General features: G+C 35.0%; 49 protein-coding genes. 27 read left to right on the top strand and 22 right to left on the bottom strand.

Annotated features, from left to right (window positions below; translation table 11 throughout):
* The coding region (locus ABJI11_RS15350) for an AMP-binding protein (protein ID WP_348354096.1) at positions 1–795 on the top strand (795 nt) is incomplete at its 5' end.
* 75 nt (positions 796–870) lie between these two features.
* Here the strand turns inward: ABJI11_RS15350 and ABJI11_RS15345 are convergent.
* Positions 871–2,589 (bottom strand): hypothetical protein, encoded by a 1,719-nt coding sequence (locus ABJI11_RS15345; RefSeq protein ID WP_348354093.1) that lies wholly within the window; start codon positions 2,587–2,589, stop codon positions 871–873.
* Positions 2,590–2,734: 145 nt separating this feature from the next.
* Complete coding sequence (locus tag ABJI11_RS15340) at positions 2,735–3,964, bottom strand: multidrug effflux MFS transporter (RefSeq protein WP_348354090.1); 1,230 nt, start codon at positions 3,962–3,964, stop codon at positions 2,735–2,737.
* Positions 3,965–4,070: 106 nt separating this feature from the next.
* On the opposite strand from ABJI11_RS15340, the gene udk reads away from it, so the two are divergent.
* From udk to ABJI11_RS15295, 9 genes are all read left to right on the top strand, one after another.
* Positions 4,071–4,685, top strand: coding sequence for a uridine kinase (udk, locus tag ABJI11_RS15335; protein WP_348354087.1), 615 nt, complete (start codon positions 4,071–4,073; stop codon positions 4,683–4,685).
* Positions 4,685–5,017 carry a septum formation initiator family protein gene (locus ABJI11_RS15330; protein ID WP_348354084.1) on the top strand — a complete coding sequence of 111 codons (333 nt, stop codon included), beginning with the start codon at positions 4,685–4,687 and terminating at the stop codon, positions 5,015–5,017. The genes udk and ABJI11_RS15330 overlap by 1 nt, the downstream gene beginning before the upstream one ends.
* A gap of 189 nt (positions 5,018–5,206) precedes the next feature.
* Positions 5,207–5,980: an AAA family ATPase gene (locus tag ABJI11_RS15325; protein ID WP_276494065.1), complete on the top strand. Its 774-nt coding sequence runs from the start codon at positions 5,207–5,209 to the stop codon at positions 5,978–5,980.
* A gap of 2 nt (positions 5,981–5,982) precedes the next feature.
* Positions 5,983–6,891, top strand: a complete 909-nt coding sequence (locus tag ABJI11_RS15320; protein ID WP_348354079.1) for a ParB/RepB/Spo0J family partition protein — start codon at positions 5,983–5,985, stop codon at positions 6,889–6,891.
* Complete coding sequence (locus tag ABJI11_RS15315) at positions 6,884–7,525, top strand: DUF5683 domain-containing protein (RefSeq protein WP_348354076.1); 642 nt, start codon at positions 6,884–6,886, stop codon at positions 7,523–7,525. The genes ABJI11_RS15320 and ABJI11_RS15315 overlap by 8 nt, the downstream gene beginning before the upstream one ends.
* 2 nt (positions 7,526–7,527) lie before the next feature.
* Positions 7,528–8,229, top strand: a complete 702-nt coding sequence (gene dapB, locus ABJI11_RS15310; RefSeq protein WP_348354073.1) for a 4-hydroxy-tetrahydrodipicolinate reductase — start codon at positions 7,528–7,530, stop codon at positions 8,227–8,229.
* A gap of 93 nt (positions 8,230–8,322) precedes the next feature.
* Positions 8,323–10,023 (top strand): signal peptidase I, encoded by a 1,701-nt coding sequence (gene lepB / locus ABJI11_RS15305; RefSeq protein WP_348354070.1) that lies wholly within the window; start codon positions 8,323–8,325, stop codon positions 10,021–10,023.
* A complete protein-coding gene (locus ABJI11_RS15300; RefSeq protein ID WP_348354067.1) occupies positions 10,020–10,649 on the top strand; it encodes a WbqC family protein in 630 nt (209 codons plus the stop codon). The genes lepB and ABJI11_RS15300 overlap by 4 nt, the downstream gene beginning before the upstream one ends.
* Positions 10,642–10,962 carry a DUF6122 family protein gene (locus tag ABJI11_RS15295; RefSeq protein ID WP_348354064.1) on the top strand — a complete coding sequence of 107 codons (321 nt, stop codon included), beginning with the start codon at positions 10,642–10,644 and terminating at the stop codon, positions 10,960–10,962. Before ABJI11_RS15300 ends, ABJI11_RS15295 begins: the two co-directional genes overlap by 8 nt.
* Here ABJI11_RS15295 and ABJI11_RS15290 read toward each other — a convergent pair.
* From ABJI11_RS15290 to ABJI11_RS15260, 7 genes are read right to left on the bottom strand one after another with little or no spacing between them, the layout of a single operon-like run.
* Entirely contained in the window at positions 10,943–11,974 is a 1,032-nt protein-coding gene (locus ABJI11_RS15290; protein WP_348354061.1) for an endonuclease/exonuclease/phosphatase family protein, read from the bottom strand. The genes ABJI11_RS15295 and ABJI11_RS15290 overlap by 20 nt on opposite strands.
* A 2-nt stretch (positions 11,975–11,976) precedes the next feature.
* Complete coding sequence (locus tag ABJI11_RS15285; protein ID WP_348354058.1) at positions 11,977–12,858, bottom strand: rhomboid family intramembrane serine protease; 882 nt, start codon at positions 12,856–12,858, stop codon at positions 11,977–11,979.
* Positions 12,859–12,861: 3 nt separating this feature from the next.
* On the bottom strand, positions 12,862–13,605 hold the full coding sequence (locus tag ABJI11_RS15280; RefSeq protein ID WP_348354056.1) for a rhomboid family intramembrane serine protease: 744 nt from the start codon (positions 13,603–13,605) through the stop codon (positions 12,862–12,864).
* Positions 13,606–15,462, bottom strand: coding sequence for a DNA mismatch repair endonuclease MutL (gene mutL, locus ABJI11_RS15275; RefSeq protein WP_348354053.1), 1,857 nt, complete (start codon positions 15,460–15,462; stop codon positions 13,606–13,608).
* A complete protein-coding gene (locus ABJI11_RS15270) occupies positions 15,462–15,824 on the bottom strand; it encodes a riboflavin synthase subunit beta (RefSeq protein WP_348354050.1) in 363 nt (120 codons plus the stop codon). The genes mutL and ABJI11_RS15270 overlap by 1 nt, the downstream gene beginning before the upstream one ends.
* A 57-nt stretch (positions 15,825–15,881) precedes the next feature.
* Positions 15,882–16,367: a 6,7-dimethyl-8-ribityllumazine synthase gene (ribH, locus tag ABJI11_RS15265; RefSeq protein WP_276494076.1), complete on the bottom strand. Its 486-nt coding sequence runs from the start codon at positions 16,365–16,367 to the stop codon at positions 15,882–15,884.
* A complete protein-coding gene (locus ABJI11_RS15260) occupies positions 16,367–17,134 on the bottom strand; it encodes a tetratricopeptide repeat protein (protein WP_276494077.1) in 768 nt (255 codons plus the stop codon). Before ABJI11_RS15260 ends, ribH begins: the two co-directional genes overlap by 1 nt.
* 123 nt (positions 17,135–17,257) lie before the next feature.
* On the opposite strand from ABJI11_RS15260, the gene recF reads away from it, so the two are divergent.
* The 3 genes from recF to ABJI11_RS15245 are packed head-to-tail and all read left to right on the top strand — an operon-like array spanning position 17,258 to position 19,052.
* A complete protein-coding gene (gene recF, locus ABJI11_RS15255; protein WP_348354046.1) occupies positions 17,258–18,337 on the top strand; it encodes a DNA replication and repair protein RecF in 1,080 nt (359 codons plus the stop codon).
* Entirely contained in the window at positions 18,337–18,756 is a 420-nt protein-coding gene (locus ABJI11_RS15250; RefSeq protein ID WP_348354043.1) for a lipocalin family protein, read from the top strand. Before recF ends, ABJI11_RS15250 begins: the two co-directional genes overlap by 1 nt.
* On the top strand, positions 18,756–19,052 hold the full coding sequence (locus ABJI11_RS15245; protein WP_036153419.1) for a DUF721 domain-containing protein: 297 nt from the start codon (positions 18,756–18,758) through the stop codon (positions 19,050–19,052). Before ABJI11_RS15250 ends, ABJI11_RS15245 begins: the two co-directional genes overlap by 1 nt.
* 97 nt (positions 19,053–19,149) lie before the next feature.
* On the opposite strand, the gene ABJI11_RS15240 is transcribed toward ABJI11_RS15245, so the two are convergent.
* Positions 19,150–19,569: a nucleoside-diphosphate kinase gene (locus ABJI11_RS15240; protein WP_036153417.1), complete on the bottom strand. Its 420-nt coding sequence runs from the start codon at positions 19,567–19,569 to the stop codon at positions 19,150–19,152.
* A 45-nt stretch (positions 19,570–19,614) separates the two neighbouring features.
* Complete coding sequence (locus ABJI11_RS15235; protein WP_348354039.1) at positions 19,615–20,643, bottom strand: alkaline phosphatase D family protein; 1,029 nt, start codon at positions 20,641–20,643, stop codon at positions 19,615–19,617.
* A gap of 75 nt (positions 20,644–20,718) precedes the next feature.
* Here ABJI11_RS15235 and ABJI11_RS15230 point away from each other — a divergent pair, with 75 nt between their 5' ends.
* The 3 genes from ABJI11_RS15230 to ABJI11_RS15220 are packed head-to-tail and all read left to right on the top strand — an operon-like array spanning position 20,719 to position 23,433.
* Positions 20,719–21,735, top strand: a complete 1,017-nt coding sequence (locus tag ABJI11_RS15230; protein WP_348354036.1) for a bifunctional oligoribonuclease/PAP phosphatase NrnA — start codon at positions 20,719–20,721, stop codon at positions 21,733–21,735.
* Positions 21,732–22,283 carry a gliding motility-associated peptidyl-prolyl isomerase GldI gene (gldI, locus tag ABJI11_RS15225; protein WP_348354033.1) on the top strand — a complete coding sequence of 184 codons (552 nt, stop codon included), beginning with the start codon at positions 21,732–21,734 and terminating at the stop codon, positions 22,281–22,283. Before ABJI11_RS15230 ends, gldI begins: the two co-directional genes overlap by 4 nt.
* Positions 22,284–22,293: 10 nt before the next feature.
* Positions 22,294–23,433: a peptidylprolyl isomerase gene (locus ABJI11_RS15220; protein WP_348354030.1), complete on the top strand. Its 1,140-nt coding sequence runs from the start codon at positions 22,294–22,296 to the stop codon at positions 23,431–23,433.
* A gap of 60 nt (positions 23,434–23,493) precedes the next feature.
* On the opposite strand, the gene ABJI11_RS15215 is transcribed toward ABJI11_RS15220, so the two are convergent.
* Positions 23,494–24,939 carry an aminoacyl-histidine dipeptidase gene (locus tag ABJI11_RS15215; RefSeq protein ID WP_348354027.1) on the bottom strand — a complete coding sequence of 482 codons (1,446 nt, stop codon included), beginning with the start codon at positions 24,937–24,939 and terminating at the stop codon, positions 23,494–23,496.
* Positions 24,940–25,007: 68 nt separating this feature from the next.
* Here ABJI11_RS15215 and ABJI11_RS15210 point away from each other — a divergent pair, with 68 nt between their 5' ends.
* The 3 genes from ABJI11_RS15210 to ABJI11_RS15200 all read left to right on the top strand — a co-directional run bounded on the left by ABJI11_RS15210 (position 25,008) and on the right by ABJI11_RS15200 (position 30,536).
* A complete protein-coding gene (locus ABJI11_RS15210) occupies positions 25,008–26,075 on the top strand; it encodes a DUF3810 domain-containing protein (RefSeq protein WP_348354024.1) in 1,068 nt (355 codons plus the stop codon).
* A gap of 174 nt (positions 26,076–26,249) precedes the next feature.
* The gene (locus tag ABJI11_RS15205) at positions 26,250–29,204 is read left to right on the top strand and encodes an amidohydrolase family protein (RefSeq protein WP_348354022.1); all 2,955 of its coding nucleotides are present in this window, start codon (positions 26,250–26,252) and stop codon (positions 29,202–29,204) included.
* 39 nt (positions 29,205–29,243) lie between these two features.
* The gene (locus tag ABJI11_RS15200) at positions 29,244–30,536 is read left to right on the top strand and encodes an amidohydrolase family protein (RefSeq protein WP_348354020.1); all 1,293 of its coding nucleotides are present in this window, start codon (positions 29,244–29,246) and stop codon (positions 30,534–30,536) included.
* Between the two features lie 75 nt (positions 30,537–30,611).
* Here ABJI11_RS15200 and ABJI11_RS15195 read toward each other — a convergent pair whose 3' ends face one another.
* From ABJI11_RS15195 to ABJI11_RS15150, 10 genes are all read right to left on the bottom strand, one after another.
* Positions 30,612–31,019, bottom strand: a complete 408-nt coding sequence (locus ABJI11_RS15195; protein WP_348354017.1) for a hypothetical protein — start codon at positions 31,017–31,019, stop codon at positions 30,612–30,614.
* A gap of 21 nt (positions 31,020–31,040) precedes the next feature.
* On the bottom strand, positions 31,041–32,231 hold the full coding sequence (locus tag ABJI11_RS15190) for a molybdopterin molybdotransferase MoeA (protein ID WP_348354014.1): 1,191 nt from the start codon (positions 32,229–32,231) through the stop codon (positions 31,041–31,043).
* A gap of 65 nt (positions 32,232–32,296) precedes the next feature.
* The gene (locus ABJI11_RS15185; RefSeq protein WP_348354011.1) at positions 32,297–33,073 is read right to left on the bottom strand and encodes a sulfite exporter TauE/SafE family protein; all 777 of its coding nucleotides are present in this window, start codon (positions 33,071–33,073) and stop codon (positions 32,297–32,299) included.
* On the bottom strand, positions 33,057–34,130 hold the full coding sequence (locus tag ABJI11_RS15180; RefSeq protein ID WP_348354008.1) for a HesA/MoeB/ThiF family protein: 1,074 nt from the start codon (positions 34,128–34,130) through the stop codon (positions 33,057–33,059). The genes ABJI11_RS15185 and ABJI11_RS15180 overlap by 17 nt, the downstream gene beginning before the upstream one ends.
* The gene (locus ABJI11_RS15175; RefSeq protein WP_348354005.1) at positions 34,127–34,720 is read right to left on the bottom strand and encodes an NTP transferase domain-containing protein; all 594 of its coding nucleotides are present in this window, start codon (positions 34,718–34,720) and stop codon (positions 34,127–34,129) included. The genes ABJI11_RS15180 and ABJI11_RS15175 overlap by 4 nt, the downstream gene beginning before the upstream one ends.
* A complete protein-coding gene (gene moaC, locus ABJI11_RS15170; RefSeq protein WP_348354002.1) occupies positions 34,704–35,177 on the bottom strand; it encodes a cyclic pyranopterin monophosphate synthase MoaC in 474 nt (157 codons plus the stop codon). Before moaC ends, ABJI11_RS15175 begins: the two co-directional genes overlap by 17 nt.
* Positions 35,177–36,160 carry a GTP 3',8-cyclase MoaA gene (gene moaA, locus ABJI11_RS15165; protein WP_348354000.1) on the bottom strand — a complete coding sequence of 328 codons (984 nt, stop codon included), beginning with the start codon at positions 36,158–36,160 and terminating at the stop codon, positions 35,177–35,179. Before moaA ends, moaC begins: the two co-directional genes overlap by 1 nt.
* A 205-nt stretch (positions 36,161–36,365) precedes the next feature.
* The gene (locus ABJI11_RS15160) at positions 36,366–36,782 is read right to left on the bottom strand and encodes a molybdenum cofactor biosynthesis protein MoaE (RefSeq protein ID WP_348353998.1); all 417 of its coding nucleotides are present in this window, start codon (positions 36,780–36,782) and stop codon (positions 36,366–36,368) included.
* Positions 36,782–37,021: a MoaD/ThiS family protein gene (locus tag ABJI11_RS15155; protein WP_348353995.1), complete on the bottom strand. Its 240-nt coding sequence runs from the start codon at positions 37,019–37,021 to the stop codon at positions 36,782–36,784. Before ABJI11_RS15155 ends, ABJI11_RS15160 begins: the two co-directional genes overlap by 1 nt.
* A gap of 100 nt (positions 37,022–37,121) precedes the next feature.
* The gene (locus tag ABJI11_RS15150; RefSeq protein ID WP_348353992.1) at positions 37,122–37,916 is read right to left on the bottom strand and encodes a hypothetical protein; all 795 of its coding nucleotides are present in this window, start codon (positions 37,914–37,916) and stop codon (positions 37,122–37,124) included.
* An 87-nt stretch (positions 37,917–38,003) separates the two neighbouring features.
* Between ABJI11_RS15150 and ABJI11_RS15145 the strand changes: the two genes are divergently transcribed.
* The 8 genes from ABJI11_RS15145 to ABJI11_RS15110 form a co-directional block, all read left to right on the top strand.
* Positions 38,004–38,804 (top strand): RNA methyltransferase, encoded by an 801-nt coding sequence (locus ABJI11_RS15145; protein WP_348353989.1) that lies wholly within the window; start codon positions 38,004–38,006, stop codon positions 38,802–38,804.
* Positions 38,805–38,852: 48 nt separating this feature from the next.
* On the top strand, positions 38,853–40,085 hold the full coding sequence (locus tag ABJI11_RS15140; RefSeq protein ID WP_348353986.1) for a M48 family metallopeptidase: 1,233 nt from the start codon (positions 38,853–38,855) through the stop codon (positions 40,083–40,085).
* Positions 40,086–40,129: 44 nt separating this feature from the next.
* The gene (locus ABJI11_RS15135) at positions 40,130–42,334 is read left to right on the top strand and encodes a RelA/SpoT family protein (protein WP_348353984.1); all 2,205 of its coding nucleotides are present in this window, start codon (positions 40,130–40,132) and stop codon (positions 42,332–42,334) included.
* 50 nt (positions 42,335–42,384) lie between these two features.
* The gene (locus ABJI11_RS15130) at positions 42,385–42,855 is read left to right on the top strand and encodes a transcriptional repressor (protein WP_276494102.1); all 471 of its coding nucleotides are present in this window, start codon (positions 42,385–42,387) and stop codon (positions 42,853–42,855) included.
* 25 nt (positions 42,856–42,880) lie between these two features.
* The gene (locus ABJI11_RS15125; RefSeq protein ID WP_348353980.1) at positions 42,881–44,152 is read left to right on the top strand and encodes an adenylosuccinate synthase; all 1,272 of its coding nucleotides are present in this window, start codon (positions 42,881–42,883) and stop codon (positions 44,150–44,152) included.
* A 147-nt stretch (positions 44,153–44,299) separates the two neighbouring features.
* A complete protein-coding gene (locus ABJI11_RS15120; protein ID WP_348353978.1) occupies positions 44,300–45,091 on the top strand; it encodes a DUF1080 domain-containing protein in 792 nt (263 codons plus the stop codon).
* An 11-nt stretch (positions 45,092–45,102) separates the two neighbouring features.
* Positions 45,103–46,539 carry a Gfo/Idh/MocA family oxidoreductase gene (locus tag ABJI11_RS15115; protein ID WP_348353975.1) on the top strand — a complete coding sequence of 479 codons (1,437 nt, stop codon included), beginning with the start codon at positions 45,103–45,105 and terminating at the stop codon, positions 46,537–46,539.
* Between the two features lie 88 nt (positions 46,540–46,627).
* Positions 46,628–47,804 (top strand): SGNH/GDSL hydrolase family protein (locus ABJI11_RS15110; protein ID WP_348353972.1); only part of this gene is annotated, 1,177 nt, incomplete at its 3' end.

The following is a 47,804-nucleotide window of genomic DNA, read 5'->3' as shown; positions in this document are numbered from 1 at the left end:
GTAGGCGAACCTATAAACGAAGAGGCATGGCATTGGTACAATAATAATGTAGGTAAAAAGAACAGCCCAATTGTAGATACCTGGTGGCAAACAGAAACAGGTGGTATTATGATTACTCCAATACCATACGTAACACCTACCACCCCAACCTATGCTACCTTACCATTTATCGGTATTCAACCAGCATTAATGGACGAGAATGCAAAAGAAATAAAAGGCAATCAGGTTGAAGGTAGATTATGTGTAAAATTCCCATGGCCATCTATAGCCAGAACTATTTGGGGTAACCACGACCGTTACCGAGACACCTATTTTTCAGCATATGAAAACATGTATTTTACAGGTGATGGCGCCTTAAGAGATGCTGTTGGCTATTACAGAATTACAGGTCGTGTAGATGATGTAATCATAGTATCCGGTCATAATTTAGGTACCGCACCAATAGAAGATTCCATCAACGAGCACCAAGCAGTGGCAGAATCTGCAATAGTAGGTTTCCCGCATGATGTAAAAGGAAATGCACTCTATGGATACGTTATTTTGAAGGAAACAGGTGAAAGTAGAGATCGTGATAACTTAAGAAAAGAAATCAACCAACAGATCACAGAGCATGTGGGACCAATTGCAAAACTAGATAAGATTCAGTTCGTATCCGGATTACCAAAAACACGTAGCGGTAAAATTATGCGTAGAATTTTACGTAAAATAGCAAGCAACGACACAAGTAATTTAGGCGACACAAGTACCTTATTGAATCCAGAAATTGTTCAAGAAATTATGGATAATTCCTTGTAATTAGGAATACAATCTATACGGTAATAGTTTATTTAAAATCCATCAAGTTTATATAACATTGAACTTGATGGATTTTTATTTAATACGAGAAGTAGTTAATTTAATATCGGCTGTAGACCAACTATGTTGTCTGAGTATTTCAATTTCATTTACCATATTTTCATCATGTAGCTGCTCATACGCTAGCTTTAAACCTTGAAGAGCCCATCCATTTTTGGGTAATCTGTCTAAATCTTCTTCATAAGTATTAATAGCGTCTTCATAAAGCTCTGCTTCAATTTGAATAGCCCCAAGATGATGTCTAACTGAGAAAAACCAATCTGGTGGTTCATTATAATTTAGACCATCTTCCAACTCAACAGCTTTTTTTAACAATGATATACTTTCCAAATAATTAGATTCTTTAGCCATAATTTCAGCCTTTAAAACATTTCTGGCTATTTGAACTAACACGTCGACCGAATTAATTTCCCAAATCGATATTTCCTTAAGACTTTCATCTTTTGTAAAAATTTCTAACGAATACAATTCCTTTTTTGCATTTTCCACTTGGTCTAATCCTAAAAATGCCATACCACGTGCATAATTTAATATTGCCGACGGATATTTTAAAGAAGGTACTTCATTTTTTATTTTTAATATATCGTTCCATTTTCCAAATTTTACGTTCATAAAGAATGGTATGGTATAAAAGTGTTGAAGTGTTCCCCAACCTGGTTCTTTCATTAAGATAGTACTAGAATGTTTTGCTACATTATAAGAAGCTTTCAATGCCAACTCGCTATTACCCTCTAGCGCCGCAGTCGCGGCCATGAAATGATAATTATGCGGAAAATATGCAATAGGATAAGCTCCTTGGGCAGTACAAGCAGCCACATAACTACTATCAACAGCTACTGCGCGTATATTCGCCAATGTACCTTTATGATAATCCCCTGTTCTAATATAAACATGAGAAGGCATATGAATAAGGTGACCTGCACCTGGCACTAAACCTTCGTCAAATATTTTAGCACTTTCAAGTGCATCTTCTGGATGTAAAGATGCTTCTAACATATGAATTTTAAAATGATGCGCTCCAGGATGTTCCGGATTAATTTCTAATGCTTTATTAATTACTTGCACAATCTCATTTGTCCTTTCTTTTGGATTCCCATCTTTATCCCATAAATCAAATGGAAACATATCCATTAAAGACTCGGCATATAAAACTGCTATGTCCACATCATTAGAATATTTACTATAAAGCTTACCTAATGCATTTGAATATGCTAAATCTAAGTCAAATCTATTTTCTAGCGGAAATTGCACATACCTTTTAGACAAAGCATCAATTAAATCCTTTTCTTTTTGTGAGGCATTATTTTTAGCCAATTCTTTTGCTTTTTGAACCGCGTCATAAGCCCGCTGGTAATTACCTGGCTCCATATCCGCATTATAGTTTGGACCTAACACGTATGCAAAACCCCAATATGCCATAGCACAATTAGGATCTAATTTTGTTGCATAATAAAAGGACCTAGCAGCTTCTGCATGGTTAAATCCGTATGCCAAAACAATTCCTTGATTCACATATTCTTGTGCTCGCCTATTATTAGTAGTAACAGAAAACTCCATTACATTCAACCCATCTATAAGTGGAGCGATATTATCAGATTGATACCATGACATATCACTAGTAATGGGAGCACAAGCTATAAATGGCTTATTTGAAATGTCATAAACATTTCTTTTGTTCTTACACGCTAAGGAAAAAAGGATTAAAACAATTGATAAGACGTCTCGTATTTTCATATTAACAAATTATAATATTCAACAAAATATTACATTAACAATATAAACACACATTATTGTTAATCAATTACTTAACGTATAAACAACACTTTAATAAGTGTAGATGGCAATAATCTAGTAAGCAATTGCTAATTTGGATATCAAGTTAATTAGTATTTGAAAACGCACGATTATTAGCAAAAAGCGGACGCGTTTTAAAAGTCATAAATAAGATTATTGATATCAGTCCGCAGACACCCAAACCAGCAAATAGTGCCCAAACTGAATCTTCAATAAAGCTACCTACGAAAATTGATATTGGAATAGAAAGTATGGTAGAGATAAAACCCGTAATTGCTGCACCAATACCAGCAATATGACCAATTGGCTCCATTGCAATAGACCTCATATTACCCCATATAAAACCTAAGCATAAAAACTGTAATGAAAGAAAAACCAATAAAATAGAAATATCGGGGTCTTTACTATTAAAGAACAGCACACTATAAGATAAGGCAATAAATGTAAAAGCAACCAACGCTGTAAAAGACAAATTACGCATACCAAAACGCACTACTAAAGTACCGTTCATCAACGTTGAAAAACCAACAGAAAATGCCAACCCGGCAAATACAAATGGAAAAGATTCTGTTAAACCATAAAGCTCTTCAAAAACATGTTGAGCAGAACTCAAGTACACTAAAAAAGATCCCGTTATCAAACCTGATATCATGGTACACGATACTGTTTCCTTGTATTTAAAAATTTCTTTAGTCCCTCTAATAAAAACATTGAATGAAAAAGGAACCTTATACTCCGGCTTCAATGTTTCTTCCTGTCTTTTATAAAACCACAACCCCACTAACAAAGCAAAAAATAATTGCATGTAAAAGATGCCTTGCCAACCCGTAACACCCATAACAGCTTTACCAATAGCGGGTGCAACCACAGGAACTAGAATAAAGAATGCGGTAACAAAAGACATTATTTTCGCCATATAATCACCACGATATGTATCACGAATAATAGAAATACTTATAGTTCTCGGTGCAGAAAGACCAATACCTTGCAAAATACGACCAACTAACATTACCTCTAGGTTTGGTGCCAACAAACAGATAATACTAGCAATCAAAAACACGGTAAATCCAAAGTAAACAATTGGCTTTCTACCCAGACTATCTGACAGCGGACCAAAAAACAACTGGCCCACTCCCAATCCTAAAAAAATCATCGTAACCAATAACTGATTTCGGGTAGGATCCAAGCTATTAATAGACAAGCCAATATCTGCCATTGCTGGTAAAATAGCATCAATGGTCAATGCTACGATAGACATTAAAGAAGCCATTAAGGCAACAAATTCAAAATTAGGTTTTACCTGTTCATTCTGCATCCTGCAAAAATACGGCTTAACAATTCATGCAATGTTATTAAAAGTTGATTTTTGAGATTATGATTTTTGAAATTCAAATATGTACTTTTGCATTAAATTACAATGTATGCTGATTATAGGTATTGCCGGTGGAACAGGTTGTGGAAAAACCACAGTAGTAAATCAAATTATTAATGAGTTACCAAATCAAGAAGTAGGTGTAATTACTCAAGACTCTTATTATAATGATCTTTCTCATTTATCTTTAGAAGAAAGGCGTAAAACAAATTTTGACCACCCTAGCAGCATAGATTTTGCATTGCTTGAGCAACATTTAATTGCATTAAGAAACGGTGAATCTATTGAGCAACCCGTGTATTCATTTTTAGAATGTAACCGTACTGCCAAAACTGTACTTACACATCCTACAAAAGTTATCATCGTTGAAGGTATTTTGATAATGACCAATAGCGCTATTCGTAAAATGTTCGATATTAAAATCTTTGTACATGCAGATACTGACGAGAGATTAATTAGAAGATTAAAGCGCGATGTTAACGAAAGAGGTTGGGATCTAGATGAAACAATAGAGAAATACCAAGCTGTAATTAAGCCCATGCACGAGCAATTCATCGAACCTACAAAAGAGTATGCAGATATTATAATACCGAATAATAAATACAACACTGTTGCCGTTGAAATAGTCAAGAGCATTATCAACGAAAAATTTATGCAAGCATAATGGCATTCAAAGATTTAAAACAAAAAAAATGGTTTAAAATCATGACCAATATGTATGTATTGGTGCTCTCCGTTTTTGTTGTTTGGATGCTTTTCTTTGATACAAACTCCCTTTTAATTCATCTAGAATTAAGAAAAGAAATTAAGAAACTAGAAAAAACCCAAGATTTTTTAAAGGAGGAAATTGCCCGTGATAAGAAAATTATAAAAAAACTATCTGATGAAGATGAACTTGAGCGTTTTGCCAGAGAGGAATACTACCTAAAGAAAAAGAACGAAGAAATTTACCTTATTGAATACGAGGACAGTTTAAAAACCAAAGAGAAAGAATAGTTTTTAATATTCTTTTAATAAGTTTTATGCTTTTAACATACTACAATCTAGGCTTGGCTCTAATCAATTCATAATTAAAAGTTTAACGCTTTATTAATGAAAACAAAGGGCTTATTCACTCAGTGTTAACAAAAAGCTTTCATTAGCCCCATAAATAATTGTATTTTTACCACCTAACTTACTTTGAACATGGGCAAGATTATTGCTATAGCCAACCAAAAAGGCGGTGTAGGTAAAACTACTACCTCGGTAAACTTAGCTGCCTCGCTAGGTGTATTGGAAAAAAAGGTTTTATTAATAGATGCCGACCCTCAGGCGAATGCCACTTCTGGGTTAGGTATAGATGTTGACGGTGTTGAATTGGGCTCGTACCAGTTATTGGAACATACTAAAACAGCCAGAGAAACTATTATCTCTACAACATCACCCAACGTAGACCTTATTCCCGCACACATTGACCTTGTTGCCATTGAAATAGAATTGGTAGACAAGGATGAGCGAGAGTATATGATGAAAAAAGCTATTACCGAGCTTAAAGATGATTATGATTACATTTTAATAGATTGCGCTCCTTCATTAGGGCTATTGACATTAAATGCATTGACAGCTGCAGATTCTGTAGTTATACCAATACAATGTGAGTATTTTGCATTAGAAGGATTGGGCAAACTGTTAAATACGATAAAGAGCGTTCAAAAATTACATAATGCTGAATTGGATATTGAAGGCATGCTGTTAACTATGTACGATTCTAGATTACGCTTATCTAACCAAGTAGTTGATGAGGTAAGAAAGCATTTTGGAGACATGGTTTTTGAAACTGTAATTCAACGTAATGTTAGATTAAGTGAAGCTCCTAGTTACGGAGAAAGTATAATCAAATATGATGCTGCCAGTAAAGGAGCAACAAATTATTTGAACTTGGCTAACGAGATAGTCAAAAAAAATAAGCAGACGGTTTAAGTATGGCAAAAGCGACAAAGAAACAAGCTCTTGGTAGAGGACTTTCGGCTCTCTTGAAAGACCCGGAAAATGATATAAATACGGCATCAGATAAGAATGCAGATAAAGTTGTTGGTAATATTATAGAGTTAGATTTAGATCACATTGAAGTAAATCCATTTCAACCACGTTCTAATTTTAATGATGAAAACATAAAAGAATTAGCCACCTCTATTAAAGAACTAGGTGTTATTCAGCCAATTACGGTAAGAAAACTTGGTTTTAACGAATACCAACTTGTATCTGGAGAAAGAAGATATCGTGCTTCTAAACTTTTAGGTTTAGAAACTATACCAGCTTATATACGTATTGCAAATGACCAAGAGTCTTTAGAGATGGCTTTGGTTGAAAACATTCAACGTCAAGATTTAGACCCTATAGAAATTGCTCTTTCTTATCAACGTCTTATTGATGAAATTAACCTTACTCAAGAAAGGCTGAGTGAACGTGTTGGTAAAAAGAGATCTACTATCGCCAACTATTTGCGCCTATTAAAGTTAGACCCAATTATTCAAACCGGTATGCGTGACGGATTCCTAACAATGGGTCACGGTAGAGCTTTGGTAAATATTGACAAAAAGCAAGATCAAATATCGCTATACGAAAAAATCATATTTGACAATCTTTCTGTTAGAGATACGGAAAGTGCAGTAAAAGCTTATCATGCTGATGATGTACCTACTGATGAAGTAGTTAAAAAGGTAAACAAAGAAGTTTCTGTTTTTGTTCGAAAGGGCATAAAAGAACTTACTGACGCCTTATCGGTAAAGGTAGATATCAAATCTGCTGATAATGCAAGAGGAAAAATAACCATACCATTTAAGTCTCAAGAGGAATTTGACCGTATCAAAAAATTGATAACAGGTGCGTAACTATCTTTTATTATTTAGTACTCTATTATTATTTATTAATTTATCCTTTTCTCAAGAGGAGCAAGATTCTATTCCTAAAACTGAAATAGACAGTGTACAAGCTGATTTGGCTGATAAGGGAGTGGTGATCAAAGATTCCGTTTCCTTCAAAAAATCAAAAAAAGAATTTAATCCATTAGCACCAAGTAAAGCAGCATTTTACTCTGCCGTAATACCAGGTTTAGGTCAAATCTACAACAAGAGATACTGGAAAGTTCCTATCGTTTGGGGAGCTATTGGTGGCAGTGCGTATATGTACATCTATAACAATGATCAATACCAACGTTTTAGAACTGCTTTCAAAAGAAGACAGGCCGGTTTCACAGATGACGAATTTAATGGGGAAGGAACCTTACCTCTCTTTGATGTAGACGACCTTGAATACCAACAAGAACGTTTTCAAAATGACCGTGATCTTTGGTTGGTTGCCGCTATTGGCTTATACGCCCTAAATATTGTTGATGCCAATGTTGATGCGCATTTAAAACAATTTAATATTGACGATGACCTAAGTATAGACTTTGAGCCATATCTTGATTTTAATCAAGTAACCAACAGTCCTAATTACGGAATGGCATTAATTATAAAATTTTAAAAATGAGAATTGCACTTTTCGGATACGGAAAAATGGGTCAGATGATAGAGCAAATAGCTGTAAGTCGTGGTCATGAGATTGTCGCAAAAATTGATGAAAATTCTGAGAATATTGACTTTAGCATAATGGATGTTGCCATTGATTTCAGTATGCCAGAAGCAGCTTTCGGTAATATTACCAAATGCTTGAACAATAACGTTCCGGTAATTTCCGGTACAACAGGTTGGTTAGACAAATATGATGAGGCTATTTCTTTATGCGAAGAAAAGAAGGGTGCTTTTATATATGCTTCCAATTTTAGTTTAGGAGTTAACATTTTTTTCGAGCTAAATAACTATTTGGCAAAAATGATGCAAAACCTACCTGAGTACAAGGTAGAATTGGAAGAAATACATCATACTCAAAAATTAGACGCACCAAGCGGAACAGCTATAACTTTGGCAGAGGGTGTCATTGCAAACTCTAATTATACTCAATGGAAATTGGATAACGCAAGTGAGGAAGACCTAAAAATAACCTCTAAACGAATTGGTAAAGTACCCGGTACACATACCGTTGCTTACAACAGTAATGTAGATAGTATTGAAATAAAACATACTGCCCACAACAGAGAAGGCTTTGCCTTAGGAGCTGTTACTGCTGCGGAATGGATTATTGGAAAAACAGGCGTTTTTTCTATGCGAGATGTGTTAAATCTAGGTTAAAAACGTAACAAAAATCAATCTATAAGACTGATGGATTATTGATGTTAACCACACATCTAAAAACTTATTCTATTTCAATAAAAAACAAAGACGATGAACGGCACTCAATGGATTATTTTTATTCTCATTGTACAAGTAATACATTTCTTAGGTACTTGGAAACTATACGTTAAAGCAGGAAGAAAAGCTTGGGAAGCGGCAATCCCAGTTTACAATGCCATAGTTCTAATGCAAATTATCAATAGACCAAAATGGTGGGTAATATTATTATTCATTCCTATAATCAATTTATTGATGTTTCCGGTGATATGGGTAGAAACCATTAGAAGCTTTGGAAGAAATAGTAAACTAGAAACTTGGATTGCAGTATTAACACTTGGTTTTTACATCTACTACGTAAACTATTCTCTTGATGTAAAATATATAGAAGACCGTTCTTTACATCCAACAACAGCAGCTGGTGAATGGGTTAGTTCTATTTTATTCGCAGTCGTTGCCGCCACCTTAGTACACACCTATTTTATTCAACCCTATGTAATACCAACAGGTTCTTTAGAGCGTACGTTAAGAGTGGGAGATTTTCTTTTTGTAAGTAAGTTCCATTATGGTGCAAGAACACCTATGACCACTGTTGCCGCTCCTATGGTCCATGATACATTACCTGTATTGGGTGTACCATCTTATTTAAAGAAACCACAATTACCTTATTTTAGATTACCTGGATTTACAAAAGTAGAAAGAAATGATATTGTGGTATTTAGCTGGCCTGCAGATACCGTTCGTGTATTTTTCAAAAAAGAAAAAGGCGTTGACAAGCCAATTGATAAAAAATCTAACTACGTTAAACGTTGTGTAGGTGTACCAGGAGATTCTCTTGAAGTTCGTAATGGTTACGTTTTTATAAACGGAAAGCAATTAGAATTACCTAAAAGTGCCAAACCACAATTCGATTATACCGTTTACAGCTCTAAAGGTGTTTCCTCAAAAACACTTGATGATTTAGGAGTTACTGATTTCACAAGAAAATACTTATCAGGTCAACTAAATCAAAATCAAGCAAATGCTCTTAACCCATATCTATTAGGGTATAATCAAGCAGATAATGGTCAATTAGAGCTATACACAAAGGCATCAGGTATTCCATCTAATGTGATAACCAAATATGGATTTGCATTAAAAGAAATTACAGATCGCCAACGCACAGTTCCTTTAACTGCTGACATGGTTACTTCTTTAAGAAACAATCCTAACATTGATTCTGTAGTACAAAAGGTTGTAGAAAAAGGTAGAAGAGGTGTAAACCTATTTCCACAGAGTCCTGATTACCCGTGGAATTATAGCCAGATGGGACCTATTTATATCCCTCAAAAAGGAGCAACAGTCGACTTGAATTTAAAAGTACTTCCGTTATACAAGAAAATAATTAAAGAATACGAGAAAAATGAAATTTCAGTATCTGGCAATCAAATAAGTATAAATGGATTACCGGCAACCAGCTATACATTTCAACAAGATTATTTCTGGATGATGGGTGACAACAGAGACCACTCTGAAGATAGTAGAGCTTGGGGTTATGTTCCAGAAAACCACATTGTAGGTACTCCTATTTTTATATGGATGAGTTTTGACAATTTCACCGAAGGTATCAGCAATTGGAGACCTCGATGGGATCGTATATTTACTACTGTCAATGGTGACGGAGAGCCACAGTCTTATTTCAAGTATTTCTTAATTCTACTAGTAGCATATTTCGTCGGAAATTGGTTCTGGAAACGTAAAAAGGACAAAAAGTGAAATTAATTCATCCCTCATATTTTCCCAACATACTAACATTTAGTTACATCATGCACCATCCAGTATGTTGGGAGGTAAACGATAATTACCAAAAGCAGACATTTAGAAATAGAACTTACATTTCTAATGATCGAGGTAAACACATATTAAGCATACCCATTATTCATGTAGGCAGAGCGAATGGCAGACAGAAATACAAAGATGTCAAAATTGACAATTCTTACCCTTGGCAAAGACAACATTGGCGAACGCTAGAGACTGCCTATAGAACATCACCATTCTTTGAGTTTTATGAAGATGATATAAGACCGTTATACGACCAACCTTACGAAAGCCTACTTGACTACAATTTAAAGACCATAGAGACCATATTCGAATGTCTTCAAATACAAATGCCAACCGATAAAACAATTGCATTTGAGACCACACCAGAAGGCAAGGAAGATTTTAGATTTTTAATAAGTGCTAAATTTAAGCCTCAACTAAATATAGAGCCCTATACACAAGTATTTGGTGACAGACACGGTTTTACACCCAATCTAAGCATTTTAGATCTTTTATTCAACATGGGACCAAATAGTATAGAATATCTAAAACACGAGTTTATAGCGACCTCAAATGATTAGGTTCATAGCTCACTACGGAATACATTTTATTGTACCCATTGTAATTGCTGTTTACTTCTATAAAGAAAACAAGTTTTGGTCTGCCGTGATACTTCTATCGGCAATTGTAATTGATATTGATCACTTTTTAGCAACACCTTTATTTGACCCTAATCGTTGCAGTATCAATTTTCATCCGTTACATAGCTATTGGGCAATTGGTCTTTATTCCCTGATGTTTATGTATAAAAAAACAAGGATTTTTGGGCTAGCATTACTACTGCACATATTGGCAGATATAGTAGATTGCTTATTTATTCTTCGGACAACCTAAAAGTAGCCATTACAGGCTCATGATCAGATATATTTATCTTGTAGTTGTTATGAGATAAAAAGGTAAAACTAGGGTCCCCTAAAATCATATCAATTCTAAACGGAAATTTCCAAAACTTAATAGTTTCCCCATAACCATGACCAGCTTCTAAAAAACTATCGTTTAAATCTCCCTTTATATTAAAATAAACTTTAGAAAATTGGGTGTTATTAAAATCACCGCCAACAATAACTGGATAAGGACTGGTTTTAATATGCTCTCTGACAAAATCAGATTGTCTTTCCTGCTTATCAAAAGAATCTCTAAGCCTAACAAAAAGCTTATCTGAACGCTCTTTTTTAATAAAACTAGGCCTTATACTTAAAGACTCTAAGTGTAGATTATAGAAACGAATAGTGTCTTTCTTAAAAACAATATCCGCATAAACACCACCATTAAAAGTATTTGGGAAATCAAGCACCCCATTATCAATAATCTTAAACTTTGAAAATATAGCTAAATTTTTACTTGACTCTCCGTCTTTATCTTCAAATTTATTGGCTTTAAAAGGATAGCTTTTCAACATATCACCCTTCACATAATGAGGCTCAAATTCTTGAAAGTAAATTATATCAGGATTTTCACCTTCAACAAATTCTATCACCTCGGGGCTTGTTATATTCTCCCAATCTCCATGATATTTACTATGAAATCCTAATGCATTATAACTTAACAAAGAAATGGTGTTAGTATCAGAAATACTATTAGAGCGACCATTAAACGCAATAAAAGAACCAAGTGTAAAATAGCCAAAAAACAAAATGGACAATGATAGTAATAGGTATATCTTTTTACCTATTAACCAATATAAAAAGAACAGCATATTAACAATCACCAATGCAGGTACTGTTAAACTAATAAAAGCTAAACTAGCTATAGATGTGTAAGGAACTATACACGCCAAAAACAAACTAAAAGCTACAATCACATTTAAGAACACCATGAGCTTTTTAAAGAAAGACATTCTTTTCATGCTTAATTTTCTTTACCCGCTTTAAATAAAAAGTCTTTTTCAGCTTTTGAAAGGCTTTCATAACCAGACTTGCTTATTTTATCTAAGATAGCATCTATCTTCTTCTGATGTGTTTTCTTATCGTAATCTACCGCTGAACTACTAGCACTACGGGCGGCGCCTTTATTTTTATATACTGTTTTTAATGGTGCTTTTTTCTCTGAACCCTTAAAGAGGTTGACAACACTATCCATAAACTTTGAAAACCCTGAACCTATGTCGTTTCCTTTTGTTAATTGACTTGCATATAAGTAGCCCAGAAACGCACCGCCTAAATGTGCTAAATGTCCACCAGAATTACTAATGGGCAACTGTATTAAATCGCTTAAAACCAAAACAGCACCTACCATCCATAGCTTTACATTAAAAAATATAACTCTAACTTCTTGATTAGGTAAATAAGTACAAATAAATATTAAAACAGCACTGGCACCTGCCGAGGCACCTATTAAAGTAGCATTCACATCAAAGAACGCAGGAAATATATTATAACCCAAAACAAAGAAGAGTCCTCCTAGAATAACTCCCAGCAAATACACATTTAAGAATCTCCTTGCATCAAATAGATTTAAAAAAATGCGTCCCACAAAATAAATCATCAACATGTTCCAAAACAAATGACCTACACCTCCATGAAAAAATGAATAGGTAACAATTGACCATGGTTGAAAAACTATATCAACAATATCATTAGGCAATTCAAACCATTGCACAATAATATTACCTGACAAGCCTAATAAAAAAGGAATTAAAGCATTTACAATAAAAACCACCACGTTGACCGCAATGAGTTTCTCTGCGATGTTTAACCTACTAAATTGATATTTTAAATCTGGTTGAGCCATAAGTTAGTTCCACCTATTATTATTAAATTGATTTTTTTTCCAATACCACATCATTAAGAATCCGAATAAAGCTCCACCCACGTGTGCGAAGTGAGCAATACCTTGTCCAAACAGGCTGTACCCCGTAACACCGGAAAACAAATCTAAACCTATTAAAACTGGTATAAAGTATTTTGCCTTGATAGGAACAGGAAGAAATATTAAAAACAATTCGCTGTTCGGGTAAGACATTCCAAATGCCACCAATATACCGTAAATAGCTCCTGAAGCACCAACCACTGGAGTATTGAATGCTCCTAAAAAGTTGTCTATAGTAGCTTTACCCGCTATACCATACCAATCTGTACTATACTGCCCGCTATTGATTATCTCTAGAATACTACTCTCAGCTATACCAGCATCCATCAAAGCACTCATACCGGCATTGTAGTAGTAATAATTTACACCAATATGAATCAAGGCCGCACCTAAACCTGCAGAAATATAGAAAAACAAAAACTTATTTCTACCCCACATACGCTCTAAAGGCGTACCAAATGCCCATAATGCGTACATATTAAAAAGAATATGCATAAAACCACCATGCATAAACATATGCGTGATAATCTGCCATAACTGAAAATGATCGTTTTTTGGGAAGTACAATGAAAACCACTCGTACATCTGTTCGCCATACATTTGTGTAGCAACAAAAAACAGAACATTAATAATCAGTAAATGCTTAATTGTTTCTGTTATTCTTCCCATTTATATAAATTTTCGTTCAATATCATTCTCTGTAATCGTAATGTATACTTTTTTGTTAAACGGACTCAAAGTTGTTTCCTTACATGCAAATAAATCGTTTACCAATTTCACTTGAGAAAACTCATCTAACGTTTCGCCCGTTTTCACCGAAAGTGTTTTTGCCAATGTTTTCGCCAACATATCACTTTGAGAAAAACTATCACCAGGCACTTCTTGTTGAAAATCAGAAATAAGTTGTTCCATAATCATTTGCACTTCACTTTCTACAACTAGTACTGGCACCCCTGAAATCTCCACTCCGTCTTCAGTAATCTCTCCGAAAACAAAACCTACGGTACATAAATTATCTTTAATCTCTTTTAAAATATTTATTTCACCAGTAGAAAAAGATAAGGTCAAAGGAAACAGTAACTGTTGACTTATAGCCTCTTTAATGGTAATATTCTTTAAAAAATTCTCATATAATACGCGTTGGTGAGCTCTACTCTGATTAATAACTACCATACCAGACTTAATGGTCGTTATAATATACTTTTTACGCATTTGAAAAGTGGTCGTGGAATGATCAACAACCTCTTTTTCATCATCAAAAATACTACTATTGACAACTTCAGATTCAAACTCTAAATGGCTAACACCACTATCTACAGTTGTTTCTAAACCTGCATATAAATTTTCCCATCCATCAACTTTTGGTTTAGTATAACTACCACCCCCACTTACAGCGTTACTTTGTGATGGTTTAACTGTTTCAAATGGATTAAACGAAGAATCTACCACAACTTGCGGTACACCAACCTGTTTATTTTTATATGAATATGGAGTGTCTAAATTTTGATCCTGCTCAAAGTCTAATGCAGGCACCACATTAAATTGACCTAGACTATGCTTTACCGTTGACTTCAGCATAGCATAAAGCGTATGTTCATCATCAAACTTGACTTCCGTTTTAGTAGGGTGTATATTAATATCAATGGTAGCAGGATCTACTTCTAGATTCAAAAAATATCCAGGATGAGTACCCGGACGAATCAATCCTTCAAAAGCACCCAAAATAGCGTGATGCAGGTAAGGACTCTTGATAAACCTATTATTAGCAAAGAAAAACTGCTCACCCCTACTCTTTTTCGCAAATTCTGGTTTTTGAATATAACCAGAGATTTTTACCACCTGTGTCTCTTCTTCTACAGGTACGAGTTTTTCATCTGTCTTTCTTCCAAAAATATGTACTATGCGTTTTCTAAAATCATTAGCGGGCAGTTGAAAAACATCACTGCCATTATTATAAAAATTAAACGCTACATGCGGGTGTGCCAAAGCTATTCTATGAAACTCATCTGTTATATGACGATATTCTACCTGATCAGATTTTAAAAAATTACGTCTTGCCGGTATATTGAAGAAAAGGTTCTTGACCAACATTGAAGTTCCTTTAGGAGCAACAACAACCTCTTGGGTAACTATCTTACTACCTTCAATTTTAATTTTTGTTCCAATTTCATCTTCTTCTGTTTTGGTCAGCATTTCTACATGCGCAATAGCTGCAATAGAAGCTAGTGCCTCTCCCCTAAAACCTTTGGTATTTAAATTAAAAAGATCTTCTGCTTTTTGAATTTTAGATGTGGCATGGCGTTCAAAACTTAAGCGCGCATCCGTGCCACTCATGCCCTTACCATTATCAACTACTTGAATAAGTGTTTTACCACCATCTTTTATAATAAGTTGAATATCGGTAGCACCTGCGTCAATGGCATTCTCCATTAATTCTTTTACCACTGAAGATGGGCGTTGCACCACTTCACCAGCAGCAATTTGGTTTGCTACATGGTCAGGTAATAATCTTATAATATCTGCCATTATGAAGTAAAGAAAATTGTGAGGTCAAAATCAATAATGTAAAGAAAAATAAATACCAATACTGCAATTATAACAGCCATTCTAATCTTTAAGTTGCGATCTCCTTTTCTTTTAGAATCTTCGATAGCACTATTAATCTTTCTTTTTAATCCTCGAGATGTATTTAATGTACTACGAAACTGATCAAATTTAGGTTCCATTTTAAACGGATTCCCTTTTTCTTTACCATCATAATACCTAGGATTGTATTCAAATGACCTATTTTTTCGTAACCGCGTTATTTTGCTCAACATCCCCATAACCTCAAAGTTACTTAAAATAGAAAAATGGGGCATGTTACCAATGCCAAAATTTGTTAACATCTTGCGACATTAACCGAGCACCGTTAAACTTAGTTGAAAATTAAACTGGTAAAAAGTCTACTTATTACCTAAAACTGCCATTTTAATGGCTGCAATAGCGGCTTCAGTACCTTTATTACCATGCTTACCACCACTACGATCAATGGCTTGCTGCATGTTATTATCTGTTAGCACACAAAATATAACAGGCACGTTAGTAATAACATTTAAGTCTTTAATACCTTGAGCAGTAGCATCACACACAAAATCGAAATGTTTGGTCTCTCCTTGTATAACGCTGCCAATAGCAATAACTGCATCGACCTTAAGACTCTGAATCATTTTCTTTGAACCAAAAGTAAGTTCAAAACTACCAGGAACATCCCAACGGATAATATCAGATTCTTGTGCTCCACAATCTGTTAAAGCTTCAATTGCACCAGAATACAAACCTTCCGTTATCTCTGAATTCCATTCTGAAACAACAATCCCAAACCGAAGTCCGTTTGCGTTTGGGATTGTTGCCTTATCGTAAACCGATAAATTTTTATTTACTGTAGCCATTATTCACCACTTTTAGCCATACCTATAAACGCATCTATAGAATTGGCATTTTCTGAATTTGGAAAATCGTCCTTAATTTTTTGAAAGAATCCTAAAGCTTTATCCTTATCTCCCATTTCCAATGCAGTTACACCTGCTTTGTATAAAAACTTTGGAGCCGTATAATCATTATCACTGTGGTTTACAGCCGCTTCATAGTACCCTAAAGCATCAGACGCTTGGTCTAATTGCATAAAAGCATCACCTAAACCACCTTTTGCCAAGGCACCTAAAACATCATCATCAGAGCTAAAATCCTCTAAATATGTTATAGCGTTTTGGTAATCGTTCATATTTAAATATGACATACCTGCACCATAATTTGCAAGATTGGCAGCTTTAGTACCACTATATTCTTCTATGATATCTAAAAAACCATATTTACCCTCAGCACCTTCTAATGCTAAAGTAAACAATGAGTCTTTTGCAGTTGTTGCAACCAATGCCTGGTCAAAATACTGTTGTGGGTAGTACATCTCATTTGCAGCACTTGCCTCTTTCGGCTTTTCTACAAATTGATCGTATGCCAAATAGCCTAAAACACCAATCGCAATAACACCAATGACACCCAAAATGATATTCTGATTCTTAGAAACCCACTCTTCTGACCTAGAAGCACCTTCATCTAATGAACTAAAAACTTCAGCTGTTGTGCTTTCCTGTTCGTCAAATTCTTGCTGTTCAGCCTTTGTTTCAGGTTTATATCCTCTTTTCTTATATGTTGCCATCTGTAAATTTATTGATCGCGCAAAAATAATGGTTTTATTGAAATCGCAAAGTGTATTTATTCGTTATTTTTGGATATTTTAAGCATGTTTTCATTCTTCCAAATCTAAAATCTTATATTCTTAATGCTGCTGAGACAATTATCATTGATCAATTACAAAAATTTTGAGTCCAAAGATCTGTCTTTCGATGCTAAAATAAATTGTTTTGTAGGTGATAACGGAATTGGTAAAACAAACATACTTGACGCTATTTACCATTTATCATTTGGCAAGAGTTACTTTAACCCTGTTTCTTCTCAAAATATTCGTCACGGATCAGATTTCTTTGTAATTGACGGCACTTTTGAAAAAGAAGGAAGAGAAGAAAAAATTGTTTGTAGTTTAAAGAAAAACAACAAGAAAATCATTAAGCGAAACGGCAAAGCCTATGACCGCTTTGCGGACCACATTGGACTTTTGCCATTGGTTATTATTTCGCCGGCCGATAGAGACCTTATCATAGAAGGTAGCGATACACGTAGAAAATTTATTGACGGTGTTATTTCTCAATCAGATAAAAGCTATTTACAAAACCTCATCAACTATAACAAAGTAGTATCACAAAGAAATGCCTTGCTTAAATACTTTGCTGCCAATAGATCTTTCAACAAAGATACTTTGGCGGTATACAATGAACAGATGGAGATATATGGCACCGAAATCTTCAAAAAAAGAACCTCGTTCTTAGAAGCATTTATTCCTATTTTTCAAGAACAATACAAATCTATTACCGGCAATACAGAAGATGTTTCTCTTTCGTATAACAGTAAATTAAAAGATTATGACCTGTTAACACTTTTAAATAAAAATCTAGATAAAGACAGAGCGTTACAATATACCAGTGTAGGCGTTCATAAAGATGATCTTAGCTTTGAAATCAGCAACTACCCAATTAAGAAATTTGGTAGCCAAGGTCAACAAAAGTCTTTTTTAATAGCCTTAAAATTTGCTCAGTTTCATTTTATGAAATCGCAAAGTGGCACTACCCCAATATTAATTTTGGATGATATTTTTGATAAGTTAGATGAGCACCGGGTTTCTCATATAATCACTTTGGTAAACAATGAAAATTTTGGACAGATTTTTTTAAGTGACACCCATGCCGATAGAACCGAAAGTGTTGTTAAAAAAATTCATCAATCATATAAAATATTTAAATTGTAATGATGAAAAAATTATTGATCATATTCTCTTTAATTCTTATTTCTTGTAGCTCTAAAATTGACAAGAATCAATTACACCTATTAAACGGATATTGGGAAATTAAAGAAGTTACTTTAAAAGACGGAGTAAAGAAAGAATACTCAATTAACAGTACTATTGATTATATACAGTTAGATTCGTTAAAAGGATTCAGAAAAAAAGTTGAGCCTAAATTTAATGGTACTTTTGAAACCTCTAATGATGCCGAGCCTTTTACAATTAGAATTTCTAACGATTCTATATTTATGGGCTATAACAATAACTCTAACACCTGGGAAGAGGTATTGACGCAATTATCAGAAGAAAGCTTCAAGGTAAAGAACAACCAAGGCATTACCTATACATACAACAAATTTGAACCTATAAACATAACCCCATAATGGCTAGTAGAGGCAACGATAACACTTCAATGAAAGATGCTCTTTCAGCATTTATTCAAAAAAATAAATTAGAAAAAGGAATAGATAAGGTAGATGCCAGAGAAGCATGGGCAAAACTTATGGGTAACGGAGTAAATAATTACACCACAGAAATTGAATTAAAATTCGGCACGTTATACGTGGCATTAAGCTCTTCTGTATTACGCGATGAATTAAGTATGGGTAAATCTAAAATAGTACGTATGCTTAACGAAGAAATTGGAAAAGAGGTTGTAAAAAAACTTGTGCTTAGATAATGGCTGTTGGCTGTTGGCTGTTGGCTGTTGGAAAATACTTGATATAAAAAATGCCAGCTCTTTCGGGCTGGCATTTTTTATATCAAAACTATCTTACTTAGTAAATTTCTCTACCTGAAAAATGGAATGAACCTTCAATAGCTGCATTCTCATCGCTATCAGAACCATGTACTGCATTCTCACCAATACTAGTAGCAAACATTTTACGAATAGTACCTTCAGCTGCATCTGCAGGGTTGGTAGCACCTATCAATGCTCTAAAATCTTCAACAGCATTTTCTTTTTCTAAAATAGCCGCTACGATTGTACCGCTAGTCATGAATTCTACTAATTCACCAAAGAAAGGACGCTCTCTATGTACACCATAAAATTCTTGTGCATCTCTTAAGCTCAATTGTGTATATTTCATCGCTACGATTTTAAAACCAGCAGCAGTAATTTTTTCTAAAATAGCCCCAATATGTCCGTTTTTTACGGCATCTGGTTTGATCATTGTAAACGTTCTATTCGTACTCATATCTTAATTTTTGCGCAAAAATACGTTTTTCCACATATCTCACAACTATTCGTAGACTTGTTCTAATTTCTCTAACACTATTCCGTTATCTCCAACTATCTTGAAATCAACCTTTTTAGCATCAAAATTAAACTCTAAAATTCCAAAACTTTCTGTAAAAATGACCTCTCCTACTCTATATTTATTAGGTTCGCCGCTAAAACCTCTATAAGCATGAGTTAGACCACTACTGGTAAAATCTATTACAGGATAACTCATTTCGTCTATATTGGTTCTAGAAAATTCTGAAATATGTCTATCACCAGATAAAACAATAACACCGGCAGCTTTTGAATCTGCGATTACTTTTGCTAGTTTATCTACTTCGTGAGGAAAATTGCCCCAAGCTTCAAAACCGTGTTCATTAGACAAGTATTGCACACTACTTACAATAATATTGAAATCTGCTTTAAATGTATTCAGTTCATTTTCTAACCAACCCCATTGCGTTGCTCCCAACATGGTACCTACTCCATATTCATTTGGTTTCAACCTTTTTTTAGTTTCAGTATCAGGTGTCAACTTTGTTCTAAAATACCGAGTATCAAGAATGATGATGTTAATAGAGTGACCATCTATTTCATATTTCCTAGAATTATAAACCCCTTGGCGCTTTCTTAGCGGACTATCATCTGGTACATTCATGAAATTCAAGAATTCTTGTTGGCTGGCATCTTTTGCTTCAAACTCTACTCCACCATCATTTAAACCATAATCATGATCATCCCAAGTACCTAATATATCTGTACTTTCTACAAGTTTCTTATATTCAGATTGTTCTTTTTGCACATTATACATTGCTCTCAACGCAACCATATCATCTGTATCTGCATATATATTATCACCGCCCCACACCCAAACATCTGGTTTGGTATTTAAAACATCATCCCATAAAAGATTGGGCAAATCAACTCTGTTGCAAGAACCAAAAGCCAATACAAAATCGGCATTTACAGCATTATTTTCTACTGCTTTTTTGTTCGATGAACATGACGCTAAAAATAGAGCGCTAATAAAAAAGTATATAAATTTCATATGAGATAGTTAAGTCTGGGTAAAATTAAGGTTTTCGGTTTAAAGCCTATATTATTAAATTGTATCTTTGCCGCCATGAATTTAGAGCACTTAAACGAGCTAAAAAAACTACTTTCTTCACCAAAGAAAATAGCAATTATTCCACATAAAAACCCAGACGGAGACGCCATCGGATCAACCTTGGCACTTTGGCATTATTTGGTCAATACCGGTCATACGGCAAGCATTGTTGCCCCCAATGATTATCCTAAATTTTTAAAATGGATGCCGGGTTCAGATAAAATTTTAAATTTTGAAAGAGAAAATTCGCAATCCAAAGCTTGTATAAATAATGCCGACATCATATTTACATTAGACTTCAACCATTTGGGTCGCGTAGGTCAAATGAGCGATATTTTAAAATCTGCAACTGCAACTTTCGTAATGGTAGACCATCATCAAGAGCCATCAGATTATGCTAAAATCATGTACTCAGATGTAAAAATGAGCTCTACATGCGAAATGGTCTATGTACTCATTAACCAACTGGGTGGTAAAAACAGTATTACTTCTGAAATGGCCAATTGTATTTATACAGGTATTATGACAGATACCGGTTCCTTTAAATTTGCGGCAACAACAAGTAATACACATAGAGTTATTGCAGACCTTATGGATAAGGGTGCGGAAGGCACAGAAATTCACCACCGTATTTATGACACTAATTCTCCGAGTAGACTACACCTGCTGGGTTGTGCATTAAAAAACATGGTTATTCTTGAAGAATATTCTACAGCATATATAACGCTAAGTCAAGACGAATTAGACACTTTTAATTACCAAAAAGGAGATACGGAAGGCTTTGTAAATTACGGCCTAACTTTAGATGGAATTAAATTTGCAGTCATATTTATAGAAAACAAAGAAGAAGGTATTTACAAAATCTCATTCAGGTCTGTAGGTGAATTTTCTGTAAACGATTTTGCAAGGAAACACTTTAGTGGCGGCGGACACACAAATGCAGCAGGCGGAAAAAGCGATGATAATTTAGAAGAGACAATCACCAAGTTTACATCGTTACTACCTTTATATAAGAATCAATTACAATCATGAGATTAGTTTCATTTTTATTTTTAGCCTTACTGACACTAGGCTGCAACGGACCTGAACCAAGAAAACCTGTTCAAACAAAAAGCGGAAGTTTCTTTAAGGCGTCTATTGAGAGAAGTAGAAAACTGTTAAAGGCTGAAGAAAGTAAAATTCAAGAAATTATAGCATTAGATTCTTTAAAACACTATTCTCATAGTAATTCTGGATCTTGGTATCACTACTTAACTGTTAACGAAGAAAGTGATTATACCCCTAAAACAGATGATCTAGTAGCATTCACCTATGACCTTTTAACTTTAGATAACGATACTATTTATTCTCAAGAAGAAATTGGTGTTGTTACTTACAAAGTTGATAAGCAAGAATTATTCTTAGGACTTAGAGATGCCGTTAAGATGTTAAAGGAAAATGAACGAGCTACCTTTTTATTCCCATCTTCAATTGCATTTGGTTACCATGGAGATGAAAACAAAATAGGCAGCAATGTTCCCCTTAAATCTACGATTACCATTTTACAAATAGAAAAACAACAAGACAACACAGTAAATTAAAATGACCATTATGATTAAAAAAATGTACTTGATTGCAGTTATAGGCTTAGTTTTAGCCAGCTGCAAAACCAGTAAAAGAGCTGATTTAGGAGACGGTTTGTTTGCCGATATCAAAACTTCTAAAGGTGACATTATTGTTCGTTTAGAGCAAGAAAAGACTCCTGTTACCGTAGCTAACTTTGTCTCATTGGCAGAAGGAACAAATACTTTTGTAAGTGAAGAATATAAGGGTAAAAAATATTATGACGGATTAACGTTTCACAGAATTATGAAAGATTTCATGATTCAAGGTGGTGATCCTTTAGGACAAGGAACTGGAAACCCTGGTTATAAGTTCATGGATGAATTCAACGATTCACTAGTTCATGATAAGAAAGGTATTCTTTCAATGGCCAATTCAGGACCAACAACTAACGGTAGTCAGTTCTTTATTACTCATAAAGAAACTCCTTGGTTGAACAATAAACACACTGTATTTGGTGAAGTTGTAGAAGGTATGGATGTGGTTGATTCTATTGCAAACGTTGCTGTAGGTGCTGGTAATAAACCTGTAGAGCCAGTTATTATGAATACTGTTGAGATTATTAGAAACGGTAAAGAGGCTCGTAAATTTGATGCTGTTCAAATCATGACAGATTATTTTGATGGCGAAGAAGATAGACTTGCCGCTATTGAAAAAGAGAAAGCTGAAAAATTAGCTGAAGTTCAAAAAATAAAAACGGAGTTTGCTTCTTCTATTGAAGCTCAAAAAGCAAAAGCACAAACCTTGGCTTCTGGTCTTAAAGTATTGACATTGGAAAGTGGCTCTGGTGAAAAACCAAAAGTAGGTCAGAAAGTAAATGTAATGTATGCAGGTTACTTAATGGACGGTACATTATTTGACAGTAACTACGAAGAAGTTGCTCAAAAATATGGAATGTTCGACATCAAAAGACAACAAGGTGGCGGTTATATGCCAGTGCCTATGGACTATTCTCCAGAATCTCGTTTGATCGCAGGTTTCAGAGAAGGACTTTTAACAATGAAAGTTGGAGATAAAGTCCGTTTGTTCATTCCTTCTCATTTAGGTTATGGACCACAAGGTGGAGGTCCAATTCCACCAGATGCAGATTTAGTTTTTGATTTGGAAATTACTGGAATAACCCAATAATAAACACAAATAAAAAAGCCCTTTAGTTTTCACTAAAAGGCTTTTTTTATATCTACAATTCTAATTTGTATTCTTCAAAATCTCTAGAAGCAAACTCCAGAATTTCTGAACAGATGAAACACTTACTCGTTCATCTGGCGAGTGGGCACCAAGAATGGTTGGTCCAAAACTAACCATATCTACATCAGGATAATTCTGTCCTAAAATACCACATTCCAAACCTGCATGACAAGCAACTACCCTAGGCTCTTCTTTGAACAACTTAATATAAGTGTCTTTCGCAACCGTTAATATTTCTGAATTAGGATTAGGATTCCACCCTGGGTAAGATCCACTAAACTCAACTTTAAAACCACTGATTTCAAAAGCGGAACGCAGAGAATTTGCCAAATCTAACTTTGCGGTATCAACAGATGAGCGGGTTAAACACCCAATGGTTATTTCTCCTTTTTCAACCTTTACAATTGCAATATTATTAGAAGTTTCTACCAAATCATCCATAGCTCCACTCATGGCATAAACTCCGTTATGCGCTGCATAAACCGCTTTGACCAATTTTTCTTGAGCACCAAGACCCATTACCTTTTTAGCAGGCTTTAAATCTTTAAACTCAATTTGCAAATCAGGCTCTTGCACACTTAACTCTGCCTTAATAGCTTTAGAAAGTTCATTTATCTTTTTAAAGAATTCATCCGCGTGCTTTCTACCTACATTTAGTTTACAAACACTTTCCCTAGGTATTGCATTTCTAAGACTACCACCCTTCAGCGAACTAATACGAACATTATAATCAAGACCTAAGAAAAGTAATCTATTCATAATCTTATTGGCGTTACCCAACCCTTTATGAATATCCATACCACTATGGCCTCCCTTTAAACCTTTTACAGTAATCTGTAAACCGGCATCGCCATGAGTTCCGTCCTTTTGATTATATGTCCTAGTGGCCGTAACATCTATACCACCTGCACAGCCAATATCAATTTCGTCATCTTCCTCTGTATCTAAATTCAAAAGAATTTCGCCTTGTAATACTCCCGCTTTCAGCTCAAAAGCACCGGTCATACCAGTTTCTTCATCAATGGTAAACAGAGCTTCTAGAGCAGGATGCTGCACATCGGTACTTTCTAAAAGTGCCATTATTGCAGCAACTCCCATACCATTATCTGCACCTAGCGTGGTACCCTTAGCTTTAACCCAATCACCATCAACATACATTTCTATACCTTGAGTATCAAAGTCAAAAACAGTATCCGCATTTTTTTGATGCACCATATCTAAATGACTCTGCAACGTTATCATTTTCTTATCCTCCATTCCTTTGGTAGCAGGTTTTCTTATGATAACATTACCTATTTCATCAGAGAAAGTTTCTAAACCAAGAACATTTCCAAACTCCAACATAAAACTGATTACCCTCTCCTCCTTTTTAGAAGGTCTAGGTACCGCATTCAACTTAGAAAAATTCTTCCAAACAGAAGTTGGCTCTAATTTATTTATATCCATACATTATTTTTCATGGTTAGTGCCTACAAAAATACTGATAGAAAAAGGATTTCGCTATTTTTGAGATAATGAAGATATCTTTTAAAAATGCCATTGCTATTTCTTTGATCCCCCAAATCATAATTGTAAAATGGCTAGCTACCCGAAACGATTTAGTAGAACAGTATTATAGTACGGGATTATATCCTGCTATTTCAAAATTCTTTAGACTTCTATTTGGTTGGATACCTTTTTCTGTAGGTGATATCATTTATTTCACGTTAATAATACTTGCTCTAGTATACCTCGTTAAAAATAGAAAATACATATGGCGACATAAATTAAAATTTTTACAGAATGTAGCCATGGTGCTTTCTGTCACTTATTTCACATTTCATATCATGTGGGGTATGAACTACTATAGAGAACCGTTGGCAAACAAACTAGAACTGGTGCCGAATAAAGATTACCAAGATTTGCTTGAATTTACAGAACGGTTAATTCAAAAAACAAACCAAACACAAATAGCCATAACCCAAGACTCTAGTTTAGCGGTAAAAATACCATACTCACAAAAAGAAATTTTTCATAAAACAGTTGAAGGATATGAGGATTTAAAAAAGATTCATCCCTTTTTAGCCTATGAAATACCTAGCATAAAAAAATCCTTATTCAGCACAGGATTAACATATATGGGCTACGCCGGATATTTAAATCCGTTTACGAACGAAGCACAAGTAAATGACTTATTGCCCAACTTTAGATTTCCTTTTGTAGCTGGTCATGAAGTGGGCCATCAAATTGGTTATTCAGCTGAAAACGAAACAAATTTTATTGGCTATCTAGTTACTTCAAACAATAAAGACCCATATTTTAAGTATGCAGCATATACCTATGGCTTAGGCTATTGCCTAAATGATATTAGAAGAACCAATCCTGATGATTTTGATACGTTAATGTTACAATTGAATTCTGGTGTAAAAAGCAACTTTCAAGAAATGTCAATTTTTTGGAACTCTTACGAAAACCCTATGGAACCGGTTTTCAAATCAATATTCGATACTTTTCTAAAAGCCAACAACCAAAAAGAAGGTATTAGAAGCTATAGTGCGGTTGTATTATTTTTAGTTGCTTACCACAAAGACCATCAGCTATAAAATAAGTTTGAGACTTGGTGATCAAACCACTCAAAAACCGCCCTTCTTGTAATAATTTGACAAAAAAATAGCTTTTCTACATTAATACAATTTCTAGTGTTAAAGAAAAGTGAAACAGACCGTATTTACTGCACAATCCCAGTACTTTTAAGATACTAATTCAAACTAAACGTAATGAAAAAACTATTTTTTGCGCTATGCCTACTCGGGTATGGCTCATTTTTGACTGCACAAGATTATTTTCCAGAAAATGCAGGAGTAAAAGTTAATAACAATAATTATACTGCTTTTACAAATGCAAAAATCTTTGTAACTCCTACCCAAGTAATAGAAAAAGGAACATTATTAATTCAGCATGGTAAAGTAGTCAGTGCTTCCAGTTCTGTTAATATTCCAAAAAATGCTGTTGTCATTGATTTAGACGGTAAATCTATATACCCTTCTTTCATTGATGTGTATTCTAAATTTGGGGTAGAACAAGCAAAGAAAAAACCAGGCAGAGGTCGTTCAACTCAATACGAACCATCTAGAGAAGGTTACTACTGGAACGATCATATTATGCCAGAAAATAAGGCAATTGAAAAGTTCACTTATAATGACAAAGAAGCAAAAGTATTGCGAGAAGCTGGTTTCGGTGTTGTCAATTCTCATATACAAGATGGTATTGCCAGAGGTACCGGTGTGCTTATTGCTTTAAATGGTAAGGGTACAAATGCCAATAGAATTTTAGATGACCGTTCCGCTCAATATTTTTCTTTAACCAGAAGTATTGCAAAAGGGCAATCTTACCCAGGTTCTTTAATGGGTACATTGGCTTTACTAAGACAAATGTACAGCGATGCAGATTGGTACGCTAAAGGCAATGCCTCCACTACAGACCTCTCTTTAGAAGCGCTTAACGAAAACAAAAGTTTGGTTCAGATTTTTGAAGCCAAAGATAAATCTCACGATTTACGTGCCGATAAGATTGGAGATGCCAACGGCATACAATACACCATTTTAGGTGGTGGTAATGAGTTTGAACGTATTGAAGAAATAAAAGGTACTAATGCAAAATTCATTTTACCGCTAAACTTCCCTGACGCCTACGATGTTTCTAATCCGTATGCTGTAGGTTATGTTTCTTTACAGGATATGCGTTATTGGAACCAAGCTCCTTCTAACCCAAAAGTATTGGCAGAAAACGGAATTCAGTTTTCATTGACTACCTACGATTTAAAATCTCCTGCTAAATTCAAGGCAAAATTGATGAAAGCCATTGAATACGGACTTTCTTCTACCAAAGCGTTAGAGGCTTTAACTACCGTACCTGCACAAATATTAGGGAAATCAAATGAAATAGGCTCTTTGAAAACAGGTGCTCTTGCCAACTTCTTAATCACTTCCGGTGATGTTTTTGATAAGTCTACTACATTGTATGAAAACTGGGTTCAAGGAACAAAAAGTGTTGTTAATTCGATGGATTCAAAAGACATTCGTGGAGATTACAACTTAACCGTTCAAGGAAAATCTTATGATGTTTCTATAACGGGAGAAATCTCAAAACCTAAAATTGAGGTAAAACAAGACACTACAAAATTATCCTCCAAAATAGCATATAAAGACAATTGGGTAACCCTATCTTTTGCAACTGATAAAGGGGAAAAAACATATAGAATGATAGGTGCTGCAACCAAAACATCAGACAACCTAACAGGTCGTTTGGTTTTACCCGATGGTACAGAATCTCAATTTACGGCAACAAAATCAAAATCATTTACTGAAAAGGAAGCTCAGAAAAAAGCAAAGGATACTTCTATAAAAGTAATGCCTGTAACTTTCCCTAATGTTGGTTACGGATTTGCATCTAAACCAAAAGCACAAAACACACTATTTAAAAATGCTACGGTTTGGACAAGTGAAGATGCCGGAATTTTAGAAAATACCGATGTATTGGTTAAAAACGGAAAAATCGTTAAAATAGGAAAAGACCTAAGTGCTGGTGGCGCAACAGTTATTGATGCCACAGGCAAACATTTAACGGCAGGTATTATTGACGAACATAGCCATATTGCTGCTTTAGCAGTAAACGAAGCTGGTCAAAATAGTTCTGCAGAAGTAAAAATGGAAGATGTTGTAGATCCAGAACATATGGGTATTTATCGCTCTCTTGCAGGTGGTGTTACTTCACTTCAATTACTTCATGGTTCTGCAAACCCAATTGGTGGTAGATCGGCTATTTTAAAATTAAAATGGGGAGAAGAAGCAGACGGATTAATTTATGATAACTCCCCTAAGTTCATCAAATTCGCTCTTGGTGAAAATGTAAAACAAAGTAATTGGGGTAGTTTCTCTCGTTTCCCACAAACTCGTATGGGTGTTGAGCAACTATACATGAATTACTTTCAAAGAGCTAAGGAATATGACACCAAAAAGAAAAATGGTGAACCGTACCGCTATGATGAAGAAATGGAAGTATTGGCTGAGATCATTAACGGAGAACGTTTTATTTCTTGTCACTCTTATGTACAGAGCGAGATTAATATGATGATGAAGGTTGCAGAACATTTCGGATTTAGAATAAACACGTTCACCCACATTTTAGAAGGTTATAAGGTTGCCGATAAAATGGCTGAACACGGTGTTGGCGCAGGTACATTTAGCGATTGGTGGGCATACAAATTTGAAGTAAACGATGCTATACCATACAATGCGGCAATTATGCAAAAGCAAGGTGTTGTAACGGCAATTAATAGTGATGACCGTGAAATGATCAGAAGATTAAACCAAGAAGCTGCTAAAACTATTAAGTATGGTGGTATGACGGAACTAGAGGCTTGGAAAATGGTCACTATCAATCCTGCAAAACTACTACACTTAGATAACCGTGTTGGTAGTATTAAAGTAGGTAAAGATGCCGATTTGGTTTTATGGTCAGGTAGTCCGTTATCTATTTATTCAAAAGCGGAAAAAACAATGATTGAAGGTATAACCTATTTTGATTTAGAAACGGATAAGAAAAACCGTGAAAAAATTAAAAAAGAAAGAAATGAATTGGTGACCATGATGCTTAAAGAGAAAAGTAGTGGTAAGAAAACTCAAGGTCCAAGACAAAGTGTAAAAAGAGATTTTACTTGCGAAAGCCTTTAATTAAACAAGCCACATTTCAACATATATAAAACAATACAAATGAAAAAATTTATAACCTTAATCATGGCTTTAGCACTGGGAATACCAGCTATAGCTCAACAAACTCCAGGTTCTAAACAAACCGAAGCCATTACTATTGAAGGTGCCACCGCGCATTTGGGTAACGGAGAAGTAATTGAAAGTTCGCTTATCATGTTCGAAGATGGTAAGATTACTTTTGTAGGGGATTCCAAAATGAGAATTGCTAGAAAAGGTAAAGTAATAGATGCTACCGGCAAACACGTTTACCCAGGATTCATTGCTCCCGCAAAAACACTAGGTTTAGTGGAGATTGATGCCGTTAGAGCATCTAAAGATGAAGATGAAATAGGAGATTTTATACCACATGTAAGAAGTTTAATTGCTTACAACGCAGAATCTAAAGTAGTAGAAAGCATGCGACCTAATGGTGTTTTGATTGGGCAAATTGCTCCTTCAGGAGGTAGAATTTCAGGCACATCAAGTATCGTACAGTTTGATGCTTGGAACTGGGAAGATGCAGCTATTAAAGTAGATGACGGAGTTCATTTAAACTGGCCTGCAACTTTTAAGCAAGGTCGTTGGTGGGCTGGTGAAGATCCAGGGTATCAACCTAACAAAGATTATGCTGAACAAATAGAAACGGTTGCTACATTCTTAAAAAATTCAGCCGCTTATGGTAAATCAACCCCTAAAGAAGTAAACCCTGCATACGCAGCAATGCAAGGAATTTTTGATGGAAGTCAAAAATTATACGTGCATGCCGATGATGAAAAACAAATTATCGATGCAATCAACACTTTAAAATCAAATGGAGCCAAGGAAGTTGTTTTAATAGGTGGTTATCACGCTTATAAAATTCCCGAATTTTTAAAGAGTAACAACATTCCTGTTTTGGTTCAGTATACGCACAATCTTCCCGTATTTGATGATGATGATTATGACTTACCTTACAAACTACCAAAGTTGTTAGTAGATGCAGGTTTATTAGTAGGAATTCAAAACTCGGACGCGGTTAACTTTCAAACTAGAAACTTACCTTTCTATGCAGGTCAAGCCGCACAACAAGGTTTGGACAAAGAAGTAGCTGTTCAATTATTGACAGGTAATACTGCCAAGATTTTAGGTATAGATGATCTTTACGGAACATTGGAGAATGGTAAAAGTGCCACCCTTTTCATATCTGAGGGTGATGCTTTAGAAATGGCGGGTAATCAATTAACACATGTTTTTATCAATGGTAGAACAGTTTCATTAGAAACACACCAAACCGAACTGTGGAAACGCTATATGGGCAAGTACGAAGGAAAATAATTTAAAAAAGCTATTTGCAAAAAGAGGCTGTCTAAAATTTTAGACAGCCTCTTTTTTGTTTAAAAACATGTTGTGTTATTTCTTGCCAAGTATATACCCTATATATGCCATTGGCATGTAAGCCACTATAATATCTAAAGCGGTAAACCACATTGGTCCACCTAGCATGGCAATATTTACGGTACCACCTATTAGAAAAAACAAACCAATGATCAAAGCCATTAGCATTTTTCTTGTTGCTGCAATTTTAGTGGCAACTATAGCTCCTACCAAAGTTCCTAAAGCATGGGCAAGAAAAGGAAAAATAAAGTGCTTGGGCTCAAATAAATGCATTGTCGCTTTCAAACCTTCCATTGTGGTAATATCACCACCCTCTGGTGGCGGAATTATGGAACCACTAATCATAATAATTCCCATATTTACAATACTACCAACCACTACCCCGGCTACTACAGCCAAAATATTCTTTACTACTGGATTCATATAGAAAAATTTAATTGATTACTACCTGGTTTTTACAAAAGGAACAACCTCCCCTACCTCATATTCCTTATTTCTTGGTGTTAGGCAAATAAACCCGTCGGCTTTTGCCAAACTCGTTAAATCTCCAGAACCATTTTCAATAACAGGAGTTGCCCAAAATTCACCTTCTCTTTTTTCTGTACTTACCTGTATAAATCTGGTTAACGGCTGTGATGCGGTTATCGTTGTACTTAACTTAATATACGATTTATCTATTGAAATGCCCCATGAGGTATGCAACCATGGTAAAAAGTAAAGATGATAATTGGCAAATGTAGAAACCGGATTGCCAGGAAAGGAGAAAATAACAGTCTTAAGTTTAGGGTGAACTCCAAACCAAAATGGTTTACCTGGTCTTTGTAATACTCTATGAAAAACTTTCTCTACACCCAATGACTCCATTACCTCTGGTATAAAATCAAACTTTCCTTTGGAAACTCCACCACTTAAAAGAAGTACATCGTTTTCAGTTAACACTTTTTCTAATTCATTTTTGATAATAGCCTTATCATCAAATAAATGAAGTGAATCCGCATCAATTTTAGAATTCAATAATGCAGACTCAATAGTCAGCATATTCGATTTTCGAATTTGATGTGGCTTGGGAGTTTCATTAATGGCAACCAATTCATTCCCTGTGGCAACAGTACAAACTTTAGGATTTCCTTTAACCATCACCATTGCTTTCCCAACGGTAGCCATCACACCAATTTCTGCGGGACTAATCTTTTTCCCGTTAGATAACAGAAGTGCACCGGCTTTTTCATCACTACCTTGATAATGTATATTTTGACCTTTAGTTACTTTTTCATTGATTGTAACCTTACCATCTTCTATAGTGATATGCTCATACATAATTACGGTATCACAATTTGCTGGGACTACAGCACCGGTCATCACCTCTAAACAGTTGCTTATATCTTGTAACTTTTTTTGGACTTCTCCTGCAGCAGCTACGCCTTCAATTCCTAAAGACTGTCCGCTATTTACAACATCAGAGAACTGAATTGCAATACCATCTTTGGTTGCACGATTAAAAGGAGGGAAATCTCTATCGGCATAAATATCTTCAGCCAATATTCTATTTAAACTATTTAAAAGTGAAACCTTCTCCATTCCTAAATCTAGGGGATGATCCAACACTTTTTGATATGCTTCGTTAAATGTAATCATAGATTTAAAGGTAAAACTATTATAAATTATACCCTTAAAGAATTACAGCCAATTATTTTAACCTTTTAAAATAACTCGAGTCCATTAACCAACAAGACCCTTATACCTACAACAAACACCAACAAAGCCGTAACCCTTTTAATACCGTTAGCCGATAGTTTTTTAAGACTAATACGAATACCTAACTGCCCGCCAAGAAGAACAGCTACAATTAAGCAAATAGTTTCTAACCAGGGTAATGACAGTGAACCGCTAGTTATCAAACCAAATAACCCCGATATCGAATTTACCAAAATAAAGAAACTGGCAAGTGCTGCTATTTTTATAGCCTTGTTCCAACGTAAATGGTTAAGAATTGGCGCTAAAAAAATGCCTCCACCAATACCAACCAATCCAGATAAAAATCCAATACCAGCACCTAAAACATAGCTTAAGTACTTTGGATAATCCTTTACCTCTTTTTTAGATGTATTGATATTAAAAGTCTGAACAGCCAAAAACAATGCTGATAAAATAAGAGAACATCCTAGAATCATAAAAAAGACACTCTCTTTTAAACGAAATGTGGCACCTAAATAAGCTAGCGGAATGCTTACCAAAACAAAAGGTAGAAAATCTTTCCATTTTGTATGACCATTTTTAAAATACAAATACGTGCTGCCAGAAACTACCACTAAATTACATACTAACGCAATGGATCTAATATCAAAAAAACTAGTTAGAAATAACGTTAATAGCGCTAGATAGCTAGAACCACCACCAAAACCTACAGAAGAATAAAGTGTAGCAATGATAAAAAAAGCAATGCATAGGATAATTAGCTGCTCAATAGGTATCAACATAATTTTTCATCTGATTCATACCTCCCGCAACATTAACAAAATCCTTACCCGGATATAATTCTTGCAATTTTGTTATTGCCTTTTTACTACGAATACCAGACTGGCAAATAATATAAACGGTAGTTTCTAAATCAACCTCAGCGACCCTATCTGTTAATTCACCCAAAGGAATGTGTTTGGCTTCTTTTAGATGTTGCCTTTGAAATTCTTTATCTGTACGTACATCTATCAGTTCAATAGAGGAATCTGTAAGCAATTGTTGTAGCTCACCAGGCTCTACTGATTTTAGTGGAAGTTCACAATCAAATTCATAGCTAGCAGCTAGCGTTTTTATTTCGTTGTTACCAGATTGTAATTTAAACTTCATTCGCTGTGTACGTTGGCTCAATGTATCAAAAAGTAATAAAACACCTGATAGCACTTCTCCAATCTCCGCAATAACCTTAACCACTTCTAAAGCCTGTAGATTACCAATAATACCAGGCAAAATACCCAATACGCCATTCTCATTACAATTAGGCACAGCATCTGCCGCCGGCATGGTAGGGAACAAACAACGATAAGTTGGTCCGCCTTTATAATTAAATACACTTACCTGACCTTCAAAAGCATGTAATGCACCATACACAAAAGGTTTGTTTGCAATAACACAGGCATCATTAATTAAATATCTAGTTGGAAAATTATCTGTAGCATCTACAACGACATCATAATCTTTAATAATATCAAGAGCGTTAGCGGTTGACAAAAAAGACTTGTAAGTCTGTATATTAGTAGTAGAATTCTGAGCTGACAATTGTCTTTTTACTGCCTTAACTTTAGGCATACCCACCATAGCCTCGGTAAATAAAACTTGACGATGAAGATTGGATAACGACACTACATCTGCATCAACAATACCTAAGGTTCCAACACCCATAGCATTTAAATAAGTTAATACAGGAATTCCTAGTCCGCCTGCCCCAACGACCAATACTTTGGCGTTACCAAGCTTTTGTTGACCTTGAGTTCCAAAACCTGCTAAAGTTGTTTGTCTTAGGTAACGTTCCTCGTTCATGGTGCTATTTTAAGTAGCGCTTCTTCATACTCTGCTCTAGAGTTAGCATTTAACAACACTTCTTTTTGTTGTGGAAACACCAAATTTACGTCTGAATTAATCAGAAATTTTCTTGGACAAGAACCATTTCCCGCCTTTAAATATGCTACAGATTGCTTTAATGCTTCTGGTTCCCAAATAGCACAAAGTGGCTCTGGTAAAGGGTCATCCGCGTCTGCAAAAGCACTAGCAATTTTATCTGAATTTCTTGCTTCAATTAGCTCCTCTAAAGCCTTTTTATCCATCAATGGCAAATCGCACGCCAATACCAACCACGCAGCATCTGGATGCGCTTTATGAGCAGACAACAATCCGTTGTAAGGACCTCTGAATTCATCATTATCTATTATAGCATCAAACGAATTAGAAATTTCGCTTTCTTGATCTTTACGGATACTAAGAAAGGTTTTATCGCAAACCTCATTCAACAAATGGTATAAATGCTCACGTTGCGGCAGGTTGTGGTAAGTAATTAAACCCTTATCCTCTCCCATTCTAGTGCTTTTACCACCTGAAAGCACCAATCCGTAGATCTTATCTTTGGAAATCATTTTTCCCTCCTGTTTTTTGTTCTAGTTGAATTGTACCGATTACGATGTCTTGTGAAAGCGCCTTGCACATATCATAAATGGTTAAGGCAGCTATAGAAACCCCGGTTAAAGCTTCCATCTCAACACCAGTCTTTTCATTGCATTTTACAGTACATGTAATCTGAAATGAATCTAATGCCGGTTCTATTTCAACATTAATTTTAGACAAGTTTATTTGATGGCACAACGGTATTAATTCCGATGTTTTTTTTACACCTTGTATCCCAGCAATAACAGCTGTTTGTACAATACTACCTTTCTTACCGACAAAATCCTGATCAGATAATGATTTAAAAACTTCCACTGGAAATTTTATAATTCCACTAGCAATTGCGGTACGTACTGAAGCTGTTTTTTGAGAAACATCTACCATGGTAGCATTCCCAGATTCATCTATATGTGATAATTTATTTTGCATTACCCTCCTATTGAAGTCATTGAATTACTAAATACGTCTTTATACTTTTCTTGTGCCTCAAAACCTGTTTTAGCACGACTGCCTACAGCCTTTAAAATTTCTTTTTTGATATTATATTCCATAGCATCAGCTCTCATAATATCCCTAAGATTGGCACTTGCTTTGGCATATAAACAAGTAATAACGTCTCCCGTAGCCGAAATTCTTAAACGGTTACAACTACCACAAAATGTTCTACTAAAAGAAGGAATGACCCCAAAAGTTCCTTTAAACCCTGGTATTTTATAATTTATAGATGTAGATGTTTTTGGACACTCTAGTTTATAATAATCTGGATGCTTACTTCTAATATGTTCAAGTATGGTCTTAAAATCCCATTTTATAGTCTGAAATTCTTTTGAACCACCATTAAAAGGCATTTCTTCAAGATAACGAACCGAAACATTATAGTGTTTTGTAAGCTCTAACATAGGTAGAATATCATCTGTATTTTGACCATCTAAAGCAATAAAATTAATACGTACATTAAAACCTTCGGTAATTAAGCGGATCATGTTATTATAAACCACATCATAGTGATCACGACGTGTTATACGCTCAAAAGTCTCACGGTTAATGGCGTCCATACTCACATTAATATTCTTAATACCAAGTTCTTTCAGTTCATCTATATACGGACCAATTAATGTTGCATTTGTGGTAACCGAAATATCATTTAATCCTTCTAGATTAGACAAGCTTCTCAACAACACCATTAAATCTTTACGAACAAAAGGTTCACCGCCGGTAATTCGTATTTTGTCTATACCTTGAGAAACCACAATTTCACTCAATTTAACCAGTTCATCTATGGTAAACAATTTGTCATTTTTGGCAAAATTGATTCCCTCCTCTGGCATACAATAATTACAACGAAGATTACAACGGTCTGTCACCGCTAATCTTAAGTAATTAATTGTTCTATTATGGTTGTCTACTAACATACTTTATAAATACAAGTTCAAGAGGTAAATTCAAATACAAATTCAAAAATCAAGTTCAAACTCAAAAAACAAATACAAATTCAAGAATAAATGTCAAGTTCAAATTCTCTCTTCTAATTTCTCTTCTCTGTTTGCTATTTCCTTTTCTCTATTATCTCTTTTCTATATTCTATTCTCTCTCTTCTAACTTCTCTTCTCTATTTTCTTACGGATGAGCTGAAACCCACACCGTTTTATTCTTAAATTTCTCTTTTTTCCAAATAGGAACAGTTTCTTTTAGGGTATCGATTAGATATCTACAGGCTTCAAAGCAGGCATCTCTATGTGCAGATGATGCGCCTACAACCACTACTGGTTCTTCAACTCCTTTTTCACCCACGGCATGCCTCATTACTACTTTGTTCAATGACCACTTCTCTAATGCGCTATCGGCAATTTTCCCCATCTCTTTCAGCGCCATTGTCTTATACGTTTCAAACTCTAAAGCTACTACTTCTTCATTATTGGTAAACTCACGTACGGCACCTACAAAAACACATATCCCTCCACTTTTGGCATCACTAAGTTCTGTATACACCTCAGCAGTATCGATTACATCTACAATTTCAATTACTTTTTTCATTAGCCTCCGCTTACTGGTGGTATAATGGCAATTTCCTCGTTGCCAATTAATGGTACACTATCATCGGCATATTCACTATTTACAGCTACAGCCAATGAATTTAATTTTGAAAACTCAGGATACGATTCTATAAGTTGCTTTTTTAATTCGGCAACATTTACAGGTTTAAATTCATCAGAAAAACTGATTTCAGAGCTACCTACAATATCTTTCGTTATGCCAAAAAAAAGTACATTCATGCCCTTTTAAATTTAGATAAATTCCAAGTTAGGTATAAAAAATAAGGTGCCATAAAAATGGCACCTTTTTTAAAAGAATTATATGTTTTTGAGAAAAGCCTTACTCTACTATTACAGCATTCTCAGGTTTAGAATAAAACTCCATTGGTTTCGCTTCTGTTGATAATGTTGCATTTTCAAAATTTACCGTTTTAGCAGCACCTTTTATTTCGCCTTCTTCAACTGCATGCCAGGTAATAGATTGTGGTAATAATACCTCATTCACTTTTACCCACTTATCATAATTTATATAGTTTACCTTTTTAGAAGGCTCGCCACTAAAATAAGTCATTGTGTAGCCTAACCATCTCATTTCATAAGTTTTTGCATCATAATAGATATAGTATTCATCTGTAGAAGAGGCTCCTACACCTGTATTGTATGAAATTTTATAACCTGGATACGAAACTTCCTCATATACCAAAGCATCAGCTTCTTCATACTTTATTCCGTCATCTGACAGTACAAATGGCATTGCATAGAAATAGAACATTAGGTTATGATAAAATTTAGGCTTCCCTTTATAATCACCAGTTTTATCCATTAACCAAACATCACTACCTGCATATCCTAAATCATAGGCTGGCGTTGAAATTTTATCAAATCTTTTATGCAAATCAATAGTTTGTATTTCATTGAAGTCCTCTTTTGGCATTTCAAAATGCAATGTTTTATATCCCTTCCAAGCATTTAATCCGCCATGCGCTTCAAAAACCTTATTCAATTCCGCTGGATATTTATCTAAATCCACTTGCTTTTCTACCGCTTCTACGGCATCGGTAACCATTTCTTTTTTAGGAGCTTCTTTACACGCAAATACTGCCAAGGCAAAAACCAAAAGGTAAAATTTATTCATAGTAATTATTGATTATTTGTTATTTTTTAAAACCCGTTAGTCGGGAAACTACAGTATACTTACTAAATTGAACTATTTTTGTATTTCATGCAAGCAAATAAACATATTAGTAGTGCCCAAAACCCTTTGATAAAGAAGGTTTTACTTTTAAAAGAAAAATCTAGGGAGCGAAAAAAAACAGGTCTTTTTATTTTAGAAGGCTTGCGTGAATTGGAGATTGCTAGTAATACAGGTTATGCTATTGACACTATACTGTATTGTGAAGATATTTTAGAAAACTTTGATACAGTACAAACATTTAATGCAGACCAACATATATCAGTTAGTTTAGAAGTATATAAAAAACTAGCATATAGAGATACTACGGAAGGTATTATAGCTATAGTAAATAGCAAAGACCATGAACTATCTTCTTTAAAATTTAAGACCAAAAACCCGCTACTACTAATTGCAGAAGCTCCTGAAAAACCAGGTAATATTGGCGCACTATTAAGAACTGCTGATGCAGCGAATTTAGATGCCGTATTAATCGCTAACCCTAAAACAGATTTATACAACCCCAATATTATAAGATCAAGTGTAGGCTGTATTTTTTCTAGGAATGTAAAAATGGGAAGCTCTACAGAAATTATATCCTATTTAAAAAAAGAAGGTTTTCAAATATACTGCGCTGCACTATCGGCGTCTAAAGATTACACCACAGTAGATTTCACTGCACCTACAGCAATAGTAGTAGGTACAGAGCATTCTGGATTAAGTGATGAATGGCTAACGAACAGCACACAGAACATTATTATACCTATGGAAGGTGAGATAGATTCCATGAACGTTTCGGTCTCTGCGGCAATACTTATCTTTGAAGCCAAACGTCAGCGAAAAATAAACTAACAATACACATACTTTTTACAACAAAGTATTCGTTTGCAACTACACTATATGGATAATACATTTGTCTTTTACTGTATTCTTTTCATTCTAATTGCAGAGTTTATACTTGCTACGGTAATGAATTACCTGAACGCAAAGCGTTTTAAAGACCCTATCCCAGAAGATTTAATTGACGTTTATAACTCTGACGAGTATGAGAAATCTCAAGCATACAAACTCACCAATTATAAGTTTAGCGTTTTTACATCTATTTTTTCGTTATTGCTTATTTTGTCATTCTTATTATTTGGCGGATTTGCCTACGTAGATAGCATTGCCCAAAACCAGAGCGACAACATTATACTACAAGCTTTAATTTTCTTTGGTATCATTATGATCGGAAGCGATATTATCAATATTCCTTTTTCATACTACCAAACATTTGTAATCGAAGAGAAATTTGGGTTCAATAAAACGACCTTATCCACTTTCTTTTTAGATAAATTAAAGCAATGGGCAATGACCATTATTGTAGGTGGTGCAATTCTATCCTTGGTGATTTGGTTTTTTCAATGGGCAGGAACTAATTTTTGGTTATATACTTGGGCATTGGTTGCAGTCTTCACTTTATTCATGAATGTTTTTTACAGCAAACTAATTGTGCCATTGTTTAATAAGCAAGAACCTTTAGAACCTGGCAGCTTAAAAGAAAAAATTGAAAACTATGCGGCACAAGTAGGCTTTGATCTTCAGAATATATTTGTCATTAACGGGTCTAAGAGATCTACAAAAGCAAACGCTTATTTCTCAGGGTTTGGAAAAGAAAAGCGAGTAACCTTATATGACACCTTAATAAATGATTTAGAAGAAGAAGAAATTGTTGCCGTACTGGCACATGAGATTGGGCATTATAAAAGAAAGCATATCATATATAATTTAGCGACCTCAATTCTACTAACAGGTTTAATGCTATTAGTATTGTCGTTGTTCATAAACAATCCAGAAGTTTCTTTGGCAATTGGTGTTGACAGACCTAGTTTTCATGCAGCATTAATAGGTTTTGGAATCTTATATAGTCCTATTTCTGAAATTACAGGACTGTTAATGAATCATTTTTCAAGAAAATTTGAGTATCAGGCAGATGACTATGCTAAAAACACATATGCAGCTTTACCATTGGTCACTTCTTTGAAAAAGCTATCAAAAAACAGTCTTAGCAACCTTACTCCACACCCGGCATATGTATTTATGCACTATTCTCACCCACCGTTAATCGATCGCATACGTAATTTAAAGGCATAATTTTTGTTGTGCATCATATAAGATTATCTTATTTTTAATCTAGTATGACACAGGCAGCGATAGAAGAAGAAAATAAGCTTATAGCTCAAGAGTACAAAGAGTTACTTCGAATTAGTTATCAAACATTGACAGATGATGATAAAAAACTAATACGAAGCGCTTTTGAGGTCGCTGTAGACGCGCATAAAACTCAACGAAGAAAATCTGGTGAAGCTTATATTTTTCACCCAATAGCAGTCGCTAAGATAGTAGCTTCTGAAATTGGACTTGATGCCGTTTCCATAGCCTCTGCCCTTTTACATGATGTCGTTGAAGATACCGAGTATACCTTAGATGATATTGACCGCATGTTCGGTGAAACCGTTGCCCGTATTGTTGACGGACTCACAAAAATATCACATTTAAAGAAAGATATGAATATCTCGCAGCAAGCCGAGAATTTCAGAAAAATGCTTTTGACCTTAAATGATGATGTTCGTGTAATCATTATAAAAATAGCAGACAGATATCATAATATGCTTACTATGGATTCTATGCCAGAGCATAAGCAAGTAAAGATAGCGTCTGAGACTTTGTACATCTACGCTCCTCTTGCCCATAGAATTGGTCTCTATAACATTAAGACAGAATTAGAAGATTTAAGTTTAAAATACACAGAACCAGAAGTATACAATTCTATTAAGGATAAAATAGAAGATAGCAAAGAAGATCAGCAGGCTTATATTGATGCATTCTCTGGCACCATTGATAATTCACTTAAAAAAGAAGGACTCAATTATATTATAAAAGGGAGGATGAAGTCTATCTTCTCTATGCGCAAAAAGATGATTGCCCAGAATGTAACTTTTGAGGAAATCTATGATAAGTTTGCTATTAGAATTATTTATAAATCTGACCCGCAGAACGAAAAATTTCTTGCTTGGAAAATTTATTCAATAGTTACCGATCACTTTACACCAAACCCTGTTAGATTACGAGATTGGATATCCTCTCCTAAATCTACCGGTTATGAAGCTTTACACATTACCGTTATGGGACCAAAAGGCAAATGGGTAGAAGTTCAGATCAGAAGTGAACGAATGCACGAAATAGCCGAAAAAGGCTATGCTGCGCATTTTAAATACAAACATGGTGATCAAAAAGAACAAGGTATAGAGGTTTGGCTAAACAAACTGCAAGAAGCATTAGAAAACGCAAATACAAATGCAGTTGATTTCGTGGAGGAGTTTAAACTTAATCTTTACTCTAAAGAGATATTCGTATTTACACCTAAAGGAGAACTAAAATCCCTACCAAAAGGAGCTACTCCGTTAGACTTTGCCTTCAACATACACACAGAAGTAGGTATGCGTACGAGAGGCGCAAAAGTCAATGGTAAATTAGTTCCTTTGAACACCACACTTTCAAGCGGAGATCAAGTAGAAATTATAACATCTAATCAAGCAAAACCAAATTCTAATTGGCTAGATTATGCTACTACCGCTAGAGCAAGGGCAAAAATTAAATCTGTTTTACGCGAAGAGAAAAAATCTGTTGCCGAAGATGGAAAAGAGATTTTACGAAGAAAATTAAAATCTCAAAAAATGACATTAAATGAAGACTCCATCAATAAAATGGTTTCTTTCTTTAAATTAAAAACAAGCCTAGACTTATTTTATAGAGTTGGTATTGGGTCTATCGACAATACCATGATTAAAGATTTTGCATCTTCTTACAACAACGCGTTCATAAGTTTCTTTAAAAACAGAATGCGTAAGACACCGGTACCAGAAGAAATCAACAAAGATGAGATTACATCAAAGTACGATATGTTGGTCTTTGGCAAAGAAGAAGAAAAGTTGGAATACAAACTTTCTCAATGTTGTAACCCAATTCCCGGTGACGAGGTATTTGGTTTTGTCAGTGTATCTGAAGGAATTAAGGTTCATAAAAAGAACTGTCCTAATGCCATTTCATTACAATCTAATTATGCATATCGCATAATAAGCGCAAAATGGATAGATTCATCACAGCAAGAATATCAGGCAGATATTGTATTGACAGGTATAGACAACTTAGGACTTGTTAGTGATATTACAGAAGTTATATCAGATATTATGCACGTAAATATGCGTAACTTGAACTTTAGCACCGATGGAGGAACATTTAAGGGTAAGATTACCGTAGTGGTCAAAAACAAGGCTGTATTAAAAAAGCTAACCGATAATCTTATGAACATCAACGGTATTGATAAAGTTACTCGTATTTAGAAAAAGGAAATTAAAATTTAAATGTACCTTTGTGTATTAATGTAGTAAATATGTCTTCTGATAAAAATCAAGAAATTGTAAAAAACGTCTTCACCGCCTTTTTAGAGGACAAAGGACATAGAAAAACCCCTGAACGTTACGCTATTCTTCAAGAGATTTACGAAAGTGACGAACATTTTGATATAGAGTCTCTATATATTAAAATGAAGAATAAAAACTATCGTGTTAGTAGAGCTACTTTATATAACACCATTGAACTTCTTTTAGATTGTAAATTGGTACGTAAGCACCAATTTGGCAAGAATCAGGCACAATATGAAAAATCATATTTTGACCGCCAGCATGACCATGTTATACTTACCGATACGGGTGAAGTAATGGAGTTTTGTGACCCAAGAATACAGTCTATCAAAAAAACGATAGAAGAAGTTTTTGACATAACCATAAATACACATTCCCTGTATTTTTACGGGACCAAAAATACTCCTGCTAAAAGTGCGGGCAAAAAAGAAATTAAATAAAACTAACCAAGTATATAAAATTTAGATGGCAGTAGATTTATTGTTAGGCCTACAATGGGGTGACGAAGGAAAAGGAAAAATTGTTGATGTATTAACTAGAGATTACGACATTATTGCACGTTTTCAAGGCGGTCCAAATGCTGGTCACACCTTAGAATTTGACGGCATTAAACACGTTCTTAGAACTATTCCTTCAGGAATTTTTCATAAAAAAGCAATGAACGTTATTGGTAACGGTGTTGTTATAGATCCAGTTGTTTTTGTAAAGGAACTTGAAGGTTTGGATCAGTTTGATATAGACTACAAGGCTAAACTTATCATATCTAGAAAAGCACATTTAATATTACCAACGCACCGTTTGTTAGATGCAGCTTCTGAAGCATCTAAAGGTAAAGCAAAAATTGGTTCTACATTAAAGGGTATTGGTCCAACTTACATGGACAAGACTGGTAGAAACGGTATGCGTATCGGAGATTTAGAACTAGATTCTTGGAAAGAAAAATACCGTCATTTAGCAGATAAACATGAAGCAATGATCAGCTTCTATAATGTTGATATTCAGTATGATTTAGAAGAAATGGAAGTAGAATTTTTTGATGCCGTAGAGCGCTTAAAAGAATTAACTTTTATTGATAGTGAAGAGTACTTGAACGAAGCTATAAAAGCAGGTAAAACTATATTGGCAGAAGGTGCACAAGGATCTTTATTAGATATAGATTTTGGAACATACCCATTTGTAACATCATCCAATACTACAGCGGCAGGCGCTTGTACAGGTTTAGGTATTGCCCCAAATAAAGTAAAAGAGGTATTTGGTATTTTCAAAGCATATACAACACGTGTAGGTTCCGGTCCTTTCCCTACAGAATTGTTTGATGAAGTTGGAGCAGAAATGGCAAAAGTAGGTCATGAGTTTGGTGCAGTAACCGGTAGACCACGACGTTGTGGTTGGTTAGATTTAGTAGCATTAAAATATGCTTGTCAAGTTAATGGTGTTACCCAGTTAAATATGATGAAGGGCGATGTACTTTCTGGTTTTGATAGCTTACAGGTATGTACAGCCTATGAATATAAAGGTAAAACGATAACCCATTTTCCATATAATATAGAACCAGAAAATGTAACTCCTATTTATACTGAGTTCCCATGTTGGAAAGAAGATTTAACCAAAATGACTTCTGCAGACCAATTACCGAAGGCACTTAACGAGTACATTGACTTTCTTGAAAAAGAATTAGAAATACCGATTAAGATTGTTTCTGTTGGTCCAGATAGAACCCAAACAATTCTAAGATAGACGTATATCGACTAAGACAGGTTGTTCAACTTTCAAGAATGGCGATATAGGGAAATACCTTTATCGCCATTCTTTTTTTTTGTATTTTCAAGATTGTGTAAAATCTACATTTTACAACTCAACAATAACCTAACTACAACTCAACAAATGAAAAGAACCACCTATGCTACACTTCTTTTTTTTCTTGTTTTAGCGTCAGCTTGTAAATCAGAAAAGAAAGATAAAGCACAAGATCCACCCATTAGCGAAAAAGATAACGAATGGATAACTCTTTTTGACGGTACGACGACCAAAGGTTGGCGCGCCTACAACGGCAAAGAACTACCACCGGGCTGGATTGCCAAAGATGGAGAACTACAGTTTGATACCGAATTAGGTATGGAGCAAGATTACACTGGTGGTACTGATATTATTTACGGCGCAGAAGAGTTTGATAATTTTGAGCTTTATGTAGAATGGAAATTACCAAAAGGCGGAAACAGTGGTATTTTTTACCACTTAAAAGAAGGTTATGATAGTCCACCAGAAGTTTCTCCAGAATACCAATTGATCGATGATGAAAATTATGCCAGCATTCACGATATTACAGATTATAACTTAAGCCTAGGCTACACCGAAAAGCCCGAAGAACTAAAGCCACTTCAACAAACAGCTTCTGACTATGCCATGCATGCCGCAAATCCTGAAGGAAAAATACTAAATCCGGTTGGGGAATGGAACACTACCAGAATCATATTTACCCCTGAACAAGTAGAACACTGGTTAAATGGTAAAAAAGTAGTTTCTTTTGTACCATGGGATGAAGCTTGGTATGAGAAAAAAAATTCAGACAAATGGAAAAATAGTGAAGACTACGGCAAGTTTAAAACTGGCTTTATAGGCTTTCAAGACCACTCCAGCCCAATCTGGTTCAGAAATATAAAAATTAAAAAACTTTAACCACCACACCAATGAATAAAAGAGACTTTTTAAAAAACGCAGCGGCATTATCCACATTTGTATTATTACCTTCTGGACTTTGGTCTTGCAAAAAAGAGGTAAAAAAATTAACTAGGCTAAGAACTGCACACATTGGTGTTGGCAATATGGGAGCCGAAGATTTAAAAGCTATTTCATCACATAGCAAAGTTGATGTCACCGTATTATGTGATGTTGACGCAAACAACTTAGCGGCGGCAAAAGAACTACATCCTAATGCAAAAACATATACCGATTATAGAGTAATGTTAAAAGAGATGGGTGATGAGATTGATGCTGTTGTTGTATCAACACCAGACCACACACATGCACCTGCTTCAATGATGGCTATGGAAATGGATAAGCCAGTGTACTGTCAAAAACCTTTGACCCATTATGTATCTGAAGCTAGGGCAATGAATAAACTAGCAGCAGAAAAAGGTTTGGTTACCCAAATGGGAATTCAAGTACATTCTTTCTATGATTATAAATTAGCAACCTTATTAATACAATCAGGTATTATAGGCAAAGTACATACCGTTCGTGCATGGTCTCCAAAAGATTGGGGTTATGACGGTGTTGAACCTACAGGTTCTGACACAATCCCAGAATCACTAGACTGGAATCTTTGGTTAGGAACCTCAGCTGAAAGACCTTATAAAGAAGGTTTCTATCACCCGGGTAACTGGAGAAAATTAGTTGATTATGGTTGTGGTACTTTAGGTGACATGGGAGTTCATATTTTTGACACTCCGTATAATGCCTTAGCACTTCAAGTTCCCAAGACGATTAAAAATGAATGTAGAGAGCCAAACGGTTTTGGTTTTCCACAGAAAAATGTAGTAACCTATGAATTTCCACAGACGGAATATACTGCAGAAACTTTAAAATGGGTATGGTATGACGGTCCTGGTGCTCCGCAAGACCATGAAGATCTAATATTACCTGGCGCAAAGAGCATGACTTCTACCGAAGAATCTTCTAAAGAATCAATGGAAGATAAAATGTCTTTAGACACTAAGGAAGCTGATGAAGGAACTCTTCCTGACCAAGGGGCTATGTTCATTGGAGAAAAGGGTAGACTATTACTTCCTCACTTTATGCAACTACCTAAAAAAATAGTAAATGGTGAATATGTAGATATATCTGTGGAAATAGAAGCTGTAGAAAAGGCCAATAATATGGGCAAACCTATTCGTAACTATGATACTGAAGGACCTAAGCATTATCATCAATTTGTAGATGCATGCCTGGGCATCGATAAAACCACCGCTCCATTTTCATATGCATCCAGACTAACAGAAACCATTTTATTGGGGGTAATTGCCGGCAGATTCCCAAATCAAGTTTTACATTGGGACAGTGAAAATGCCAAGTTCGCTGAAGAAGAAGCAAATGCTTTTCTCGAAGGTGATTATAGAAATTTCTAAATCATGCTGTAAAATAACAAAAACCACTTTCGAGTGGTTTTTTTATATCTATATTTAAAGGTATCAACCTCAAACAACTTACTCAATAATGACAAAAATCTTTACCTCACCTTTTAGATTAGCCTTATTATTCATAGGTGTTCTAATGATTTACAGTTGTACTGAAAACAAAGAACCCATAGTACGGATAACACCACATTCTTCTATTGCTTTAATTGGAAACAATTTAGGCTCTAGAATGCTAAATTATGGCAGTCTTGAGACTGAATTACAACTTCGGCACCCCAACGATTCACTAATAATTAGAAACATGTGCGATGGTGGTGACACTCCTGGTTTTAGACCACATTCAGGTCGTGTTTCTCCTTGGGCTTTTCCTGGAGCAGAAAAATTCCAAACAGAATTAGCACAAAATTCGGGTAGTGAAGGTGTTTTTGAAACTTCAGATGAATGGCTTTCACGATTAGAAGCTGATATAATCTTAACCTTTTTCGGATACAGTGAATCTTTTGAAGGAGCTGTTGGCTTGGAAAATTATAAATCAGAGTTAGATGCATTTATTAAACACTCCTTAAAACAGAAATATAACGGTTCTACCACGCCACAGTTAGTTATCGTTTCGCCTATTGCTTTCGAAAATATATCGGACCATGTAGATGTACCAAATGGTGATTTAGAAAATGAAAATCTCAAATTATATGCAGATGCAATGAAAGAAATATCTGCCAGTAATAACATACCATTTATAGACGTATACAATCCTTCGAAAAAATGGTTTGAGAACCCTGAAACTGATTTTACTATAGATGGCTCTCAATTAAACGAAGAAGGATATAATAAACTCGCAGAATTCTTAGCCGACCAACTTACCGGGAATAAAACTATAAAAGCAGAAGAAAAAAGAATAGCAGTAAACGAAGCTGTTAAAGAAAAAAATTTTTACTGGCACAACGATTATAAAATTCCCAATGGCGTTCATGTTTTTGGTAGGCGACATGCTCCTTATGGTCCAGATAATTATCCCTTTGAAATAAAGAAAACAAGAGAACTAACTGCAATTAGAGATTCATCTATTTGGGCAACTTTAGTAGGGAATACCTATGATATAAAATCAGCCGATGCACTAACAAGCAAACTACCTCCTGTAGAAACCAATTACAACTTAGGCAACGAGGAAGACATTACTCATTATAATTATGGTGAAGAAGCCTTAAAAACCTTAACGGTACCTAACGGTTATAAAGTAGAACTATTCGCTTCAGAAA

It is taken from the genome of Maribacter sp. (genome assembly GCF_039968975.1).
Lineage (GTDB): Bacteria > Bacteroidota > Bacteroidia > Flavobacteriales > Flavobacteriaceae > Maribacter.
The sequence above is the reverse complement of the archived record's forward strand: the minus strand, read 5'-3'. Positions and strand labels throughout refer to the sequence as shown.

Excerpts from the sequence above, each read along its gene's own strand:
- ABJI11_RS15345 (WP_348354093.1), bottom strand. The coding sequence starts at position 2,589 with ATGAAAATACGAGACGTCTTATCAATTGTTTTAATCCTTTTTTCCTTA.
- ABJI11_RS15340 (WP_348354090.1), bottom strand. The coding sequence starts at position 3,964 with ATGCAGAATGAACAGGTAAAACCTAATTTTGAATTTGTTGCCTTAATG.
- udk (WP_348354087.1), top strand. The coding sequence starts at position 4,071 with ATGCTGATTATAGGTATTGCCGGTGGAACAGGTTGTGGAAAAACCACA.
- ABJI11_RS15330 (WP_348354084.1), top strand. The coding sequence starts at position 4,685 with ATGGCATTCAAAGATTTAAAACAAAAAAAATGGTTTAAAATCATGACC.
- ABJI11_RS15325 (WP_276494065.1), top strand. The coding sequence starts at position 5,207 with ATGGGCAAGATTATTGCTATAGCCAACCAAAAAGGCGGTGTAGGTAAA.
- ABJI11_RS15320 (WP_348354079.1), top strand. The coding sequence starts at position 5,983 with ATGGCAAAAGCGACAAAGAAACAAGCTCTTGGTAGAGGACTTTCGGCT.
- dapB (WP_348354073.1), top strand. The coding sequence starts at position 7,528 with ATGAGAATTGCACTTTTCGGATACGGAAAAATGGGTCAGATGATAGAG.
- lepB (WP_348354070.1), top strand. The coding sequence starts at position 8,323 with ATGAACGGCACTCAATGGATTATTTTTATTCTCATTGTACAAGTAATA.
- ABJI11_RS15295 (WP_348354064.1), top strand. The coding sequence starts at position 10,642 with ATGATTAGGTTCATAGCTCACTACGGAATACATTTTATTGTACCCATT.
- ABJI11_RS15290 (WP_348354061.1), bottom strand. The coding sequence starts at position 11,974 with ATGAAAAGAATGTCTTTCTTTAAAAAGCTCATGGTGTTCTTAAATGTG.
- ABJI11_RS15285 (WP_348354058.1), bottom strand. The coding sequence starts at position 12,858 with ATGGCTCAACCAGATTTAAAATATCAATTTAGTAGGTTAAACATCGCA.
- ABJI11_RS15280 (WP_348354056.1), bottom strand. The coding sequence starts at position 13,605 with ATGGGAAGAATAACAGAAACAATTAAGCATTTACTGATTATTAATGTT.
- mutL (WP_348354053.1), bottom strand. The coding sequence starts at position 15,462 with ATGGCAGATATTATAAGATTATTACCTGACCATGTAGCAAACCAAATT.
- ABJI11_RS15270 (WP_348354050.1), bottom strand. The coding sequence starts at position 15,824 with ATGTTAACAAATTTTGGCATTGGTAACATGCCCCATTTTTCTATTTTA.
- ribH (WP_276494076.1), bottom strand. The coding sequence starts at position 16,367 with ATGGCTACAGTAAATAAAAATTTATCGGTTTACGATAAGGCAACAATC.
- ABJI11_RS15260 (WP_276494077.1), bottom strand. The coding sequence starts at position 17,134 with ATGGCAACATATAAGAAAAGAGGATATAAACCTGAAACAAAGGCTGAA.
- recF (WP_348354046.1), top strand. The coding sequence starts at position 17,258 with ATGCTGCTGAGACAATTATCATTGATCAATTACAAAAATTTTGAGTCC.
- ABJI11_RS15250 (WP_348354043.1), top strand. The coding sequence starts at position 18,337 with ATGATGAAAAAATTATTGATCATATTCTCTTTAATTCTTATTTCTTGT.
- ABJI11_RS15245 (WP_036153419.1), top strand. The coding sequence starts at position 18,756 with ATGGCTAGTAGAGGCAACGATAACACTTCAATGAAAGATGCTCTTTCA.
- ABJI11_RS15240 (WP_036153417.1), bottom strand. The coding sequence starts at position 19,569 with ATGAGTACGAATAGAACGTTTACAATGATCAAACCAGATGCCGTAAAA.
- ABJI11_RS15235 (WP_348354039.1), bottom strand. The coding sequence starts at position 20,643 with ATGAAATTTATATACTTTTTTATTAGCGCTCTATTTTTAGCGTCATGT.
- ABJI11_RS15230 (WP_348354036.1), top strand. The coding sequence starts at position 20,719 with ATGAATTTAGAGCACTTAAACGAGCTAAAAAAACTACTTTCTTCACCA.
- gldI (WP_348354033.1), top strand. The coding sequence starts at position 21,732 with ATGAGATTAGTTTCATTTTTATTTTTAGCCTTACTGACACTAGGCTGC.
- ABJI11_RS15220 (WP_348354030.1), top strand. The coding sequence starts at position 22,294 with ATGATTAAAAAAATGTACTTGATTGCAGTTATAGGCTTAGTTTTAGCC.
- ABJI11_RS15215 (WP_348354027.1), bottom strand. The coding sequence starts at position 24,939 with ATGGATATAAATAAATTAGAGCCAACTTCTGTTTGGAAGAATTTTTCT.
- ABJI11_RS15210 (WP_348354024.1), top strand. The coding sequence starts at position 25,008 with ATGAAGATATCTTTTAAAAATGCCATTGCTATTTCTTTGATCCCCCAA.
- ABJI11_RS15205 (WP_348354022.1), top strand. The coding sequence starts at position 26,250 with ATGAAAAAACTATTTTTTGCGCTATGCCTACTCGGGTATGGCTCATTT.
- ABJI11_RS15200 (WP_348354020.1), top strand. The coding sequence starts at position 29,244 with ATGAAAAAATTTATAACCTTAATCATGGCTTTAGCACTGGGAATACCA.
- ABJI11_RS15195 (WP_348354017.1), bottom strand. The coding sequence starts at position 31,019 with ATGAATCCAGTAGTAAAGAATATTTTGGCTGTAGTAGCCGGGGTAGTG.
- ABJI11_RS15190 (WP_348354014.1), bottom strand. The coding sequence starts at position 32,231 with ATGATTACATTTAACGAAGCATATCAAAAAGTGTTGGATCATCCCCTA.
- ABJI11_RS15185 (WP_348354011.1), bottom strand. The coding sequence starts at position 33,073 with ATGTTGATACCTATTGAGCAGCTAATTATCCTATGCATTGCTTTTTTT.
- ABJI11_RS15180 (WP_348354008.1), bottom strand. The coding sequence starts at position 34,130 with ATGAACGAGGAACGTTACCTAAGACAAACAACTTTAGCAGGTTTTGGA.
- ABJI11_RS15175 (WP_348354005.1), bottom strand. The coding sequence starts at position 34,720 with ATGATTTCCAAAGATAAGATCTACGGATTGGTGCTTTCAGGTGGTAAA.
- moaC (WP_348354002.1), bottom strand. The coding sequence starts at position 35,177 with ATGCAAAATAAATTATCACATATAGATGAATCTGGGAATGCTACCATG.
- moaA (WP_348354000.1), bottom strand. The coding sequence starts at position 36,160 with ATGTTAGTAGACAACCATAATAGAACAATTAATTACTTAAGATTAGCG.
- ABJI11_RS15160 (WP_348353998.1), bottom strand. The coding sequence starts at position 36,782 with ATGAAAAAAGTAATTGAAATTGTAGATGTAATCGATACTGCTGAGGTG.
- ABJI11_RS15155 (WP_348353995.1), bottom strand. The coding sequence starts at position 37,021 with ATGAATGTACTTTTTTTTGGCATAACGAAAGATATTGTAGGTAGCTCT.
- ABJI11_RS15150 (WP_348353992.1), bottom strand. The coding sequence starts at position 37,916 with ATGAATAAATTTTACCTTTTGGTTTTTGCCTTGGCAGTATTTGCGTGT.
- ABJI11_RS15145 (WP_348353989.1), top strand. The coding sequence starts at position 38,004 with ATGCAAGCAAATAAACATATTAGTAGTGCCCAAAACCCTTTGATAAAG.
- ABJI11_RS15140 (WP_348353986.1), top strand. The coding sequence starts at position 38,853 with ATGGATAATACATTTGTCTTTTACTGTATTCTTTTCATTCTAATTGCA.
- ABJI11_RS15135 (WP_348353984.1), top strand. The coding sequence starts at position 40,130 with ATGACACAGGCAGCGATAGAAGAAGAAAATAAGCTTATAGCTCAAGAG.
- ABJI11_RS15130 (WP_276494102.1), top strand. The coding sequence starts at position 42,385 with ATGTCTTCTGATAAAAATCAAGAAATTGTAAAAAACGTCTTCACCGCC.
- ABJI11_RS15125 (WP_348353980.1), top strand. The coding sequence starts at position 42,881 with ATGGCAGTAGATTTATTGTTAGGCCTACAATGGGGTGACGAAGGAAAA.
- ABJI11_RS15120 (WP_348353978.1), top strand. The coding sequence starts at position 44,300 with ATGAAAAGAACCACCTATGCTACACTTCTTTTTTTTCTTGTTTTAGCG.
- ABJI11_RS15115 (WP_348353975.1), top strand. The coding sequence starts at position 45,103 with ATGAATAAAAGAGACTTTTTAAAAAACGCAGCGGCATTATCCACATTT.